The 53,671-nt window shown below is 33.5% G+C and carries 51 protein-coding genes; 13 read left to right on the top strand and 38 right to left on the bottom strand.

Annotated elements, in window-relative coordinates:
• Positions 1–316: 316 nt before the first annotated feature.
• Positions 317–1,573, top strand: coding sequence for an HlyC/CorC family transporter (locus AC1VAQ_RS11915; protein WP_302596859.1), 1,257 nt, complete (start codon positions 317–319; stop codon positions 1,571–1,573).
• Positions 1,574–1,810: 237 nt separating this feature from the next.
• Here the strand turns inward: AC1VAQ_RS11915 and AC1VAQ_RS11910 are convergent, their stop codons facing one another.
• Positions 1,811–2,026, bottom strand: a complete 216-nt coding sequence (locus tag AC1VAQ_RS11910) for a small, acid-soluble spore protein, alpha/beta type (protein ID WP_302596860.1) — start codon at positions 2,024–2,026, stop codon at positions 1,811–1,813.
• A gap of 290 nt (positions 2,027–2,316) precedes the next feature.
• On the opposite strand from AC1VAQ_RS11910, the gene rffA reads away from it, so the two are divergent.
• The gene (gene rffA / locus AC1VAQ_RS11905; RefSeq protein ID WP_302596861.1) at positions 2,317–3,468 is read left to right on the top strand and encodes a dTDP-4-amino-4,6-dideoxygalactose transaminase; all 1,152 of its coding nucleotides are present in this window, start codon (positions 2,317–2,319) and stop codon (positions 3,466–3,468) included.
• 158 nt (positions 3,469–3,626) lie between these two features.
• Entirely contained in the window at positions 3,627–4,385 is a 759-nt protein-coding gene (gene dapB / locus AC1VAQ_RS11900) for a 4-hydroxy-tetrahydrodipicolinate reductase (RefSeq protein ID WP_479903954.1), read from the top strand.
• 310 nt (positions 4,386–4,695) lie between these two features.
• Here dapB and AC1VAQ_RS11895 read toward each other — a convergent pair whose 3' ends face one another.
• From AC1VAQ_RS11895 to AC1VAQ_RS11880, 4 genes are all read right to left on the bottom strand, one after another.
• A complete protein-coding gene (locus tag AC1VAQ_RS11895) occupies positions 4,696–5,226 on the bottom strand; it encodes a cob(I)yrinic acid a,c-diamide adenosyltransferase (RefSeq protein WP_302596863.1) in 531 nt (176 codons plus the stop codon).
• Between the two features lie 24 nt (positions 5,227–5,250).
• On the bottom strand, positions 5,251–5,958 hold the full coding sequence (locus tag AC1VAQ_RS11890) for a M48 family metallopeptidase (protein WP_302596864.1): 708 nt from the start codon (positions 5,956–5,958) through the stop codon (positions 5,251–5,253).
• Between the two features lie 150 nt (positions 5,959–6,108).
• Positions 6,109–6,789 (bottom strand): single-stranded DNA-binding protein, encoded by a 681-nt coding sequence (locus AC1VAQ_RS11885; RefSeq protein WP_302596865.1) that lies wholly within the window; start codon positions 6,787–6,789, stop codon positions 6,109–6,111.
• Between the two features lie 79 nt (positions 6,790–6,868).
• Positions 6,869–7,498: a hypothetical protein gene (locus tag AC1VAQ_RS11880; RefSeq protein WP_302596866.1), complete on the bottom strand. Its 630-nt coding sequence runs from the start codon at positions 7,496–7,498 to the stop codon at positions 6,869–6,871.
• 163 nt (positions 7,499–7,661) lie between these two features.
• On the opposite strand from AC1VAQ_RS11880, the gene AC1VAQ_RS11875 reads away from it, so the two are divergent.
• Positions 7,662–7,838, top strand: coding sequence for a Spo0E family sporulation regulatory protein-aspartic acid phosphatase (locus tag AC1VAQ_RS11875; RefSeq protein WP_302596867.1), 177 nt, complete (start codon positions 7,662–7,664; stop codon positions 7,836–7,838).
• A 94-nt stretch (positions 7,839–7,932) separates the two neighbouring features.
• Here AC1VAQ_RS11875 and AC1VAQ_RS11870 read toward each other — a convergent pair whose 3' ends face one another.
• The 6 genes from AC1VAQ_RS11870 to AC1VAQ_RS11845 form a co-directional block, all read right to left on the bottom strand.
• Positions 7,933–8,685, bottom strand: a complete 753-nt coding sequence (locus tag AC1VAQ_RS11870; protein WP_303243843.1) for a polysaccharide deacetylase family protein — start codon at positions 8,683–8,685, stop codon at positions 7,933–7,935.
• 11 nt (positions 8,686–8,696) lie between these two features.
• Positions 8,697–9,602 carry a UV DNA damage repair endonuclease UvsE gene (gene uvsE / locus AC1VAQ_RS11865; protein WP_302596869.1) on the bottom strand — a complete coding sequence of 302 codons (906 nt, stop codon included), beginning with the start codon at positions 9,600–9,602 and terminating at the stop codon, positions 8,697–8,699.
• A gap of 228 nt (positions 9,603–9,830) precedes the next feature.
• On the bottom strand, positions 9,831–10,559 hold the full coding sequence (locus AC1VAQ_RS11860; protein ID WP_302596870.1) for a C40 family peptidase: 729 nt from the start codon (positions 10,557–10,559) through the stop codon (positions 9,831–9,833).
• Between the two features lie 118 nt (positions 10,560–10,677).
• Entirely contained in the window at positions 10,678–11,427 is a 750-nt protein-coding gene (locus tag AC1VAQ_RS11855) for a C40 family peptidase (RefSeq protein WP_302596871.1), read from the bottom strand.
• A 244-nt stretch (positions 11,428–11,671) separates the two neighbouring features.
• Positions 11,672–12,718, bottom strand: a complete 1,047-nt coding sequence (locus AC1VAQ_RS11850) for an aldose epimerase family protein (RefSeq protein WP_479903953.1) — start codon at positions 12,716–12,718, stop codon at positions 11,672–11,674.
• Positions 12,719–12,775: 57 nt separating this feature from the next.
• On the bottom strand, positions 12,776–13,774 hold the full coding sequence (locus tag AC1VAQ_RS11845) for a LacI family DNA-binding transcriptional regulator (protein ID WP_302596873.1): 999 nt from the start codon (positions 13,772–13,774) through the stop codon (positions 12,776–12,778).
• A 200-nt stretch (positions 13,775–13,974) separates the two neighbouring features.
• On the opposite strand from AC1VAQ_RS11845, the gene AC1VAQ_RS11840 reads away from it, so the two are divergent.
• The 3 genes from AC1VAQ_RS11840 to AC1VAQ_RS11830 all read left to right on the top strand — a co-directional run bounded on the left by AC1VAQ_RS11840 (position 13,975) and on the right by AC1VAQ_RS11830 (position 17,670).
• Positions 13,975–15,141 carry a galactokinase gene (locus AC1VAQ_RS11840; protein ID WP_302596874.1) on the top strand — a complete coding sequence of 389 codons (1,167 nt, stop codon included), beginning with the start codon at positions 13,975–13,977 and terminating at the stop codon, positions 15,139–15,141.
• 61 nt (positions 15,142–15,202) lie between these two features.
• Positions 15,203–16,195, top strand: a complete 993-nt coding sequence (galE, locus tag AC1VAQ_RS11835; protein WP_479903952.1) for a UDP-glucose 4-epimerase GalE — start codon at positions 15,203–15,205, stop codon at positions 16,193–16,195.
• Positions 16,196–16,197: 2 nt separating this feature from the next.
• Complete coding sequence (locus tag AC1VAQ_RS11830; protein WP_302596876.1) at positions 16,198–17,670, top strand: UDP-glucose--hexose-1-phosphate uridylyltransferase; 1,473 nt, start codon at positions 16,198–16,200, stop codon at positions 17,668–17,670.
• A 145-nt stretch (positions 17,671–17,815) separates the two neighbouring features.
• Here the strand turns inward: AC1VAQ_RS11830 and AC1VAQ_RS11825 are convergent, their stop codons facing one another.
• From AC1VAQ_RS11825 to AC1VAQ_RS11760, 14 genes are all read right to left on the bottom strand, one after another.
• A complete protein-coding gene (locus AC1VAQ_RS11825) occupies positions 17,816–18,652 on the bottom strand; it encodes an undecaprenyl-diphosphate phosphatase (RefSeq protein WP_302596877.1) in 837 nt (278 codons plus the stop codon).
• 118 nt (positions 18,653–18,770) lie between these two features.
• Positions 18,771–20,204, bottom strand: a complete 1,434-nt coding sequence (locus AC1VAQ_RS11820; protein ID WP_302596878.1) for a glycoside hydrolase family 26 protein — start codon at positions 20,202–20,204, stop codon at positions 18,771–18,773.
• 195 nt (positions 20,205–20,399) lie between these two features.
• The gene (locus tag AC1VAQ_RS11815) at positions 20,400–21,284 is read right to left on the bottom strand and encodes a glycosyltransferase family 2 protein (protein ID WP_302596879.1); all 885 of its coding nucleotides are present in this window, start codon (positions 21,282–21,284) and stop codon (positions 20,400–20,402) included.
• A 14-nt stretch (positions 21,285–21,298) separates the two neighbouring features.
• Positions 21,299–22,378: a CDP-glucose 4,6-dehydratase gene (rfbG, locus tag AC1VAQ_RS11810; protein ID WP_302596880.1), complete on the bottom strand. Its 1,080-nt coding sequence runs from the start codon at positions 22,376–22,378 to the stop codon at positions 21,299–21,301.
• Positions 22,371–23,306 carry an NAD-dependent epimerase/dehydratase family protein gene (locus AC1VAQ_RS11805; RefSeq protein WP_302596881.1) on the bottom strand — a complete coding sequence of 312 codons (936 nt, stop codon included), beginning with the start codon at positions 23,304–23,306 and terminating at the stop codon, positions 22,371–22,373. The genes rfbG and AC1VAQ_RS11805 overlap by 8 nt, the downstream gene beginning before the upstream one ends.
• Positions 23,306–24,079, bottom strand: coding sequence for a glucose-1-phosphate cytidylyltransferase (rfbF, locus tag AC1VAQ_RS11800; protein ID WP_302596882.1), 774 nt, complete (start codon positions 24,077–24,079; stop codon positions 23,306–23,308). The genes AC1VAQ_RS11805 and rfbF overlap by 1 nt, the downstream gene beginning before the upstream one ends.
• Before the next feature lie 123 nt (positions 24,080–24,202).
• Entirely contained in the window at positions 24,203–25,096 is an 894-nt protein-coding gene (locus AC1VAQ_RS11795) for a glycosyltransferase family 2 protein (protein WP_302596883.1), read from the bottom strand.
• A 1-nt stretch (position 25,097) separates the two neighbouring features.
• On the bottom strand, positions 25,098–26,435 hold the full coding sequence (rfbH, locus tag AC1VAQ_RS11790) for a lipopolysaccharide biosynthesis protein RfbH (protein ID WP_303243841.1): 1,338 nt from the start codon (positions 26,433–26,435) through the stop codon (positions 25,098–25,100).
• Position 26,436: 1 nt separating this feature from the next.
• Entirely contained in the window at positions 26,437–28,191 is a 1,755-nt protein-coding gene (locus AC1VAQ_RS11785) for a thiamine pyrophosphate-binding protein (RefSeq protein ID WP_302596885.1), read from the bottom strand.
• 203 nt (positions 28,192–28,394) lie between these two features.
• Positions 28,395–29,576, bottom strand: coding sequence for a glycosyltransferase family 2 protein (locus AC1VAQ_RS11780; RefSeq protein ID WP_302596886.1), 1,182 nt, complete (start codon positions 29,574–29,576; stop codon positions 28,395–28,397).
• A gap of 14 nt (positions 29,577–29,590) precedes the next feature.
• Positions 29,591–30,343 (bottom strand): glycosyltransferase family A protein, encoded by a 753-nt coding sequence (locus AC1VAQ_RS11775; protein ID WP_479903951.1) that lies wholly within the window; start codon positions 30,341–30,343, stop codon positions 29,591–29,593.
• A gap of 19 nt (positions 30,344–30,362) precedes the next feature.
• On the bottom strand, positions 30,363–31,067 hold the full coding sequence (locus tag AC1VAQ_RS11770; RefSeq protein WP_302596888.1) for a glycosyltransferase: 705 nt from the start codon (positions 31,065–31,067) through the stop codon (positions 30,363–30,365).
• Positions 31,068–31,077: 10 nt separating this feature from the next.
• Complete coding sequence (locus AC1VAQ_RS11765) at positions 31,078–31,743, bottom strand: hypothetical protein (RefSeq protein WP_302596889.1); 666 nt, start codon at positions 31,741–31,743, stop codon at positions 31,078–31,080.
• Between the two features lie 292 nt (positions 31,744–32,035).
• On the bottom strand, positions 32,036–33,091 hold the full coding sequence (locus AC1VAQ_RS11760; RefSeq protein ID WP_302596890.1) for a DUF11 domain-containing protein: 1,056 nt from the start codon (positions 33,089–33,091) through the stop codon (positions 32,036–32,038).
• Between the two features lie 248 nt (positions 33,092–33,339).
• Here AC1VAQ_RS11760 and AC1VAQ_RS11755 point away from each other — a divergent pair, with 248 nt between their 5' ends.
• The 3 genes from AC1VAQ_RS11755 (at position 33,340) to AC1VAQ_RS11745 (ending at position 36,318) form a co-directional block, all read left to right on the top strand.
• Positions 33,340–33,993, top strand: a complete 654-nt coding sequence (locus AC1VAQ_RS11755; RefSeq protein WP_479903950.1) for a hypothetical protein — start codon at positions 33,340–33,342, stop codon at positions 33,991–33,993.
• Between the two features lie 68 nt (positions 33,994–34,061).
• The gene (locus tag AC1VAQ_RS11750; RefSeq protein WP_302596892.1) at positions 34,062–35,153 is read left to right on the top strand and encodes a tetratricopeptide repeat-containing glycosyltransferase; all 1,092 of its coding nucleotides are present in this window, start codon (positions 34,062–34,064) and stop codon (positions 35,151–35,153) included.
• A gap of 25 nt (positions 35,154–35,178) precedes the next feature.
• Positions 35,179–36,318 (top strand): glycosyltransferase family 4 protein, encoded by a 1,140-nt coding sequence (locus AC1VAQ_RS11745; RefSeq protein ID WP_479903949.1) that lies wholly within the window; start codon positions 35,179–35,181, stop codon positions 36,316–36,318.
• 199 nt (positions 36,319–36,517) lie between these two features.
• Here the strand turns inward: AC1VAQ_RS11745 and AC1VAQ_RS11740 are convergent, their stop codons facing one another.
• From AC1VAQ_RS11740 to AC1VAQ_RS11705, 8 genes are all read right to left on the bottom strand, one after another.
• A complete protein-coding gene (locus tag AC1VAQ_RS11740) occupies positions 36,518–37,600 on the bottom strand; it encodes a tetratricopeptide repeat-containing glycosyltransferase family 2 protein (RefSeq protein WP_302596894.1) in 1,083 nt (360 codons plus the stop codon).
• A 66-nt stretch (positions 37,601–37,666) separates the two neighbouring features.
• Positions 37,667–38,008: a hypothetical protein gene (locus tag AC1VAQ_RS11735; protein WP_302596895.1), complete on the bottom strand. Its 342-nt coding sequence runs from the start codon at positions 38,006–38,008 to the stop codon at positions 37,667–37,669.
• Between the two features lie 139 nt (positions 38,009–38,147).
• Positions 38,148–39,470 (bottom strand): nucleotide sugar dehydrogenase, encoded by a 1,323-nt coding sequence (locus AC1VAQ_RS11730; RefSeq protein WP_302596896.1) that lies wholly within the window; start codon positions 39,468–39,470, stop codon positions 38,148–38,150.
• 26 nt (positions 39,471–39,496) lie between these two features.
• Complete coding sequence (locus tag AC1VAQ_RS11725; protein ID WP_302596897.1) at positions 39,497–40,564, bottom strand: glycosyltransferase; 1,068 nt, start codon at positions 40,562–40,564, stop codon at positions 39,497–39,499.
• Positions 40,565–40,576: 12 nt separating this feature from the next.
• Complete coding sequence (locus tag AC1VAQ_RS11720) at positions 40,577–41,365, bottom strand: hypothetical protein (RefSeq protein ID WP_302596898.1); 789 nt, start codon at positions 41,363–41,365, stop codon at positions 40,577–40,579.
• A 219-nt stretch (positions 41,366–41,584) separates the two neighbouring features.
• Positions 41,585–42,208: a hypothetical protein gene (locus AC1VAQ_RS11715; protein WP_302596899.1), complete on the bottom strand. Its 624-nt coding sequence runs from the start codon at positions 42,206–42,208 to the stop codon at positions 41,585–41,587.
• Positions 42,209–42,418: 210 nt separating this feature from the next.
• Positions 42,419–43,144 carry a glycosyltransferase family 2 protein gene (locus AC1VAQ_RS11710; protein WP_479903948.1) on the bottom strand — a complete coding sequence of 242 codons (726 nt, stop codon included), beginning with the start codon at positions 43,142–43,144 and terminating at the stop codon, positions 42,419–42,421.
• Positions 43,145–43,213: 69 nt separating this feature from the next.
• Complete coding sequence (locus AC1VAQ_RS11705; protein WP_302596901.1) at positions 43,214–44,209, bottom strand: polysaccharide biosynthesis protein; 996 nt, start codon at positions 44,207–44,209, stop codon at positions 43,214–43,216.
• 177 nt (positions 44,210–44,386) lie between these two features.
• Here AC1VAQ_RS11705 and AC1VAQ_RS11700 point away from each other — a divergent pair, with 177 nt between their 5' ends.
• Both AC1VAQ_RS11700 and wecB read left to right on the top strand, forming a co-directional pair.
• Complete coding sequence (locus tag AC1VAQ_RS11700; protein WP_479903947.1) at positions 44,387–45,496, top strand: polysaccharide biosynthesis C-terminal domain-containing protein; 1,110 nt, start codon at positions 44,387–44,389, stop codon at positions 45,494–45,496.
• A gap of 2 nt (positions 45,497–45,498) precedes the next feature.
• Positions 45,499–46,605 carry a non-hydrolyzing UDP-N-acetylglucosamine 2-epimerase gene (gene wecB, locus AC1VAQ_RS11695; RefSeq protein WP_479903946.1) on the top strand — a complete coding sequence of 369 codons (1,107 nt, stop codon included), beginning with the start codon at positions 45,499–45,501 and terminating at the stop codon, positions 46,603–46,605.
• A 139-nt stretch (positions 46,606–46,744) separates the two neighbouring features.
• On the opposite strand, the gene AC1VAQ_RS11690 is transcribed toward wecB, so the two are convergent.
• Genes AC1VAQ_RS11690 through AC1VAQ_RS11670 form a run of 5 tightly spaced genes read right to left on the bottom strand, consistent with a single transcriptional unit; the run spans position 46,745 to position 50,799 of the window.
• Complete coding sequence (locus AC1VAQ_RS11690) at positions 46,745–47,485, bottom strand: glycosyltransferase family 2 protein (RefSeq protein WP_302596904.1); 741 nt, start codon at positions 47,483–47,485, stop codon at positions 46,745–46,747.
• Positions 47,486–47,498: 13 nt separating this feature from the next.
• Positions 47,499–48,563 carry a glycosyltransferase gene (locus tag AC1VAQ_RS11685; protein ID WP_303243837.1) on the bottom strand — a complete coding sequence of 355 codons (1,065 nt, stop codon included), beginning with the start codon at positions 48,561–48,563 and terminating at the stop codon, positions 47,499–47,501.
• Positions 48,564–48,581: 18 nt separating this feature from the next.
• A complete protein-coding gene (locus AC1VAQ_RS11680) occupies positions 48,582–49,292 on the bottom strand; it encodes a glycosyltransferase (RefSeq protein ID WP_302596906.1) in 711 nt (236 codons plus the stop codon).
• 18 nt (positions 49,293–49,310) lie between these two features.
• Complete coding sequence (locus tag AC1VAQ_RS11675) at positions 49,311–50,027, bottom strand: glycosyltransferase (protein WP_479903945.1); 717 nt, start codon at positions 50,025–50,027, stop codon at positions 49,311–49,313.
• Positions 50,028–50,079: 52 nt separating this feature from the next.
• Positions 50,080–50,799: a glycosyltransferase family 2 protein gene (locus AC1VAQ_RS11670; RefSeq protein WP_479903944.1), complete on the bottom strand. Its 720-nt coding sequence runs from the start codon at positions 50,797–50,799 to the stop codon at positions 50,080–50,082.
• 205 nt (positions 50,800–51,004) lie between these two features.
• On the opposite strand from AC1VAQ_RS11670, the gene AC1VAQ_RS11665 reads away from it, so the two are divergent.
• Positions 51,005–53,050 (top strand): adenylyltransferase/cytidyltransferase family protein, encoded by a 2,046-nt coding sequence (locus AC1VAQ_RS11665; protein ID WP_479903943.1) that lies wholly within the window; start codon positions 51,005–51,007, stop codon positions 53,048–53,050.
• Positions 53,051–53,671: the final 621 nt, after the last annotated feature.

The following is a 53,671-nucleotide window of genomic DNA, read 5'->3' as shown; positions in this document are numbered from 1 at the left end:
ATATAATATCATGATGTGATGTAAACGTAAAAATGTAATATCTAACATTTATGGAGAAATGCGCTTATAAACTTAAATGTTCATATACAAATAATTTTTCTTGATGATTTCACATTACGCATACATCATGCCTAACTGAGATTTATAAATGTGAAATCTATATTATTTTATATGTAAAAAGACCATACTATATATAAGGATTTTTTCTTAGAAAGTATTTCTATTTGTTCATAGGCTTTATTCATATGTTTTACACACGTTCATGTTAATTTTATTTTTATTATATTATTTAAATTTTTAGGAGAGTGATTATAAGTTGGACCCTTCGTTATCGGTACAATCGGTACAAATAGTTGTTTTAATCATTTTACTTTTGGCATCAGGCTTCTTCTCAGCTTCTGAGACAGCCCTTATGGCTATTAGTAAAATTGAAGTTCGTCATATGGTAGCACAAAATATGAAAGGTGCTACAAGACTTGAGAAATTGTTAGAAGATCAAAATAAGCTACTTGGTTCTATCTTAGTAGGTAATAACCTTGTAAATATTGGTGCATCTTCTTTAGCTACAGTTATTGCTACAAAACTCTTTGATAACAGTGGTGTTGGTATTGCCACTGGCGTTATGACGATTTTAGTACTTATTTTTGGGGAGATTACGCCAAAATCTTTATCTACACAAAACACAGAAAAAATGGCACTTTTAGTATCTGGCCCTATTTCCATCGTTGTTGCAGTTTTTAGCCCTGTCGTAAAAGTATTAATGTTTATTACAAATGGTATCCTCCGCCTCTTCGGTGTAGATCCTAATGCGACTAAACCTTTCATTACAGCAGGAGAGCTTAAAACTATTGTAAATGTCAGCCATGAAGAAGGCGTTCTTATGGATGAAGAAAAAGAAATGATTTGCAATGTATTTGACTTCGGAAGCAGTGCCGCCAAAGATATTATGGTACCACGTACAGATATGATTGCCATTGGACGTGATGCGACTTATGAAGAAATCCTCTCTTTATATAAAGAGGACCCATGTTCTAGAATGCCAGTCTATGAAGAATCAGTGGATAATATCGTTGGTATTTTACATATCAAAGATTTATTACTTCATGACTTTAAACAAAATGAATTTCATATTGATGATTTTTTAAGAGAACCTTACTTTGTTCATGAGTTTAAAAGAAACGATGAACTTTTCAAAGAAATGCGTGCACATAAAGTAGGTATGTGTATCGTTCTTGATGAATACGGCGGTACAGCAGGTCTTGTCACTATGGAAGACCTTATCGAAGAAATTGTTGGTGACATTGATGATGAATATGATGAAACTGAAAATGAAATCCAAAAAGTCAGTGACCATGAATATCTTATTGAAGGTTCTGCCCGTCTTACAGACGTCAATGAACTTTTAAATCTAGATATCACTTCTGAAGACTTTGATTCAATTGGTGGATTCGTGATCGGACTCTTCGACCGCTTCCCTACAGAAGGCGAAGAAATCACTTACAATGATATTAAATTCATTGTAGATGCCACATCTAACAATCGTATTAATACTTTAAAAATCTTATTACAATAATAACTACAAAAGTGGCTACCCAAATTGATTTATCATTTTGGGTAGCCACTTTTATAATCTCAGCAAATCACTCCACTTGATATAACTATACTTTTATATAAGTTTTTATTCTAAAGTCTATGCATAGGACCTTTTCCACTAGAATATATTGTATAAATATTACACCCATGCTTCTCTTAAATTTTTCAAAGCTAAGAAAGCCATCTTGCACTACACAGCACAAAACCTCTTTCTTATCTATTTTTCCTCTTGTTTTGCTTTATTCATTTCTCTTTTTTTCTTAGTCATAAGTCCACCAATACGTCCTGTTTCCTTAGCAGATAATGCTTTCCATCCACCTTCTTGCACCTTTTCCAAAAGACCTAGTTCTTCTGCAATCTCTAACTTCATCTTTTCTGCTGGTGATAAGGCATCAAATAACTTTTCCTTATTTTTTGCTTCATTTGCTTTCATAACTCTTCCTCATTTCTTAGATGATAGATTTTACATCTATAAGTTTTAGCTTATATATTTTAGACTTCTTTACTTTTTAGTGATGTAAAATCATTAGACCTTATTAAAGTATGTAGCAATACCCCCTATTTTATACACAAGGCCTACATTTTTATATAAAAAATCTATATTGCTACTTTTAATCACCTATTTTTCTTTCCTTAATAATACTTTATTAACCATAAATCCCTTTTTTGAATATGATAATGTATAAAATTCTAATACCTTTATTAAGGAGCTGAAATCCTGAAATGATTTACTTTAACCTACCCACAAGTACAGGTGAAGAACTTTCGAATCTTAAGGCAGTCATTAATTCAAATAAAATATGCGGTGATGGTGCTTTCACAAAAGCCTGTACAAATTGGCTTGAAAACAATTTGAAATTAGGGAAGGTTTTACTTACAACCTCATGCACTCACGCCCTTGAAATGTGTGCACTCCTTGCTAATATTAAACCTAATGATGAAGTCATTATGCCTTCCTTTACCTTTTCTTCTACTGCCAACGCCTTCGTCCTAAGGGGTGCAAAAATTATCTTTGTAGATATTCGTCCCGATACATTAAATATAGATGAAAAACTTATCGAAGCAGCTATCACGCCACGTACTAAAGCTATTGTTCCTGTTCATTATGCTGGTGTTGCTGCCCAAATGGATTATATTTTAGAACTTGCAAGGCATTATAATCTCCTTGTTATAGAGGATGCTGCTCAAGGCATCATGTCTACTTATAAAGGGCAACCTTTAGGTAGCATCGGTGACTTTGGCTGTTATAGCTTTCATGAAACAAGTAACTTTACAATGGGGGAAGGCGGCGCACTCCTCATTAATCCACTTCATTCCAAAGAGCAATATAAACTTACATTTGAAATGGCAGAGTTAATATTAGAAAAAGGCACCGCACCTAGAGGTACCTTACGTAGTCCTATGAACAAGTATAATTGGCTCTGCTGTGGCTCTTCTTATGTTCCTAGTGAGTTAAATGCTGCTTACTTACATGCCCAACTCATCCACTCTGACACGATTAATAGTAAGCGTATTAAATTGTGGGAACTTTATCACAGCCAGCTATCAGATTTAGAAAAACGTGGTTGTTTAATAAGGCCTACAATCCCTGAAACTTGTACACATAATGCTTATATGTACTACATTAAATTAAAAGATCTTCATGAACGTAACCAATTTATTCAATATTTAAATGCCCATGAAATCAATCCTGCACCTCATTTTGTCCCCCTTCATCATAGTCCTGCGGGTGAAAAGTATGGTACTTTTTCTGGAAATGATATTTATACGACTAAAGAAAGTGAACGACTTGTTCGTCTACCACTTTACTATAATCTAAGCGAAAAAGATGTCCTTTATATCATTCATACCATCTATGACTTTTTCAAAAAATAAATAACCTGTAACTTCTTCCATTAAAGAGGTATACAAAAATCTTGGTTTATAATACAATAAAATAATTACAAAATTAAATTTTATATATGACAAAAATTTATGAAGGTAAAAGTGACCCTTTTATCTTTCATGAAGTGATGCTTGAAAGGATTAATGACATGACAAAAGTATTAATGCATGGCTGTAATGGAAAAATTGGCCAAACAATCTCACGTATTATTAAAGATCACCCTGGGTTAGAACTTGCCACTGGTGTTGACCCTTATTTAGGTATTTCTAATCCCTTCCCTGTTTACAAAAACATTGAAGACTGTACAACCAAAGTAGACGTCATCATTGACTTTTCTACTGCTTTAGCTGTTAGACCCATGTTGAATTTTGCTTTACAAAATAAAATTCCTGTTGTAATCTGCACAACAGGCTTATGTGACGAAGATATTCAGTTCATTCATGAAATCAGCAAAGAGCTTCCTATTTTCTTCTCTGCTAATATGTCTTTAGGCGTTAATCTTTTAATTGCACTTGCTAAACGTGCTACCGAAGTACTTAGTGATAGTGGTTTTGACATCGAAATTATCGAAAAACATCATAATCAAAAAATTGATGCCCCAAGTGGTACTGCACTTGCTATTGCCGATGCAATTAATGAAACGCTAGACGAAAAATATGCTTATCGCTATGATCGTTCACAAACACGTGAAAAACGTCCACAAAAAGAAATTGGCATTCATGCCGTACGTGGCGGTACAATCGTTGGTGAACATGAAATCTTATTTGCTGGAAATGATGAATTTATCTCTTTAACACACCAGGCTACTTCTAAGGAAGTATTCGCTGTAGGCGCACTTAAAGCAGCTAAATTCTTAGCTACTATGGGAAATGGCTTATATGATATGTCTGATTTACTAAACGCATAATCTAAGCGCTAACTTTCAGTTTTCTTCCACGTAGTGTTCACATACTCATCACATAAGGCCATTAATATAATACTATCAAATGGTTTAGGAAATATTTATTGGACGGCTAGAATAAATACTTCCTCAGCCATAGGATATTATCTTAAGACTTGACTTTGAACCTCCCCTATTATCAAATGTTAAGTCTTGCGATGACACTTAGTATAACTTTATTCGTGTAATACTCCTCCTATCCATTGCAAATACAGTGGATAAGAAAAAAAGCCTTAGTAAAACAGGTTCCCCTGCCCATTTTACTAAGGCTTTTTATTTAATATTCGATTCCGACTCTAGCTGGTATTCCTTTTTCCATAGGATGCTTAATAGCTTCAATATTACTAATATAATCTGCACGTTTAGCAATCTCTTCTGATAAAGTGCGTCCCGTTAATACCAATTCTACTTCTTCTGGCTTATTATCAATAATTTCGCAAAGTGCTTCTTCTCCAATAAGTCCTAAACCTACTGTGTTTAAAATCTCATCTAGTATGAGCACATCACACTCACCTGTATCCATTACTTTACTTGCAAATTTTAAAGCATTTTGTGTTTCACTTGTTATTTCTGCCTTCTCTTCTTCTGTGAGTTCCCAAGTAAAACCACGCTTCTTCTCAAAATTAAATACTTTAAATTGTGGTTCTAAGTTTTTTAACATCTTACATTCACTTGTATCATTATTTTTTAAAAACTGAACCATAATTACTTTATAGTTATTTCCTAGCGCCCTAATACCTAACCCAATAGCTGCAGTAGTTTTGCCTTTTCCTGTGCCATAATAGACCTCTACAAGTCCCTTCTCCATGATTTTGCCTCCTCTTACGACATGTTATATGATGAAATTTTGTCCAAACTGTTTAAAATAATTCATACGTTTTTTATAGTCTGGCATTAACTCTTCAATATCTTTCCAAAATGCTACACTATGATTAAAATGTCTTAAATGCATTACCTCATGTAAAATAACATATTCTATCATCTCTTTAGGTGCACACATAAGCTTTACATTATAAGATAGATTGCCATTCTGTGAACAACTTCCCCATCTTGTTTCTTGTTTGCGAATTGTAATCTTATTATACTGTACACCTACAATACTAGCATACTTCTGTGTAAGTTCTGTGAACAATTTTTTCCCGCGTTCTCTAAAGAAATGCTCCATAGCTTTACGCATAGCAATCTCATCTCCAGAAGTAATCACTTTAATCCCTTTCTCATTTAAAATAACTACTTCTTTTGCATAAGGTCTAACTTGAATATCCACTAGCTGCTCTTGACCCAAATACATAATCTTCTTATTACGAATCCAGTCATTATCTTCTTGTACCGATTTTTTTCTAATTAAGGTCTCATTAATCCATCCTTCATATTTATGAATAAATTCCTTCACTTCATTTTCTTTCATAAATAGAGGTACCTTAACAACAACCTTTAGATTTTTATCAATTCGAATAGCTGCTGTCTTTCTGTTCTCCTTAACGATTACACAGCTAACGGCGTCTCCTACTACAATATTCTCTTTAGTAATATCACCCATATTCATAATCCTTTATTTAACATTTTTATATTTTTTTGTATAGTTATTTCATCCCACTTATTATAGCACAACTGATTTAAACTTACATTAATTTTCAAAATATTAAAAGACCGTAGCTTATGCTAACGGTCCTTTTTGGCAATATGTAATTTATTTATCTGTTTCTCTTTCTTCCTCTAAGTCTTCTCCTTGTTCTGCTGTCTCATCTATTTGCTCCATCTTACCAATAGATACCTCATAGGCTGTTTTAATCTCTACTTCACCTGTCTCCAACTTCTTTTGATAGGTTCTGCTTTGAATACGACCACTAATTTGAATATGGTCCCCTGTGCTTAAATTCTGTGCAAACCTTGCATTTCTACCCCAAGTAATACAAGGAATATAATCTGACTTATGATACGATCTATTAACCGCAAGAAGTAAATCCGTAATTTCTCTACCAAAAGGTGTTGTCCGATAAATAGGTGCCTTGCATACAAATCCATTTAAATAAATTTCATTTTTATTCCTACTTAACTCACTTGGATTTACCTCTTTAACTTCGAAAATAAAAACAGTTAAAATCAATCTATTTTTGCCTTCTTCATACTGATTATACGATCTAAACTGTCCTTCAATTTCCAGCACTTTCCCTTGAATATTACCTCCAATGGATGGTAAAAGTCTCTCTGAAATAGTAACCGGCAACACATCTGCTGATTCACTTAATCTAGGAACTTCAAGATCGAAAGTATAAAACCCTTCGCCGTATACTTTATGACTAAATTTAGTGTCACTAACTACTTTTCCTATAAGTAGTACTTTATTATTTTCTAACATGTGCTCTATCATTCCTACCCTCTCCTTATCCTGGCCTTGTTTCTTTACTTTATTCATCTGCCTTTAACATCTTATTCAATGCTCATTCAATTTATTCCAAATTGTATCTTGTTTTATTCAAATTAAAGCTATATAAAACAAGAACGGCCACAGCTGCTAAAAGTTGTTCCGGATATCTTGCCTTCCCACTTACACCAAATTCTCTTGGTGTACTAAAAGCACCTTCTATAGGCCTAGTTGGATGTTGCAATATGCATTGCACATAAAGCACGCCCCCAATTCCTTCTTCACTACTAGTCAAAGAAATATGCGCAGCCTGACTCCAACCATAACTAATATCCTTATTCAGCCTAAACCTTGTTGTATCAGGTAAAATAAATGTCTTGCAAGATGCAATGCTTTGTATCTTATTCTTTATAAAATATATATGATGATTAGTATAAGTTTTATAACCAATTTTTTCATCAAAAAATATAATGCCATCAAAAGGAATCTTTTTTAAGCACACTAAACTCCTATTATTAAATTCCACAATGCATAACTTAATCACTTTACTTTTCATAACAGAAGCCATTAATGTCTCAAATCTTATTCGTTCTCCTCTATTTTTAGATGCTTTTAGGTGCACATAGCAAATCTGAGCTTCATCTGCCATGGATTTTAAGAAAGATATTGTTTCTCTTCCCAAATGAAATGTATCATCTACGCCTATAATAATCATTTAATATGCTCCTTTAGCTAGGATTTCGTTGTATTAGTGTTGCCATTTTATTTTGTTTTATGTTTCTTTAAGTGAAAGTCACATCTTTTTTATTTCCACATATTATGATATTAGTAAGGTGCTTACATCATAGTCACATTTTTTCTAAAGAGAGGCAAACCAAATGAACATTCCTACCCAAAATGAAATTATTCATTTAAAAAAAATTCTAAGTCTTACAATTAAGAAAAATGAGTATAACTTACTCTCCCCAGAAGTACTACAACTCAGTCAACAACTTGACTTATTATTAAACCCTTTATTTGAAAAACAGTTAGAACGCACCTACAAAGTTTCATGATTTTTATATTAACTAAAATTATAGATATGAAATCTATATTAAAAAAACTGTTACATTAATCTTTTAGTTAATGTAACAGTTTTTTATAATTTATTTAAGGCGCAAGTTGTCTACCTTCATGGTCTATTTTACAGTTAGTATCTTTATAAATCAGTTCTGACACAGGTACGAAAGTATATCCTTTCTCAATAATGCCTTTAATAATAGGCTCAAGTGCCTTGGCTGTATACTTTGTATCATTATGCATTAGTATAATCGTTCCTGGTCTTAAATTTTTATGATTTAAAACCTTATCAATAAGTGGTTGTAAACCATACTCCTTCCAATCCAAAGAATCTACATCCCATTGTATTGTATAGTAGCCGCATTCCTTAGCAGCCTCTAATACTGTATTATTATATTCACCATAAGGTGGTCTATATAAATCACACTCTAAACCTGTAATTTCTTTAAGTGTTTCGTGTGCCTCTAACAAGTCCTTTTTGATAGCCTCCTTATTCATCTGACACACATGAGGATGCTTATTAGAATGATTTGCTATATCGTGTCCTGCTTCTTGGAACTTTTTCACTGCATCAGGGTACTTTCTTGCCCAATCCCCTACCATGAAAAATGTTGCCTTAACATTATATTTTCCTAGTGTCTCAATGATTTGGTCTGTATCACTAGCTCCCCATGCTGCATCAAAAGTCAAGGCTACCTTCTTTTCTCCCTTTGTGTCCACACAGTAAATAGGTAATAATTTTTTATTTTCTCCCTCTGCTTGTATGAACGTACTACTTACCACGCAGCAACTAAATACAAGCGCCAAACTTATCTTCTTAAATATTTGCTTTAATTTTATCATTCATTTGTCTCCTATTCTTTTAGTCGCCAATATCCGTCCTCTAAAGGTTCTAAAATTTCATGAATGGCTAAATTCTTTTTTTTAGCTTCAAATACTACATCTGCTTCTTGTATCTCGCAGCTTTCTAGGAATTTCACAAATAGTACATAATCTTCCCTGCTAATATAATCTGCATGAGGTCTTGAATTAATTTGAGGTGTTCCTGTAGATAAATGATATTTATCTGGCGGATAAGCTTTAATAAGCTGTCTCACCCCTTCTTCACCTTCCATAGTAGGATGACATCTATCATGATGAAAATCATAGACCCACTTTAATTTATTTTTTTCACATAATGTCACCACATCTTCTGTATGATATGATTTATCATCATTTTCTATAGAAAGTAAATCACATGCTACATACTTTAAGTTTTCCTCTAATCTTTTAATGGCGGCTATCTTATCCCCATAGATTCCACCCATATGTAGCACAACATTTTGTCCCCCTACCCGCTTTATCCAACTCGACTGCGTATTTACTTCTTCAATAGAACGTTTTACTACATCTTCTTTAGGGCTAGATAAGACATTGAACTGGCTCGGATGAATACTAATACGCAGTTTATACTTTTTTCTTAGTGTACTGATCAAATCATAAATCGACTGCATCTCATCATTTTGTTCAATCTTTTCTTTATACAGTGCCTTCATATAAGGATGGGCACAAAAAGGTATAAGATCAGAAGACAATCTATAAACATAAATATTATTTTGTATATTATTTAATATAATCTCCTTAAATAGACGCATATTGTGCCAAATTACATCTGTAATCTTATCTTCATCCTTATCTTCTACTGCTTTTAAGCGAAATGTCCTAAAACTATCTTCTAACGATAGATTAAGGCATGCATAGCCAGCTCGGATTTTGGTCATCTTTCACACTCCTTATACGCAATATCTAACAAAGGTATTATATGTAAACTATCTTATTTCTATCCGCACCCAATATAGAGAAACAAATTAAAAGCTTGAAATATACATCTAGGTAAGTTAGCTTCTCCCAATGATTTCACATTCATCTTATAGTTTTTCTCTACAAAAAAGAACTACCAATAATTAATATTAATTATTGGTAGTTCTTTCCTTATGTATATTATACTTCTAAATTACACGTTTATATCCCATAATTGGTGCATCTCCACGCTGCCATAATGGTGCTACAGATACACTCTTTCCTGGAACTGGTGCATGAATGATTTGCTCATTACCAATATAAATGGCTACGTGTGTTACACTGCTATAACCATAAAAAACTAAATCCCCTGGTTTTAAATCTGATTTTTTAACAGATACGCCATTATTAGCAAATTGGTCTCTAGAACGTCTATCTAATTTCACATTGAAGTTAAGAAAAACTTGTTGTGTAAAGCCTGAACAATCTACACCCTTTGTTAAGCTATTTCCACCGCTTACATAAGGTGTTCCAATAAATTTCTTTGCATAAGCCACAACTTCTTCGCCTTTTGACTTCTGCACTTTAACAGTTTCTTGTTTAACTGGTGTTTCAGCTTTTATTACTTCTGTTTTCTCTTCTTGAACAGCTTCTACAATCTCTTCTTGTTTTTCTTCTTCAACTTGTAAACTATCTTTTGCTATGTATATTACTTCATCTTTATTTAATAAAACGCCATAATAGTCATCTAAAGTTTCTACTATCTCAAATGTTTCGCCTTCGTATATATAACATGTTACTTCTTCGGTTTCTGGTGAGCTATAGGCTTGGCTATTTGCAGTAACAATGCCCTCTTTTGGTATTTCTGCTGCAAATACAGAAACAGATGACATAAGTAGTGTTGCAAGTAAAGTACTGATTAATTTTATTTTTTTCACTTGTTTTCCTCCTTATAGATAGCTATTTGGCTTTTAACTTTTGCACAAATTTAAATTAATTATTACAAATTTATTATAATATATGTTTAAACATGTGTCAACTATTAACTGACTGTGTTTAATTTATTACTCGTTTTACACCAATAATCGGTTTGCCATAGTATAAATTGCTCATTTTTATACCTGATTTAGCATCACTAGCATGAATGATTTGTCCATTACCTGCATAAATGGCTACATGGTCTATATTCACACCATCCTTCCCATAAAATACAAGATCTCCTGGTGCAACATCTGATACGCTTACTTTTTTACCATTTGCAGCATATTGGCTACGTGAAGTTCTTTCTATAGTAATACCTACTTTTTTCATAATTTGCTGTGTGAATCCTGAGCAGTCTACACCTGTTTCTAAATTGTTACCACCATATACATACTTACCGCCTAAATACTTTCTAGCAATAGCTACAACTTCTTCTCCCTTAGAACTAACACTTGTTTCTTTTTCAACTGCTGGTGTTGTATCTTCGATGTTCTCTAAATCTGTTGTATCAATTTGTGTTTTATATATGTATCCTTGTAAATCATTAACTTCTACTTTATAAAAGTCACCGTATTTTTCTAAAACTTTAACTGTTACTTCTTCATCTAAATATTGAATAATATCTCCTGTAGGGCTTGGCGTTTCTCGAAGTTTTGTTTCTGAAACTGTTGTTTTAGAAGTTATACCTTCTTGTTCTTCTACTATTGTTTGATCTTCTACACTTACTTCTATATCTTGCTTAATTTCACTTACAATTTCTGCCTGTACATTACTTGCCATAGCTGTTAGTAGCATTCCCATAATAAATAGCTTATTTAATTTCATAATCATCCTCCAAAGCTTTACTTTTATGTCATTGATTTAATATTTTCTTAATATATGTTCGTTTTTATTACGTAATTGCGTTAATTTGTTACTAAGTTATTTTATATTGTTAACTAATTGTTACAAAATCATTATAAATATTTTCCAGTTCACTGTCAAGATTTAGAAATAAAAAACGCACAAAAAAAGCTAAAAGTGGGACAACTTTTAGCTTTTTTACCGATATATATTTTTATACTTTTAACTATAATATGCCAAATTTAAAAGTTGTAATTTGGCTATATACTTCACCTTTCTTAAGTAAGACAAGGTCTTTAAATACTTCGTTATGACCGATAGCGGGTCTTTGTGTTTCAAAACAAACTGCATAATTAGGTTTAGCACTTTCACCATTTGAAAGAATTAAAGAGCTATCTGCACCATTCATCGTATACATTACAACACAAGGTGCATCTGTTGTTACGCTCATAAAACGTCTAGAGGTTGGGTCAAAGAGTTTTACAGCCTCTTTACCTGACTTTAACTTAAAGACATGATCATAACCATTGCCATATCTTAAAACTTTATTATCAGATTTAATATCTTGTCCAATTGTTTTAGGCACTCTAAAATCAAAAACAGGCATTTCATCTACACTAATCATTGTGCCATCTGGGATAAGATTTGCATCTGTGCTATAGAATTCATCACTATTTAGATAAACTTCTTCATCAAGTACTGAGCGTTTTGCATTACCTGATAAATTAAAGTAGGCATGATTTGTCAAATTAACAATTGTCTCTTGATCTGTCTCACCTTTATAGTCGATTGTAAGCGTATTATCATCTTTAAGAATATATGTAATTTTAACTTGTAAGTTACCTGGATAACCTTCTTCGCCATCCACACTCAAATAAGTAAGAATTACTTTAGCACCTTCTTCATCAATAACTGCCTTACCTTCGAAATTTTTATGATCAAAACCTAACTTCCCACCATGCAATGTATTTCCATTATTATTTTTATAAAAATGATATTCTTGACCATCAATTGTTACCTTGCCATCACCGATACGACCCGCTGTTCTCCCTACAATGGCGCCAAAGCTTCCTGGATGTTGTTCATAAAGTTCGATATCTTGCCATTCAAGAAGTACATTTTCAAAACGTCCTTCTGCATCTGGTACCATAATTTTAGTAAGGGTTCCGCCAAGACTAATAAGCTCGACACTCATGCCATTATTATTAGTTAATACATACTTCGTCACAATTTTACCAGACTTAAAAGTTACTTTATTTTCTCTAATTTCCATGACCCAATCCCCTTTTTGATTTTTTATAATTTTCCTATAATTACACTATATCAAAGCTCACTTTATTTGGCTACAACTTTCTCTTACTACAAACTGAGTTGGAATAAGAATTTTCTTAGGAATCTTTCGTCCAGTATGAAGGTGCTCCTTGATCGTTTCAAATGCAGTTTCTCCCATAAATTCTGTATAAACCTTAACTGTTGTAAGTGCTGGCGTTAGAAACTGAGCTGTATAAATATCATCAAAGCCAATAATGCTTATATCCTTCCCTACTACTAGCCCTTTTTCACTTACTGCTTTGTACGCACCTATAGCCATAGGATCACTTGCCACAAAGAATGCCGTTGGATAGTTTTCCTTTTCTAACGCTTCTTTCATCAGCCTATACCCTACTTCAGGTTTAAATTCTCCCTTTAATAAGAAAAGTCTATCCTCTAGTTCCTTCTCTTTCATAAATTCTAAGTAGGTATGCTCGCGTTCATCATCAATACTTTTTTCTCTACCATCTATATATTCTTCTCCGCCAATGTATCCTATTTGTCTATGGCCTAATTCATACAAGTAATTAAGCGCCTTTAACGTCCCTCGTTTATAATCTGTTAAAACGCTATCATACACTTCCTCTTCTGGTGAAAAATCTACAAATATAATCTCTTTACACAAACTACTTAAATAAGTTACTTCTTCTTTTCCAAACTTACCAATTGCAATCACACCATCAAAGAGTTTACCTTGTGTTTTTTCATGTGTTGGCGTAATACGTTTAAACTCAATATTTTCTTTATCACATAATTTCTCTACCGCAATACGTATTGCCAGATAATAAGGGTCTCTTAGCTCTTCTTCTTCTGTGTACCACTGAGCAATCCCAATTGTAATAGGTTTTTCTTTCACCTTTCGTTTGCTATTTGGCACATAATCTAAAGCTTCGGCGGTTTCAAAAATACGTTTTTTCGTTGCTTCTGATACATTTAAACTCTCATCAAAGTTAAGTACTCTAGAAACCGTCGCAATGGATACACCAGCTTTGGCTGCCACTTCTTTAATGGTTGCCATCTCCTCACTCCTTTTAGTAAAAACTTCATAACTGACTTATGTATTCACTTATTATAATATACTAATTATCGCCTCGCAACTTTTACATTTTATTTTAGTAAAAATACTTGATTTATTTTACTAAAATTTTATAATAAAACTATAAACAGTTTTACCTATCGCATTTATTCTTATTCAATTTACTTTTTTAGGAGGATTTTATGAATTTATTAGAACTTCAAAATCAATTTAAAGTATTATTTAACGAAGAAGCTTCACATAAATTTTTTGCCCCTGGACGCGTTAATCTTATAGGGGAACATATTGACTATAATGGGGGGCTTGTATTTCCTTGTGCCATTACTTTAGGTACATATGCACTTGTTAGTGTTCGCGAAGATAAAAACTTTGCTGTTTACTCTGAGAATTTTAAAGAACTTGGCACTATGAACTTATCATTACATAATCTAGACTTTAAAAAAGAAGATAATTGGACAAATTACTTAAAAGGTGTTTTAAAATATCTTTTAGAAGCTGACTATGAAATCACACATGGTCTTAATATCCTTGTTTATGGTAATATTCCAAATGGTTCAGGTCTTTCTTCTTCTGCTTCTTTAGAAATCTTACTTAGCAAAGTATTTAGCACACTTTATGATTTAGAACTTAAACCTACTGAAATGGCACTTTTAGGAAAAAAAGTAGAAAATGAATATATGGGCGTAAGTAGTGGGATTATGGACCAATTCGCTATTGCTCTTGGTCAAGAAAATAGTGCCCTTCTCTTAAACTGTGGTACACAAGATTTCGAACATATTCCATTTAAATTAGATGACTACCAAATTGTAATTATGAATACAAATAAACGTCGTGAACTTGCTGACTCTAAATATAATGAACGTTTTAACGAATGTACACAGGCGCTTAAAATACTTCAAGATACTTATCCACATATTAAGGCAATCTGTGATTTAGGTGAAAAAGAGCTTGCTACTTTAGATAGCATTCTTACTAACCCTATTCTTTATAAACGTGCTAAACATGCAATCTCAGAAAATCTACGTGTTATAAGTGCTACAAAAGCCTTAGCTAGTAATGACCTCGTTACATTTGGTAAACTTTTAAACGCTTCTCACACTTCGCTTAAAGAAGATTATGAAGTAACTGGTAAAGAACTTGATACTTTAGTATCTGCTGCGCTTGAAGAAGAAGGTACTCTAGGGGCACGTATGACTGGTGCTGGCTTTGGCGGCTGTGCTATTGCGATTGTTCAAAATGATAAGGTCTCTGACTTTATGAAGCATGTAGGCGATAAATATGAAGCAGCTATTGGTTACCCAGCTACTTTTTATATTGCCTCTATTGGTAATGGTCCTTCTGAACTATAAGAAACCTATACCAACTTAACAAATTTATTGTACGTAAACTATCTTAAAGGAGATAACCATTATGAAAATTTTAGTCGTAGGTGGAGCCGGTTATATTGGTTCTCATGCAGTTAAACAACTTCTTGAAAAAGGTATAGAGGTTGTCGTTATTGATAATCTCGAAACTGGACATATTGAAAGTATTCCTGCTGGTGCTGCTTTTTACCTAGTAGATATTCGTCATAAAGATGAACTTAAAGCCGTTTTTGAAAAAGAAAAAGTAGATGGTGTTATTCACTTTGCTGCCAACTCTTTAGTTGGTGAGTCTATGAGTAAACCCCTTAAATATTACAACAATAACGTAGGCGGCAGCGAAACACTTTTAGAAGTTCTTGTAGAAGTAGGTGTTAAATATATTGTTTTCTCTTCTACTGCTGCTACTTATGGAGATATCAAAACAATGCCTATTACGGAAGATATGCCAACTTGTCCTACAAACACTTATGGTGAAACAAAACTTGCTATTGAAAAAATGCTTAAATGGACAAATACTGCCCATGATCTTCACTATGTATGCCTTAGATACTTTAATGTAGCAGGTGCAGATAAGAGTGGTACAATTGGTGAAGCTCATACAACAGAAACTCACCTTATCCCACTTATTCTTCAAGTACCTCTTGGGCAAAGAGAATTTATCACTGTATTCGGCAATGACTATCCTACAGAAGATGGGACTTGTATCAGAGACTATATTCATGTAACAGACTTAGTCGATGCCCACCTTCTTGCTTTAGATTATTTAATGAAAGGTGGCGAAAGCAATATTTTCAACTTAGGCAGCAATACTGGCTACTCTGTTCTTGAAATGATTGAAGCTGCTAGAGCAGTTACTGGCCACCCAATCCCACTCAAAATGGGAGAACGTCGCAGTGGTGACCCTGCCCTTCTTGTTGCTTCTTCTACAAAGGCTAAAGAAATCCTTGGCTGGCAACCTCACTACACAGATATTAAAGAAATTATTGCCTCTGCTTGGAAATGGCATGCTTCACATCCTACTGGTTACAAAGGAGTTTAATTATGAACCATTTATATGCACTAATTGATACCCTTATTGCCCATGGCATCCAAAATGAACTTATTAGCAAACGTGACGAAATTTATGTACGCAATCGTCTGCTTGCTGCTTTTAATACCTCTGAATATGAGGCTTCTTCTGAAGTTTTAGATTTTGATTTATATGAAACACTTGATGCTTTAGCAGCATTTGCTGTAAAAGAAGGACTCATTGAAGATAGTATTGCCGAAAAAGATATCTTTACAAGTAATCTTATGAATATCTTCTTACCTGCTCCTTCTATGGTGGAAAATAAATTTTGGACACTTTATGAAAAAAGTCCTATAAAAGCAACAAATTACTTTTATCATTTAAGCCAAAATGTAAACTATATTAAAATGAGCCGTATTGCTAAAAATGTACAGTTTAAAGCCAATTCTCCTTATGGGGATATTGATATTACAATCAATCTCTCAAAACCAGAAAAAGACCCTAAAGAAATTGCACGTCTTAAGACTGCACCACCTAACAAATACCCTTCATGCTTACTTTGCATTGAAAATGAAGGATATAATGGTACATTAAGCTTACCTGATCGTGCTAATCATCGTACCATTGCCGTAGAACTTAATCATCGTCTTTGGAGACTGCAATATTCTCCATATCTCTACTACAATGAACACTGCATCTTCTTATCTGAAAAACATGAGCCAATGCATATTAGTAAAGATAGTTTTTATACCTTATTATCTTTCACCAAAATGTTTCCTCACTATTTCATTGGTTCTAATGCAGACTTACCTATTGTTGGCGGTTCTATTTTATCTCACGAACATTATCAAGGGGGTTGCTATGAATTCCCTATTCATCGTGCGGGTACATTATGGGACTTTACTATCAGTAAATATCCAAATGTAAAATGTTCTGTCTTAAATTGGCCAATGTCTACTATTGAGCTTACTGCTGACAGCTTAGAAGATGTCGCTGAATGTACGAATTACATCTTTGAAACTTGGAAAAATTATTCCGATGCAGCAGTAGATATTATAGCTTACACAGATGACACACCACATAATACAGTTACACCTGTTGCTAAAAGAAAAGATGGTAAGTATTCTATGCTAGTAGTGCTTCGTAATAATCGAACAACAACTGAACATCCGCTTGGTATCTTCCATCCACATGCAGATGTACAACATGTGAAGAAAGAAAATATTGGACTTATCGAAGTAATGGGCCTTGCTATTTTACCAGGACGCCTCCTTCAAGAACTAGAAGACATCAAAACCTATATTATAGGCAAGCGTACGGATGTTGCACCTTATCATATGACTTGGGCAAATGATTTAAAGGAAAACTATGATGGCAGCGACTTAACAGCTTATGTCCAAGCTGCTCTCGGCAAGAAATTTACACGCGTCTTAGAAGATGCAGGTGTCTTCAAACTTACAGATGAAGGCATTGCTCACTTCAAGGCTTTTACAGAAAACCTCTAATATTCTCTTCTAAAAAAGCCTACTAAGATCTATCATGCTACATATCACAGTGTTGCCAAATCGGTCTGTTAGAACTAAAAAGAGGTGCTGCGAAACTATAAATAGTTTCGCAGCACCTCTTTTGATTACTACATATCTTTATTTATTAACTAAATATTCCAATACCTACTGTTACTATACCTACTATTAAAGTATAGATTGCAAAAATCTTATATTTATCTGTCTTCACAAGATAATCAATCATTTTAATAGAAAGAAATCCTACTACTGCCGCTACTACAAATCCTATAAACATTGGCACAACTTCTACAGTTGCCCCAACTTCTAAGGCATCTTTGATTTCCACTAAGCTTCCTGCAAAAATAGCTGGAATACCTAAAATAAATGAAAACTGCACAGCAAATTCTTTTGAGAAACCTGAAATTAGTGCGCTCCCAATCGTAGATCCTGATCTTGATACCCCTGGAAGCAGGGCAAATCCTTGAAATAATCCAATGAATAAGGCATTGCCATAAGTCATCTCTTTAACATCTTTTGTCCCATTATCCTTGCGATCTGAAATAAATAAGATAGCTGATGTAAATAAGAAACAAATTCCTAAAAAGATTAAACTTCCTGCTTGAACAATACTATCATAAATTGATTTAAATGGATAAATAATAGCTAGCGGAATGCTGGCTACAATAAACATGATAATCATCTTACGCTCATCATTCATATTTTTTAAACTAAACTTTAATGTAAATAAATCGCCTAACATACGAAAGGCTTCTTTTATAAGCTTCCAAATAGTTTCATGGAAAGCAATAAAAACAGCTACTAATGTTCCTAAATGTAATAGTGCCATTACAAATGTAGCACTTGAACCTTCCATATTCGGTGAAAAGTGTTGAAACAAGGCAATATGCCCTGAACTAGAAACAGGTAAAAATTCAGTAATTCCCTGGATAATTCCTTGTACAATGGCTTCAAAAACTGACATATGTACACTCCTATCTTTATCGTTTTATTTGATTTTGACCAAATCCTTCCCTATTATACAACTTTCACTATGGTAAAACTATAAAGATAGGCGTTTTTTAATCTAATTTTCATTTTTCTTATAATTCCACAGGTGCAAAACGTACACGAATTTGTGGCAACTTCTCTACTTTTGTATAGTAATTTTCCATCCAATCTTCGCCTTGACTTGGGTCATTTTCTCCAGTTGCTGGGGGTGCAAATATTTTAAGTGTTAAATCTATCTCTTCTGTTAATGGCTTTTCAAAGAAAGCTGACATTAAATCGATTGTTTTTGCCTGAGGTGATTTATAGAACCATTTTCCATTTAACTCCATCATATAATTTTCATCCCCCTCAAAAGTCACTTCACAGAAGGTAGGATTTTTTTCAAAATGAAGTGGAATTGCTAAACCTGTTGCATCCTCTGCTCCGCCCCATCTAAGTGTCACGGGAAGATTTATCTCTTCTCCAATCGTCATTTGTGGCATGAAGTAGTCTTCATGAATCATTTCCTTATACACCTTAAAAATAGGCTGTTCAATACCCACTTCACTATTATTAGGATCTTCTATCTCTAGACCTAATCTTCCTCTATCTCTAAATTGATACATTGTAAATCCCGTAAACCATGTGGCATTGTCTTCACGAATAAGGTCCAAGAAGTTTCTGACCATAGCCGCCTGTTCATAAGGCCCCGTTACATCTCCATCTGCATTTAGTTCTGCCATTACCATAGGTTTAGCAATGCCGCCATTAAGCTCTTTATAACGCTCAAATGTAGCTTTTGTAAGGGCATATGTATTTTGATTTTCATAGCGTTTATGTGTCTGCCCTCCTGTTTCTGCTACATCATAAGGCCATCCCCAATGTAGCGCTAAATATTTATCAACAGCCCATACATCTGCGGCTAAAATAGTTTGTTTAAATTCAGCTTCTTTTTCTAACTCTTTTTTATCTAAGTTTTGAATATCTGCAGCACAGATAACTGTTTTTACATTTGGGGCATATTCTTTAATAATATTATGAAATCTTACAAAGAAATCTGCTACTTCCTGATAACTATAACGTTTATTATGCGTGAACCAGTCTCCTGTTGCCTCGTGATTAATACGTAAGAACATACGGCCAAATGTTCTAAGTTCTTTTGCAACAGCAATAAGATATTCATCACTAAGACCACAATCAATTGTTAATGTCAGATTTACATCTTGTCCATGGCGTCTGATATCCCTCATATATGTAAATGGTTCATCTTCCATAGTGCCATTAAGTCCACCTTTATAAGTAAAATAATCATCATAAGGATAATCCCAAGCAAATTTGACATCAGGACTCGCATGTACCACACTGGCACGTCCTGGCCATCCTGCATCTTTTGGATAATAACAATACATTAAGCTAATCGCGCGGTGTGGACGCCCCATCTTATGTAAAATATAATCTTGATTAACATATTCTCCTCTTTCACTACCATCACCTAAATCTACTGCACATTTTGCACTACCCATGTGTAAATTATAAATTTTATTCATAGTCTCCTCCATAAACACTTTTTCTAAACTTTGTTCTAAATAGTATTTATTTTTATTATAATTCACTAAATCATTCTTGTTAATCTAATAATATAGACATGATTTCCCCCAATTTTTATACATTAATAAAACTGGCTATCCCCTTTAGGTTCTAGCCAGTTTTTATTCGTCTTCTAATTATCTTCCTTTTTTGTCTTATGAATGAATATTTACTAAGACATCATAATATTCCAAGAAATATGGTTCATCTTTATAATACTGTACAAAGTATTTTATCGTATCACTAAGGTCTATATTCCATCTCGGATCTTGTAATTTTTTATACCAGGGTACAATAGCCCCATCTAATAATTTCTTCTTCTCTTCTTTGATAAACTTTGAATTCAACCCATATTGATTAAAATAATATAATATATCCAAATAATCCTTAATGATAAATTTTCCCCAATTATATGAAGTAGATTTTGCCCCCATAAGGCGTATATATTTTCTATTAATCATCACAAATAAAGGATTTTTTTCAAGTATACTATAAATTAAATACATATGATTTATGCTAGTTTTTATAAATTTTTGTGGTTCTCTTATTTGGCTAAATGCCTTTTTTTCTAAAATGATGCTAGATATTCCTGTTGCACCATAGGAAGTCTGCCTTAAAAACTCACTCATGCCACTATATAATGTTGCTTCTGCCTCTTGATAAATTTGCCGTATAAATAAAACTGCGCACTGTCTATACTGATTAATAATAGCTTTAATGCGTGGTAACGCATCAGGATAAAAATAATCATCATCACTATGCCATAAGCAATATATACCTCTTGCCTCATCAATTACTTTAAAAATATTTCGATCCGCACCAATATTACTATCATTCTTTATATAGGTTAAGTTATTATACTGCTTTTTAAAATGTAAAATGATTTCCTCCGTATCGTCATCTGATGCATTATTAATAACTAATATCTCAAAATCTGGATCATTACCTATTTGTTCATATATCGTTTTTAAATTTTCTTTTAAATAAGCACTTCGATTATAGGTGGGGATGCCTATTGTTATTAAAGGTTGCACCGTCATACAAATTGCTCCTTTTAATCATTAACTTTTTGTTTTCTCATAAAATCTTGAATCTGTTCTTCACAAAACATATAGACATTACAATTTGTATACGCCTTATACCAATCTACTGTGTACTGTATCATTTCTCTCCAGTTTAAAGTAGGATGCCATTTTAAATACCAAAATGCTTTAGTAATATCTAATGTGAGGAGCTCCGCCTCATGCTCAGTAGCCTCGACTACTTGCAAACTGCCTTTTCCATAGGCATCAATAAGCGCTTGTGCCACTTGCTGAACGGTTAAAATCTGATGACTATACGGACCAAAATTCCATCCCTCACAAAAAGCCGTAGGATTTGCCCACATTTTTTCTCCTAACATTAAATAGCCACTTAAGGGTTCTAGTACATGTTGCCACGGCCTAATAGCATGTGGACTTCTAATTTCAATAGGTTCTCCTTTTTCTATACTCCGAATACAATCTGGAATTATACGATTTTTAGCCCAATCTCCTCCCCCTATTACATTACCCGCACGTACAGAAGCTATAGATTTATGATGCGAAGTGTAATCCTTTGGATTCATAAAGGCGCTTCGCCACGAATTAATGGCGATTTCAGCTGCCCCCTTAGAAGAACTATAAGGATCATAACCACCTAATGCATCTTCTTCTCTATACCCCCATATTTGTTCTTTATTTTCATAACATTTATCAGTTGTAATAAAAATACCCACTTGTTTCTTCTGACTACTTCGCATACATTCCAGCACATTAATAGTCCCCATTACATTTGTTTCATAAGTATACACTGGCTCTTTATAAGACCATTTCACAAGCGGTTGTGCTGCTAGGTGAAATACAAAATCAGGTGCATACTGATCAAAGACTTTTTGCAACTGCTTTCTATCTCTTATGTCCCCTCGAATATCTTCCATCTTATGCGTTAAATCGGTTAATACAAAGTTATCCTTACTGGTTATAGGTTCTAATGCATAACCAACTACATTTGCACCTAATAACCTGAGCCATATTGTAAGCCATGAGCCCTTAAAACCCGTGTGCCCTGTAACTAATACCGTTTTGCCTTTGTAACATGCTCCAAACTCACTCATGATACTCCTCCTTACAAAGTGCCTTAACGGTCTCACTAATACCTTCTTTAAAAGCGATTTGAGGCAAAAAACCTGTATCCTCTGTAAGCTTTGTTATATCTGCACATAAATACATTTTTGCATCCGCCTTGTAAGGTATTTCGCCAAACTTAGCCGTATGACCTTTTCCTAATACTTCTATCATTTCTTCTATATATTGCTTTAGTGAATAGGCTTTGCCACTTCCTAACACATAGATGCTACCAGGCTTCCCTCTACTTCCAATTAAGGCCATTGCCCTTGCTGCGTCATCTTCATATAAATAATCCCAGATTTGTTCACCCTTTGTAAAAGCTGCCTGCCCTGTAGCAAGAAGCTGTTTTAATGTGGACATAATCATCGTATCTTTTCTGTCATGCGGTCCATAAATACTTACAACCCTTACCCACATATGCTGCATGCCTATTTCCTTTGCAAAAAATTGACTCAACCTACCAGCCATATATTTTGCAAAACCATAGGCATCTTGAGGACAAGTAGGTGTTTCTTCACTTAATGGCTTCTCCCATATACCATACTCTGCCTGAGACCCAGCACCTACAAAAGTCTTACAGCCTAATTCCTTTGCTAACCTTAGTGCATCTAATGTGTAACCTATATTCTTCATTTGTACTTTTATATTATTTCTTGTCTTAGCCTGTGTACCTATCCATGCAAAATGATAAAAGATTTCATATTCAGACCTGATAACTTGTTTTATATCTTCTAAATAAGCTAAATCACCTTGTATAATCTGAATGCAAGAATGCTTTGGGATGTTTTTTATTCTGGTTGAACCTGGTGAACATATGGCTAATATTTTTTCTACTCCCTGTGATAACAAATAATTCATTAAACTTATCCCCAGCATACTTGTTGCACCTGTTATAACAACTCGCCTCAGCATCATTACCAGACCTTCCAAAAAGCTTTATTCTCTTCCCAAAGTTTATTGAGCATCTGCATCTCTCTCTCATTATCCATACATGCCCATTGTCCAGGATGCTTATAAACACCTATTTCTCCTTTTGCTGCTAGCATCTCAAAAGTCCCATATTCTAAATCACATTGAGGGTCTAAAGATAAATAATCTAACAAGCCTTTATTAAATACCATATATCCACCATTGATTGTCTCTTGTGAAGAAAAGGCCTTTTCTTTAAACTCTACTACTTCATTTTCCTGTATTTTTAACTCTCCAAATCTTGCTGGAGGATGAACGCCTGATATTGTCACTAACTTGTTATTGGCATTATGAAATTTAATAAGCTCTTGTATATTAATATTAGCTAACCCATCTCCATAAGTTAATAAATTTACCTCATCCGTTAAATACCCTTCTATCATTTTTAGCCTTGCACCTTTTAAAGTATTAAGTCCTGTATCTATTAATGTTACCTTCCAATTTGTTTCTTCATGCTGGTTGTGGAAAATAAACGACTTTGTACTCAAATCTACGGTGAAATCCGTATTTTTAATACAGTAGCTGGCAAAGTAATCTTTTATAACTTGAGCCTTGTATCCTAAACATATTACAAATTCATTAATACCATAGTAAGAATATATCTTCATAATATGCCATAGGATAGGCTTGCCACCTATCTCTACCATGGGTTTAGGTATAGAATCTGCAATTGTCCCTAGCCTAGTGCCACGGCCACCTGCTAATATAACTAATTTCATCTGTATCCCCCATTTTAACCTATTTAAAAACAAATGCTTACTTTTATAGGTTCAGTGAATTTCTCTCTATTATATTATATGTAGCCCCTCAAAAATGGACACATTTTTTTATTTTCCGTCCTTTTACCACGTATATCCTCTTTCAATATATTTCATAATACGTAGTCTTTTTTCAAAATATGGTTCATCCTTATAGTACTGTTCATAATACTTCATTACCTCAGACATTGTTATTGTTATAGGGCTTTTGCGCCATTTACGATAACAAGGAATCACCTGTTCTTCTAGCATACGCTTCTTCCCTGCTTTTATATCTTCATCACTTAACCCTTTTCCTTTAAAATAGTTTAATATATCTATATAGTTCTTGATATAAACTTCCCCAAAACTGTAATTGCCTATAGACCATGTATAACTCATAAGCTTTGCTCCTATGATTAGGAAACGCCTATTTTTTGCTAATAAGCTATATAAGATATAAATTTGATTTAAATGCGAATAAAGGAACTTATCCCTCTCCTTCAGTGTATTATAAACCGCTTTATCAATAATGGCCGAACTAATAGAGGCTGCTGTAAAGGACACCTTATCTAAAAACTGTGACATTCCTTCACATAGTTCATTGGGACGTACGTCTTTATGTCCTCTACTTATAAAGTAAATAGAACATTGCGGGTTTTGTTTTATAATATCTACAATATATTTGATTGCACCAGGCACAAAATAATCATCATCTCCATGTAGTAGACAATACCTTCCATTTGATTCTTCTACTAATTTAAATATATTACCATCAGCTCCTATATTTTTAAGTCTTTTAATATATATAATATTTTTATAGCGCTGCATAAACTTTCGAATCACCAACTCTGTTTGGTCCGTAGAAGCATTATTGCCAATAAGTACCTCTATCTCCTCTTCATTTGCTGCCTCTGGAAAAATAGTATTAAGACATTTCTCCAATTCTTCTGCCCGATTAAATGTAGGTACTGCAATTGTTAACAATGGCTTACTCATCTTATTTCGCCCTTCTATTCATTATAATAAATTCATGAATAATATCTGACATATACTGAAGCTTTTCTTTGTTCATTCCAGGATAGACGCCTACCCAAAATGTATTCATCATTACTGTATCTGTATCCGTAAGTTCTCCTACAATGCGATAATCCGTTATTTCATTAAAGCAAGGTTGTTTAACCATATTTCCAGCAAAAAGCATCCTTGTCTGGATATGCTTTTCTTCTAAATAGCGCACCATCTCATCTCTAGTAAATCCTGCATTTTCTTTAATAGTTATTAAAAATCCAAACCAGCTTGCCTCACCATTTAAAACTTCCTCAGGTAAAATAATGACATCCTTTAAATCATCCAGTGCATCTCTTAAATAGCGCCAATTTGCTCTTCTCTTCTGAATAAAATCTGGTAACTTTTCTAGCTGTGCGAGTCCAATAGAGGCTTGCATCTCTGTGACCTTCAAGTTATAACCCAAGTGAGAATATACATACTTATGATCATATCCGAAGGGCAGTTTACCATGTTGACCTAAAAATCTTCTCTTGCAGAAATTATCTACCCCTGAAGGGCAACAGCAATCTCTTCCCCAATCTCTAAAAGAATCTACAATACGTTTTAACAACAGGTTATTGGTATAAACAGCACCACCTTCTCCCATGGTAATATGATGTGGTGGATAAAAACTAGAGGTACCAATATCACCGATTGTCCCTGTATATTGCCACCTTCCTTCATAAAAGTATTTAGAACCTAATGCATCGCAATTATCTTCTACAAGCCATAAGTCATACTTACTGCAAAACTCTTTTACAGCCTTTAAATCAAAGGGATTTCCTAATGTATGTGCAATCATTACAGCTTTTGTTTTTTCACTTCTTGCCTTTTCTAACGCCGTAACATCGATATTATACTGAGGTAATTTAATATCTACAAAAACGGGTATTGCACCATATTGCACAATAGGTGCAATTGTGGTTGGAAAGCCTGCAGCTACTGTAATAACTTCATCACCTTTTTTAATTCTTTTTTCTTCTAATTTAGGTGATGTCAATGCCATAAAGGCGAGTAGATTTGCTGAAGAACCTGAATTGGTTAGACTACAGTACTTAACACCTAGAAATTCGCTAAACTTCTTTTCAAACTCACTCACATATTTGCCGGATGTGAGCCAAAAGTCTAGGCTACTCTCTACTAAATTCATCATTTCATTTTCATCGTATATTCTGCCACCATAGTTAATCCAATCACCCTTTTTAAAATCTTCTTTTTTATGTGTAAGTGTATAATACTCCTTTACTTTTTCCAAAATCTCTTTTCTTAAGGTTTCCTCCCTTTTCATCTTATTCACCCCTTTCATCCCATAGCGGAATTAACATCGCTTCTTGAAGTTCCTCTCTTGTTAATAAAGGCTCCTGATCTTCAATTGGTCTTCCCATTCCCAATTTAGGTGTTACATATGTTACCTCTGGTAATACGACTTCAAATATATATGGCTTATTATCCTTTAAATAAGGTGCAATATTTAATAACTCTTTCTGACTTTTTATTTTCATGGATGTAATCCCATAAGCATTACCTAATGCTACAAAATCTGGTGTGCTATATCCTTTCATGGTTCCCTCATATCTAGACTCAAAGTACATTTCTTGAAATTGTCTAATCATACCTAGGCATCTATTATTTAAAACAAATATTTTGAGCGGAATCTGCTCTCTTATAACTGCCTGCAACTCTTGAATATTCATCTGCATACCGCCGTCTCCAGCAATTACACATACCTGACGTTCTGATGCCCCTGTCCATGCGCCAATGGCACTTGGCAAAGCAAAGCCCATAGCCCCCATTCCTCCTGATGTAAGCAATCGCCTTTTCTCATTAATTGTCATACTCTGCGCTGTCCATATCTGATTTTGACCTACATCTGTACATATAATGGCATCTTCTTGCAGCATACTGCCTATACTTTGAATCACTTTATTAACAAACTGATTTTGAACATATTTTTGTTTATAGCTTTCAATTTTCATTTGCCAAGCTGTTAAATCTAACGCTACATGTTCTACCTTAATTTGCTTATTAAGCTTTTCCAAAAAATCTTTTAAATCACCATGAATCTGTATAGATTTTTCTATTGCTCTTCCAAGTTCATTTTCATCAATATCTACATGTATAATCGTAGCAGCTCTTGCAAAGGATTCTGGCTTTGTACTTATTTGCCTTCCTGTTAATCTAGCCCCTAATACTAATATAAAATCTGCATTAGCCACAGTTAAATTTGCATATCTTACACCATATGCGCCCATAAACCCTACATATTCCTTTTGCTCATGACTCAAGCTATCTAGCCCCATAAGCGTAGATACAACTGGAATATGTGTTCTCTCTACAAACTCCTGCAGCTGCCCTATAGCCTTTGCCTGCCTTATTCCTCCCCCCACTAATATCACCGGTCTTTTAGCCATCTGTAACCTTCTTGCGACTTCTTCTACACATTTCTTATCTATTACTGGCTTGTTATTTATTAGTTTTTCTTTGTACTCCTTACTCTCATAGTAACTTTCTAATAAGCTAGGATTAACTTCTGCATTTTGAACATCCATTGGAATATCTAATAAAACAGGCCCTGGTCTCCCTTCTTTTGCTAAGTACATTGCCTTTTGCAGATAATATAAGATTTTTTCTTTTTGCCATATTGTTCTTGCATACTTAGTAATTGGCTTTACAATACTTACAATATCCGTTTCTTGAAATCCCACCTGTCTTACTGCTGCTGATTTCTTATATTCCTTGCTATTTACTTGACCCGTTATATAAATAACTGGAACAGAATCAAAGAAACTACTTCCTATACCTGTTATTAAATTGGTTGTACCAGGTCCACTTGTTGCAATAGCTACCCCTATATTTTCTGTAATCCTTGCATAACCTTCTGCTGCAAAAGCTGCCCCTTGTTCTTGATAATTAGAGAAAAAGCACATCTCCTCTTTTTTTCCAATAGCATCTACAATTCTAGTAATTGCACCGCCTTGATAACCAAATATAACCTTTACTCCCTGCCTACTTATAAAGTCTATTATATACTCGGAAACCTTCACGCCCTCCTCCTCCTCTAATGGCTTCTAAACATTTCTAATACATTATATGTATGCCCTTCTAAAACGCCACCCCTTTCCCTTCTCTTGATTTTTAAAACAAATGTACCCTTATTTTCTAAGTTATACAATCAAAAAAGGAGATATTCTGATCCTTATTCTCATAATATCTCCTCTATGATATTCTATTTGCTTCTTCTGTAATCTTATGAAAACCTTCTTTTTAATAATGCTACACTCTCTGCTGTATGTGTATCTTTAGCTCTCGTCACCTTTCCAAAGTGATAGCAATAACAATCCTTAGCTAATATCAGCTTATAACCTGCCTCTATTAATCGTCTTGATAATGCATCATCCCCTCCTGATGTATACACAAAATATTTATCCCAAAAACCTATGCCACTTTCTGCTAATAATATTTCTGAGTTATATAATGCAATAGGATTATATAATAAATTACGGCTTTCCCATCTACTTGGGTCAGATATATTATTTTTCTTTGCAAATTCTTCGCCTTCTTCTGGCGTCAAATTACTATCCGCTACACATTGACTCTTAATGCCTACACCTGGCGTAGAAGCTACAATCATAGCAATCTTCTTATCTGATGTCATACACCTCATGAGATTCGTCACAGAATTTGTCATGACTAAAACATCATTGGAGATATCGAGTAAATATCTTCCTTCACAGGCCCTTGAACGTATAGCAATATAGGAATTCAATACATTTTCTTTCATCCATATAATCTTTATAGGTTTAGAAATTTTATCTCTTAATGATTCAAAGTATTTTTGAGTGTCATCTTCTGAACCATTATTAATAAGTATGAGTTCATAATTTAAATCATTTGGTGTATATCTTATAATATGGTCGATACATCTTTTTGTATAATCTAAATGATTATATGCACTTACTACAAGAGATACATCATATTTATACTGTCCTTTTTTTACCGCTGCATTAATATAACGATTACTTACCATCTTAGAAAATTCATTCTCATAATGCCACTTTTCCTTCTGCCTTTCTCCGAACACAGATGTAAAAAAATAAAAATCATAAATCAAATCTTCTAATATTGGAATCAATTCAAATTTAATTTGATCTAATGCTAACTGCTCCTTCTTCTGAACCAAATCCCTAATATTCTCCAATGAAAATATTGCATTGATACAACATGATGGTGTATTAATAAACTTTTCTTCTTCTTTTATCTTTACACCTATTTTTCTACTTAGTTTTAAAACCTTTATCATTGACTCTATATATTGCTCAAGTCCTGTAAAAATTTTTGCCTCTACTTGCCCCTGCAAATATTCCGCATCTTTTAGTACCTTCTGAAGCCGTTCTAATGTATTCTTTATAACTGCTGTATTATGATACATATACTAGCTCCTTTCTACTTTATCTTCCATGCCTTTAAAACAGCTTCTTTTTCTTCTCCTTCTATCATCTGACCTGAAAATGCCTTAAATATAGTTTCAAAACTATTATCTACATTTTGTTCATGAACTGTAATTAAATAATTTCTTCCTGCCAAATACTCACTCTTATAATTTTTTGTAGCCTGCCAATGTGACTCGCATAATCGCTTAGGGTAAATCTCATCAAAATTTTCTTTGGTATATACTGAAGCATAAAATGAAGGTGATGGGTGAAAAATCCTAGCTAGTTCATTAGTGATTTCATTATATAAGTATCCTTCTCTACACATAATCGTTAATGTTTCTTTATTTGGCTTAAAAGCCCTTAGTTTTTCAATAAAATCATCACTATACATATTATCACTATCAATTACAACATGATATAATGTATTACAATTTGCTAGATGCCGTCTTAATATAGGCTGTATTCCTATGATTGCAAACCGAATATTAGGTGGTAACTTTTCATACTTTTTGAGTTCTTCTTTTATAATCCCGTAGGTTGCTCGTGTACATCTTATGATACATGTAAATTCTGAATTTGTTTGATGACGTAAACTGTTTACGGCATATTTCATAAGTATCTCCATGCGTCTTTCAATCCACTCCCTACTCTGTGCCTTTACAAAATTACGCTGCAATTTTACATACATAGGATGTGAATAACTTACGCACTTACTAATATCTACATTTAATGCTATATCAACAACTACGTCTATATTTTTCATTTTATCCCCCTTATTATTACTACAGATGATATTGCTGCTTAATTATCTGCCAGTTACTTAATACCTGCTCTGTTCCAAATACCCTAGGTGCTATATTTTTATAGTTTCCATAGCTATTCTTATCATGTAATATAATCATATACATAGGCGTGCTTATAATAGTATGTCGAAAACGTTGCATATACCAGTGTCTTATAAAATGATAATATCTATAAGACTCTAGATATTCTTTTACCTTAAAAATCTGTGTATAAAATGGTGGTGAAGGTGACTCGTACGCATCTATAATGCCTGTATATAAGTTATACACATATCCCTTTGTAAAAATAATTAACCCTTCGTCTTCTTTTTCATTATACGCATGTAAATACTGCATAAAACTAGGATGATACATGTCATCACTATCTAAGGATGAAATAAATACTTTATCTACGTCTTTAATATATTCTTCTATCACCTTATTGCGCTTAGAAGTAAAAACAATATTAGGTGGTAATGGTGGATATTCCTTTAATATTTTCTCAACTAATTCTTCACTGCTTTGATGTACAGATATAACTGCTATAAAGTCTTGATTTGTCTGCATCTCTAAGCTCTTTCTTGTACACAGATTAAAAATCTCTAATCTTTTTCTAATCCATTCTTCTGATAAACAGTCTACCTTACACCTAGTAGCAACTTCTTGATCCGAATTAAATCTAATTGCAATAATATATTTTTTCATCTTGTTCCTCCTAGTTTATAAAATTATTAACAGGTATACTATTTTCACTAGTAGGCAATATCAAAAACTCTACCTTGTCTGTATAAATTGTTGGGAAGTCCTTAAACTCGCTATAATTAAATCCCTTGATGCTATTATAAACACTAAAATAGTTCATATATTCCTTTAACGTACATACAAATGCAAACCCTTCAAACTCATCATAGGATTTTAATGGATATGCCTTATTTCCTTTTACATAATAGCCTTTTTTAAAACGAATCATTTTTTCCTTACCATTATAAGACTTAAAAAAATCTACAGTGTTAAATGAATAAATTGATTCCATTGGTAAACTAATAAATATTAATCTATCATTTGCTGTTAGCTTTAATGTTTTTATATAGGCCTCAATTCGGCTTAAAAGATATCGTTTAACCCAAGTATTAATCCCATCCTTCGTGCCTAACTTAGGAACAAATACAATTGGATGCCCTTGAACAATCATTTTACTCTGTTGTATTTCACTACTTAATGGCTTAGGATACTCGATGAAACACCTATAGTCTCCATTTGTCTGATTCATCAAATTAGGTAAAATATATTTATTGAGATGATTTAACTTAATACGAACCTTTTCTGCAGACTCCTGTTTAGAATAGTTCCACTCTAATCTGAAAATAATATAATTTTTCATCTTATCACCTATCCTAACTCTTATTTCTACTTCTATAGTATGTTATTCTCGGGCAATTAGTGTTTATTCTATAGCCTAGCACCTTGATACTAATAGTACTACATCTACTGAGCTTTACATATGAATATAATATCCATTATAACTATGGCTAAAATCCTCACCCTTTATCCTAGTGTTAAATGCTTTATAGCAAAAAAGAAGATGCCACAAAACACACCTCCTTTTTGTTATAAAATTACCTTAGGTATAGGCATATCACTTCATTCGCCACCTATACTGTATTTTTCTGACTTTAATTAATCAAAAATATGTTTATCTTAATGTCTTCTCCATTTTTTTCTCCCCATACGCTAATCTCTGTTTCTTCTGAATAAGGATAATGTATTGGTACTGCTTGCTTAATAGCTTCTATGCTTTGTTTGCCATATTCTAATACAACTATGAATCTTAATTCATATTCATAATTGCTACATGCTGCATTAATCTGTATAGCTTCTATATTTGAAATCACAATATTTACTTCTTGATTACAGGGTATCTTCATGTTATATGAATACCAAAGCTTAGGCGGAAAAATCTCTACTAATGCCTCATTACTTATAGCTATTGGTGTAAGAGCACTAGCATATTGTAGCGCTATTTTTGCCGACGTTAATGCACGGATAGTGTTTGGCATATCTATAACTTCAGCTTCAAAGGTCACAATACTATTTTTACACTTTAAATCTATCATAAGGTGATCTATTTGGTCACCTACTAGGCAATTATTTACCTTTAAAGTTCCGTCAATATACTTTAGATTTTTGTCTAAAGAGATAGATAAGTATGCACTCTCTATGTTTTTCCCTGATAACTTCCTTATTACTGCCTTGTACTTAATTCTATCGCCTAATACTGCCTCAGATTTATGAGGTGCTAAGCAAATTACTACAGGCCCTACCACCTGATTATCCATAATTAAAGTTATTGCTGAAGTTGTTCTTGTCTCATACACTTCTCCATTTTGTGTAAATCTAATATATGCCCACTCTCTTATCATATGATCTAGTGATGTTGGCATCCTCTTAATTATTGCATTAAACACTACTGTGTGCTGTTCTTGAGGCATTAAATCCGGAATTTGTAAGTTAAATAGTATTTGATTTGCACTCACAACCTCATTGATTCCTATAGAATTGTCTTCAACCTCTAGGCTTTTATCAATTATATCCGTTAAATAAATCTCAGTAATCGGTTCATCTGATATATTCGTTAGTGTTATTGTATAACTAATAACATCTCCTACTTGTGCTTGGGATGTATTGACTTCTTTAATGGCTGCCAATAAACGGTTTTGTGTAATGCTCATTTTATACTCTCCTCCTCTTATATAATCTTTATTTTAATGCTCTCCTAAGCATTACTTTAATCTATCTGCTTCAACACTCTTGTTACTATTAATTTATTCCAATTCACCTACATTGTTACTTTTTTTGCTAAATATATACTTCTTCGCTATGGTAACGCCTTCTCATAGTGACACTTAAATTTTGTGTGCATATAATATCATGAGGGGAACCTCTAGCAACAATTTGTTAAAAATGGAGGGATTATCTTATGCGATCTAAAGATTCATCTTATCACGCAGATTCTAACAATACTAATCACAGACATCATCATCGTCACTGTCATCATAATCACTCACTAGATTATTCACCTTGCCCACAAACACCATATAATGATGTACCTTCAGCTGTTCCTTGTATGCCACCTTATTATCCATGTTCTTGTCCTCCAAGAACAGCTAATCCTGGTTACTCTGCACCTAGTAACTCTTACTTTTTCGCTACTACTCAGGGAGCTACCTTAACAACAACACCTACATTTATTACCTTTACACCACAGGCACAGTCTTCCAATATTAAAGGTACCTCTCCTACTATTACATTTGCCAAAGATGGCACTTATCTTGTTCAGTTAATCGCACCTATTACAACTACTGCTAACTATACAGGTACTGCTACTGTTTCTATTGGCACAAATATATCTGGAGCTATTACTACTGTTGCACCTAGAAGTTATTCTTCTACAACATTAACAGCTGGTCTTACGCAACTACCACTCATCTTCTCAGCTATCGTTACTGTTTCTAATATCTATGCAACATCTGCTCCTACCACATTGTCTTATAGCATTAATCTTTCAACTGCACCAACTACCGGTTCAGTTTCTTTAGCAGGTAGCACAATTGTTGCTCATAGATTAGCATAATACTAAAAAGAGCTATTACAAATGTATTTGCAATAGCTCTTGATTTATGTTAAAAAGGAGGCTTAATATTGAGTAAATATAAAGTTGCGGTTTATGCTATATGTAAAAATGAAGAAAAGTTTGTTGAGCGATGGTATCATTCTATATGTGATGCTGATTATATTGTAGTCCTCGATACTGGCTCTGAGGATCATACACTTTCTAAACTCAAACAATATCCTATTATTGTTGCTCAAGAAATCATTACACCCTTTCAGTTTGATAAAGCACGTAACAAAGCACTCGAAATGGTGCCTTCAGATGCTGATATATGTATTTCTATCGACTTAGACGAGGTCCTTACCCCTAATTGGTATAACGAACTCATCAATCAGTGGCAACTTACTACGTCTGCTGCATATTGCCGCTTCGTATGGCATTTTAATACAGACGGCTCTGAAGATGGGGTATTTTGGCCTATGCGTATTCACACTAGACATAACTTTATATGGACTCATGCAATTCATGAAATACTTACTTACACAGGTAATCAGCCTTCTTCTATTATCTATTTGAAAAACTTTCAATTTAACCATCACCCAGATCCTTCAAAACCTAGAAATTATCTTAAACTCCTTGAAGAAACAGTTAAATCATCTCCTAATGATGCGAGAGACTTGTTTTATCTTGGCAGAGAATATATGTATACAGGTAATTGGCAGAGTTGCATTCAAACCCTTTCTAAATATCTTATGAATCCCCTTTCCTGGAACGAAGAACGAAGTGCCGCACTCCGTTTCATGGCTAAATCTTATTTACATCTTAATCAAACATCTGAAGCTATTACCCATTTAGAAGCCGCCATCATAGAAGCACCCTGGGCTAGAGAATCTTATATTGACTTAGCTTATATTTACTATGCACAAAGCAATTGGCAAAAAACTGCTGAGTATGTGCATAAGGCGCTGAGTATCACCAAGCCTTCCGAAACCTTTATTAATGATGGCTATGCTTGGGATGCAACCCCTTATGATTTAGGCTGTATTGCATACTTCCATTTAAAGAACTATGCACTTAGCCTTGCTTGTGCTTATAAATGTTTAGAGTTTTCCCCTAATGAACAGCGCTTTGTTCAAAATGCTAAGTGGATTCAAAACTACATTCTTTCTCAATCATTTTAACACTTGCTTCATCAAGGAGGATTTTATGGAGACCATTCTAACACTCCGGCAAAAAGAATTTAATAAACGTTTTGAGCGCCTTCTATTTGCCACTAAACAACATTTACGAAAAAAGGAAAACTCTTGCCTCAGTAGCCCCATACATGTTGTATATGTGCTCAATCATACCAGTGTCTGCGGTGGTGTTAAAATCATATTAGAGCATGCCCACTACTTAACTTTAAATGGTATAAAAGTTACATTGATTTCTCATTTTAAACGTCCTACATGGCTTAACTGGGAAGGTCATTATTTACAGATTCCCTTTACAGAAGAACTAACTTGTGGCATTCCTCAATGCGACATTATTGTTGCCACCTACTGGGATCATATTCAAGCTTGCATAGATACACATATCGCTCCTGTTATTTACTTTGAGCAAGGCGACTATCACTTATTTGAGCGTCATACTATTTCTTCTGATTTATTGAACTTTATAGATACTCAGTTTACTCTTCCAAATTTTTTTATGACTGTTACAACACCTGTTGCTACACTTATAAACATCCTCTATTCACAGCACTGTACAGTTATTCCTAATGCCGTTAATACCGATTACTTCAACTTAAATACCACCTCCTTTAATCATTCTCATCCTTATATTCTGATGCTCGGTTCCGATGAAACACCCTTTAAAGGTTTAGACGAAATACGTATTGCATATAAACGCCTAAAAATGTTTTTGCCTTATTTGGATTTAATTTGGATTACACCTACTGCGCCCTTGTTACCTCATTTTGAAACAGCCCTTACTGTTGTAAATCCTGCTCAACAAATAATTGCCCAGCTTTACAGAGGCGCCTTAGCTTTCATTTCTGCCTCTCATTATGAATCGTTCTCTCTTCCTGTTTTGGAAGCCATGTCTTGTGGTTGCCCTGTAGTTACCACCGATAATTTAGGTATTCATGAATATGCACTTCATCATATTAATGCACTCATAACGCCAATTAATAATATTGATACCCTAACGGAAACTATCTTTACACTTCTTACCTCTCCGAAACTTCGATTATCATTAATTAAGGGAGGCATAAAAACTGCTAAAAACTATACTTGGGCCTCTAGTATCTCTAAACTCATTTCTTTTTATAAACAGGTTGCTCAATATGAAGTATCCCCTGTATAAGGCATCTATTCTTACGCCTAAAAGGAGCTGCCACCTTTATCACTTATGATTTAGGGCTAGCTCCTTTTTATTCTATCTATTATTAAGTATTTCAATATAAAGTCGCCCCATTATGAAATTTATTTAGAAATTTGTCTCCTAAAAATATATTATATCTCAACTCATTAAATTGCGTTTTTTACAACACTTCTTCATTTTCTTATCTTTGTATAGATTGTAGTTTAACATTTGCTAAAAAGCATCTATTCTGAAGTATTTTTTCATCTAGTGGCTCATATTTTGCAGCTTCTTCATTATACATAATGGCATCATCAATTCTGCCTAATTTAAAACTACACGCACATAATTCCATATAAGGTATATAACCTAAATAACTATATGTGACCTTCCCTGTTCCTTCTGCCTGAGTTGTATGGGGTGCCATCTTAAACCATGAAATTGCTTTTTCATAATTACCTCTTTCTTTATAATAAGCACCTAAAGTACAACATATTTCTGCTCTTGGACCTGCCTTTTCAAAAAATCGCAATAATGTACTTAATATCTTATCATCTTCATTTCTTTTCCTATAACACTGTGCTAATTCAATACAACTATCTAAGTACTTTGATTCCAGCTCTCCATCTGTTTTTAAAAACTTATCATAATATATAATAGCCTTATCAATTTCTCCCCAAACAAATAATTCTCTGGCATAATAAAACCAGTTCCTTGATGCTAATTCATTTCCTGCAGCTATATATCTCTCAAAAATATCTAAATTTCTTCTAGTTGGTAAATGTGTTCTTTTGTGTGTGATTGCCACATCACTTTTAAGTTCTTTTCCTTGACCGTCTATATATTCATGTACGGGACTTACCCATTTATAATTTTTTTCACGTTTTACAATACGTTCTCTATCTAATGAAGCTACCAGCTTATCACTATTAATATCTGTTAAATCATATCTCATTTTTATAATATCTATCTCAGGTGATAATTGTCTTTTTAAAATGCCAAATAAAATTTTATCCTTATCTAAGAGTACATCATCTGCATCCATCCACATAATATAATCTTTAGTCGCCTTAGAAAAGGCAAAATTCCTAGCTAACGAAAAATCATATTGCCATGTAAAATCATAAATTGCTGTCGTATACCTAGCTGCAATCTCTTTAGTCGCATCTGTGGAACCTGTATCTACAATAATGACTTCATCAACTAACTTATAAATACTATCCAAGCATCTTGCCAATGTTGCTTCTTCATCCTTTACAATCATACATAAACTAATAGAAACCATGTGTATTGTACCTCCTAAATATCAAAAAGGTGCTGCATACCTTCGGCAGCACCCAATAAAATGATATTATGATTCAAGTAACATAATGATATATTCTACACTCTGTTGTAATTCAGCTACTGTTTCTCGTAAACTTGAAAGTTCACTATTAACTGCTGCTAATCCAGTTTCAGAATCTTGAAGTGTACTTTGAATGTTTAATACGTTAGTATTTAATTGTTGCAAGCCATATACAGGATTATTTAGTGCACCTTCGATGCTAGTTGCCTGGGCATACATTTGCTGTACTGTCCAATAGATATTGCAGCTTATACCTTCAATATTATGAACATTTCTTTCTAGCTCTCTTAAGCCACTTCCATGCCTACTACTTTCTTTTGCATGATGTTCTCCACAACAATGTGACATACTCTCATACCTCCAAATTTTATTTACTATAGTTTTACTTTACATCTAAAAGAATTTCTATAGTTATTACATTATATGAGAAAATGTCCTTTATTGTTCCCCTTCTCTCTACCAGTCAACTTCCAACCCTTTTTCTGCTTTATATGTTTTTTTCTACATTCTGCCCTAACTTTATAACCTTTTTACTTTCAATGTCCATACAGGCATTCCTTGTATCAAATACAAGCTGTGCCTCATCTACAATCCACTGATAATCTATCTTTGAGTGGTCTGTTAGAATTACGACAACATCTGCACTTGCTACATTTTCCTTAGTTAACTCCTGTCTCTTTACACTACCTTCCTTGCTTTCAAATGTTGTTACATAAGGGTCATAAAATGCTACATCCATTCCTTTTTCTCTAAGTAGCTCATAAACTTCCAAACTAGGTGACTCTCTTAAATCACCAATATCCTTTTTATAACTCATTCCTAGTAGTAAGATGTGACTTCCTTTGATTAACTTATTATTTACATTAAGTAATTTGACAATTTGACCTACTACATAATATGGCATATTACTATTGATATCTGATGCCGTCTCAATAAAACGACTAAAGTAATTATACTTTTTAGCTTCCCATGATAAATACAATGGATCAAGTGGTATGCAGTGTCCGCCTACACCTGGTCCTGGATAAAATGGCATAAATCCAAAAGGTTTACTTGAGGCACCTTTAATAACTTCCCAAATATCAATATTCATACGCTCGCACATCATTGTCATTTCATTCATTAAGGCAATATTAATGCACCTAAATGTATTTTCAAGCACTTTACTCATCTCAGCAACTCTAGTTGACCTGACACCTACAACTTTAGGCAAGAATGATTCATACAATGCTTTACCAAGCTCTAAACATTTATCCGTACTTCCACCTATTACCTTTGGTGTATTTTCTACCGAAAATGTCTTATTTCCTGGATCTACTCGCTCGGGTGAATAACATACGAAAAAGTCTTCCCCTACACGCCATTTCTTCTCTCTTTCAATTCTTTCTACTACGAGTTCATCTGTGGTTCCTGGATATGTTGTACTTTCTAGTGAAATAAGTGTCTCTTTACTTATAAAAGGTACAATGCCATCCATAGCCTTTATAATATAGGATAAATCTGGTTCTTTGGCTTTATTAAGTGGTGTTGGAACACAAATAATAATCGCACCAGCTTGTGCTACACTGCTAAAATCCGTACTTGCTTTTAACATACCTGCTTCTACGATACCTTTTAACGTTTGTGAACTTACATCAATAATATTAGAAATCCCCTTATTAATTGTGTCTACCCACTTTTCATTACAATCTACTCCGAGTACTGTATATCCAGCTTTTGCAATAGCTACGCTAAGTGGCAATCCCACATAACCAAGTCCAATGACTGCCACCTTAATTTTCTTATCTAATATCTTTTCTATTAATTCCATAATTAATCTCACCCTCCACTATATTCCTAGTCTCCCAAAATACTGGCAATCATTCTAGCTGCATCTAATGCGCCATTAGGCACTTCATATGTCTTTAGTTTTTTAATGATTTGCTTTTGAGATTTTTCTAGCAAATCTAATTTCGAGTCCAAGTTGTGTAATGTATCAAGCCGTAATGCTGCATGCTCCTGCTCTAAATTCCTAGCTCTATTTACCTGATCATCTACTACCGTAGACTCATTAGGAATAAACAATGTTGGTACCTTAAATTGTACCAATTCATGAAATGTATTATATCCTGCAGCAGCTATTGCAAAATCTATTCCTCTAAAGTAGCGTGAACTTGGATAAATGCTTATAGCCTTAATACTTTTATCAATAACACCTATAGGTATATCTACTAATGATTCACCTATTATTACTTTTGTTTTCCTTCTCTTTAATAAGTGTTGCTGAACATACATCAAAGCATTTTGAAGTATTATATTACTGCCTACTCCCAATTGTACATAATATAGCCTTTCATCCCTTTTAACACCTAATCCATCCCTTACAGACTTTCTTGAATAAGCTTCATTTGCATCTAGCAATGTAATAGGATTGCAGTACTTCTTTTTATCTGTCTCTACGACTTCACCATAACTGTTTCCTACTTCTTTTGGGACTACAATCAGATCAAACTGCTGCTCAAGTGTATTTAAACTTTGCCAGCCCGCCTTATAATTCTCTCTTTTGATCCAAATGCGCTTTATATTCTTATATTTTTGGAGTTCTATTATCATACTACTTGAAGGCAATACACCTTCATATATAATTCCTGCAGGTTTATACATTCTAACCACTTCATCTAATTGTCTTTTTACAAAGTCTACCCATAAATTCATTGTCACTTCAGAAGGAAAAAACGATTTAGTCGGTACATAAAAATATTTAAACCCCTCTTTACGAATAAGTTCTATAGCTACTGAAGTCGTAAAAAAAACACTTTCAATATTGAGGGTTTGCAGCCTTCTTGCAACTGCAAGCCCTCTAGTAATATGTCCTAGCCCTGCTGCATTAGTAATTGTAAAAATAACTGTTGTTTTTTCTGTCATAGCTGCTCATCTCTATGAGATAAATTCTACTTCTATCTGTACTGTCACCTGGCATGGCACACTGATTATTATAGTCTCCATGCCATTTAAGACTTGATCAAAAGTTGGTACTAAACCCTCCTGCTTAATAGTCATATTAGGAACTGCACTTCTGCTTAATTTAGTTTCTTCAATCTTTGTACCATCTGCTAACATAATAAATGGGTTACCAATATTTAATGTAACAACCACTTCTTGTTCTTCCTGATTACATTCTTTACACATATAACCTATTGTTTCATCAAATAAAACGCCTTGCATATGTGAAAATGCAGTCTTTTCTTCTAATTTTAAATCACTTGATAGCACAGTAGCATCTAGAAAATCACTTGCTTTAAATCCTTTAGCAATAACATTGAGTCTAACTTCTCCTTCAAGAAGCTTCTTAATAACTTCCGCTCTACATCGCATTGTGCTCATTGTCCCATCTACTTCATTAATATAAATATCAGCTGTTTTCATTTCCTTCTCATTTCTTGTATATAAAAAGCTCTTATCTACACTTACACTTAATTCAAAGGCTTCAGTTTCATCACGCTTAAATCCTATTGGTATCTCAACACTTACCACAACATCCCTTGTTATTGTTTTCCAATCTGCAGCATTGCAGATTGGTCCGCCTGTAGCTAAAATACTTAAATTGTTATCTACAGTCTCTGGCTCCACCTTAAATTCTGGAAGTGCTTTTAAAAAGCTCATCTCTTCATCTGTTACTTTTTTCTTCTGGCTTAGCATATCTTTTATTCTTTCAAACAAATTCATCGTTTCCCTCCTATTCTACAAGAAAGTGACTCGTGCCACATTCTGGTGACATAGCAAAGTTAAATTTTGAACTTTCCTACTCTATAAAAAGTACCCTATAGTTCCTCTCTATAGGGTACTTTCTAAGGTAGTACACATAAACTAACTACCTTTGGGATTTTACCTTCGAGGCCCCACCTTATTCGTCAATCTCCCTGCTCTAAGATTATTTCATTAGCTTTAAGCCGTTGTTACTGGTTCAAGTGCTAAAGTATATGGAATATAGATAACCTGTGTATCTGCTCCTTTTAATTCTGCAAAGAAGTTACTAGGATCAAGTGGTGTATGAGGAATTTGTTCGCCTTCATTATTAATGATAAACTCTGTACCTTGCTCAATACTTATATTAAAGCCAGTAAATACATCACCTTGTAAATCGCATTCATAACATGTATAAGCAATAACTTCATCAATTTGAACTGGTTTACTATCACTAAATGCTGTCGGCGCTATATTATTATTTTCATCTGGATTTGGATTTAATGGATTTGTTGCTACAAAACCTGTTACAACAGAGTTGTAGAAAAGAGGTCCTCTAAGTCTAAATTGACGCATCTGTGTTTCACAAGGTACTTCAATTGTTTCACCAGGGTTGTCTAAGTCTGGTACCTGTACTGTAGCTGGTAATACTGTTGTTTCTTCAACTAATTTAACAGAATTCTTATCTAACGTAAGATAAGCGGCATAAGGATATGTTGGGTCTTCCCCTTCACCCAAAATTTGAAATCCAATTGGAACTGTAATAGTAGCTACAAATTTCTTTATGACCTTCTGTGCTTTATATAGGGTACATGCATCTGCCATACATATCTTTCCCTTCTATATAATTTTAAGAATTTAAAGGCTCAATTTAGGAGCAGGTACTAAATAAATTCCTTCTTATTGTCCTCTCTACAAAATATGCGTTATATACAAATAAAGTGCTATTTACTAACATTTTTTTAGACTAGCAAATAGCACTTTATCATACTTTAATTTAGGTTTTATCTATAACTTATACAATATTACATCAACTTATTTTTTATAATAACTTACAAACTCACACGCCTCAACATAACTCATAGGTTTACTAAAACAACGTAGGCAATTATTTTTAATCTCATCCTCTGTAATCAGCCAGGTATGTTGCTTTACTTCCTTTCCTCTAAAACATAAATAATTGTAACTTGAAGTACTATAGCACTTAAGCCCATATTGCAGACACTTTTTAAAGAAGTGGGAATCAGTTCCAACCTTTAACTTTTCAAACTGAATACTATTAAAAATATCTCTTCTTGCACCAATTGTAGCTCCAGCACCTTTTGTAACACGCTTATTCTGCCCACTGGCTGATAACAATACCAACTCACGATGCCCTTCTAAGTAATAAAATATACTCCGCTTACAAACTACATCACATGCTTCTCTCTTAAAAGCACCGTACATTTCTTCTAAATACAACTTACTATAATAATCATCATCATCAAACTTAGCAATATAATTATACTTTGCTTTTTCTATTCCCATATTCAAACACTGACCTAAAGTTTCACAAGATGGTAACTGATATATATGAATACTTTTTTGCATTTCTTCACTCAGCTTAAAATCAAATGGCTGCATCTCATCATTATTAATAACTATAATGAGTTCTTTATGTGCAAACTTTTGTTTCATAAAGTTAGAAATGATTTGCAATGTACATGACTTACGTATGGTAGACGTAATAACTGAGATTCCATCCAATCCAGTTGTAGCCATTACACATTCCTCCAACTAAACATATGATAACCTCTCTACTACTTAGGTAAATATTCTTCACAAAACTGGTCATTGTTTTAAATAATTACCTTTCCTCAGTAATTTCTTAACCTCTTCTTTTCCTAAGACAAAATCTGCTGAAGTATATCGGCTAAAATTAACCTTTGCTAGATTTAAAGCGGCATAATGCGCCTTTAATTTAGGTACCTCTATCATTGGCATAATAACATAATATGTTTCATCATATTGATACGTATGTCCTGATTCATGCTCAGATACTAATACCTCATCTAATTTCTCACCTGGTCTTATACCTACTGTCTCTATAGCCACATCTTTTACACCACTATCTTCAATTAAAACTTGCGCTACATCCATAATGCGATAGGCAGGCATACGCATTACAAACGTTTCACCACCTACACTCGCTTGAACAGCCTTAAATAATAAACTGATAGCTTCTGGTAAAGTTATAAAATACCTTGTCATTTTAGAATCGGTAATAGTTACTTTCTTAAGTTCTCTAATCTGATTAACAAAAAATGGCACAACACTTCCATTTGAACCCAATACATTTCCTGCACGTATACAAACAAATTTTGTATCCTCAGATAGTAAATTTGCCTGAATAATAAGGCGTTCACCGACCGCCTTAGTCATACCATATAAATTAAGGGCATCAACGGCCTTATCCGTTGATACATCTATAACTTTCTTAACTTTATTTTTTATACATGCCTTTATAAGATTTTGTGTTCCTACAATATTAGTCTTAATTGCTTCATTAGGCTGCAATTCACATATAGGTACATGTTTTAATGCAGCCAGATGAAATACATAATCCACATTTTGAGTGGCAGTCGTAAGTACTTCTAAATCTCTAATATCCCCTATAATAAATTTCAAACGAGGATCCATAAATTCACGTTCCATTTTTACCTGCGACAATTCTCCCCTAGAAAAGATACGTATTTCCTTTGGTGATTCATTAAGTAACTGCCTTACAAGTTCATGTCCCCAGGACCCGGTTCCACCTGTTATAAGAATAACCTGATTTTTATACATGTTTTTCCCCTCTTTCAACAAGGTAACGCATTTTTTTCAACTTAGTATATTGTATGATAACCATTATTTTTTGGTACATATTTAAGTTTTGAACATCCTGCAAAATAATTCATTTCAGTAACTATCCCTTACCTATCATTCATATACTATATTAATGCTATTTTAGGAGGTTGACTCATGTCTAAGATTCTTATTACTGGTGCCAACGGCTTTATTGGTAAAAATTTATTATCTACCTTACAAGGGACCACACATAAAGCTATTCCTATTGATATTCACAATACGCAAGATGAGTTAATTTCGGGACTGAAACAAGCTGACTTTATTATTCATCTAGCAGGTGTCAATCGCACTTTAAATCTAGAAGACTTTCAAAAGGGTAACGTAGATTTTACTGCCCATCTCTTAGGCCTCATTGATAAATTACAAAAAAACGTCCCTCTTATTATCTCCTCTTCCACTCAAGCTGCTCTTGACAATCCCTATGGCAAAAGCAAAAAAGCTATGGAAGATTATGCCCTAAACTGGTCAAAATCTACAGGAAATAAAGTATATATCTATCGCCTAACTAATGTTTTTGGTAAATGGTGTCAACCTAATTACAACTGCGTTGTTGCAACTTTTTGTTACAATATCTCTCATAATCTACCAATTCACATTACTGATGATAATAAAATGCTTAACCTAATCTATATAGATGACGTCATCTCTTCATTTTTATACACATTAGAAAATCACGATACGCTTCAAAGTGGTCTTCTAAATGCTGCACCAACTTATTCTCTCACTCTTTTAGAGCTGGCAAATAAAATTAAGGCCTTTAAACAAAATTCCTCTTCCCTATTAATGCCTAGTTTACTGAGTTTATTTGACCGCGCCCTTTATGCTACTTATCTCTCTTACCTGGAACCCACTTCCCTTAATTATTCACTAACGATGCATACGGATTCTCGTGGTACACTTAGTGAGCTCATTAAATCTAACTACTTTGGTCAAATATTCATTTCAACCACTAAACCAGGTGTTACACGCGGCAATCACTGGCATCATACTAAAACTGAAAAGTTTGTTGTTCTCCAAGGAGAAGCTACTATTTCACTCCGGTCTATATTTAGTACAGAAGTTATACACTACAATGTATCAGGTCAAAAAATTGAGGTCATTGATATTCCTCCTGGTTATACCCACAATATTACCAATTCCGGTCAAACAGATTTATTGACACTATTTTGGGCAAGTGAGCCTTTTAACAATTCAAAACCAGATACCTATTATGAGGAGGTTTAAACATGAGTAAGCTGAAAGTCATGACCATTGTAGGCACAAGACCAGAAATTATTCGTCTTAGCGAAATTATTCATTTATTTAATCAAGAGTTTAATCACCTTCTTGTTCATACAGGACAAAACTGGGATTATTCTCTCAATGAAGTTTTCTTTAAAGATCTCTTGCTCCCCAGCCCTCATTACATTCTTAACTGTGTGGGTGAAAATTTAGGCGCAACAATGGGAAATATTATCCACGAGAGCTATAACTTATTACAAAAAGAACATCCTGATGCACTCCTTATTTTAGGCGATACCAATTCAGCACTTTCTGCTATTGCTGCTAAAAGGCTCAAAATACCAATTTTTCATATGGAAGCTGGTAACCGCTGTTTTGATGAAAGTGTTCCAGAAGAAACCAACCGACGAATTGTAGATCATATCTCTGATATTAATCTTCCCTATACAGAACATGCACGCCGTAATTTAATTGCAGAAGGATTAAAGTCCCAATATATCTATGTTACAGGTTCACCTCTTCCTGAAGTGTTCAAAAAACATATTAAGACTATTAAAACTAGTACAATCCTTGATGACCTCAAACTCACACCTAAAAAATACTTTTTGGTCTCCGCCCATCGTGAAGAAAATATTGATATTGAAGACCATTTCATTTCTCTAATGACTGCACTCAATCAAGTGGCTGATTCTTATAAACTCCCAATTATTTTTTCTACCCACCCGCGTACGAAAAACATCATTGCCAAACATCAGTTTAAATTTCATCCACTTATTCAAAATGTTACACCATTTGGTTTTATCGATTACAACAAGTTACAGCAAGAAGCCTTTTGCGTTTTATCAGATAGTGGGACCTTATCAGAAGAATCTAGCCTCCTACATTTTCCTGCTGTCTCTATTCGTACCTCAACAGAACGTCCTGAAGGATTAGATAAAGGTTCCATGATATTAGGCGGTATTAATACGCATTCAATATTTAATGCCATCAATCTTGCCTGCAACCTATCTGGCAAAAATACCTTTACACCACCTATCGATTATGTGGATACAAATGTTTCTACTAAGGTAGCTCAAATCATTCAAAGCTACGCTCCCCTCATTCGAAAATAACACTCCTATCAATCAAATACGCAGTTACTATATGTCACTATATTTCTTCTAAATAAAAAACAGGTAAAGCTTATTTCCTTTACCTGTTTTTTATTCTGCTCATGCCTATTTCCCTACCTCAATAAATCATCTATTATTCCTATACTGGATAACGCTCTATAAAACTATACATCTCCTCTTTCGTCATATGCTTAGCGCCAAAATTTTTATCTGCCTTTTCTTTTAGCTCTTCATTACTTATATTCCAGGTATGTTGTTCTAAATCCTTACTTCTTATAGAGCAGAAATTATAACTAGTACTTGTATATATGTTCTTATCCTTCTCTTTACATTTTCTTATAAAATCTGAATCTGAAGCCCTTTTTAACTCACTAAACTGAATCTCCTGAAATAATTCCCTGGGAAAACATAAAGTACTTCCAGCTCCCCCTATAACCTTTTTACACTGTCTTGTCATTCTAAACCTTACAATAAGTTCTTCTTCTTTTTCTAAGTAGTAGAAAATCCCTCGCTTACAAACAATATCTGCGGAAGTTGCTTCAAATGTATCCTTTACCTCTTGTAAATAATACTTGCCATAATAATCATCATCGTCAAACTTTGCTAAATACGTATTTTTTGCGCGTGCACATCCATAATTTAAACATTCTCCTGTCGTTACATCTTCCGGAAGTTGATATACCGCAATATTAGGGTCCTCCTTGCATGCTTCTGCAAAATCATCTACGCTCATATTATCATTATTAATGATAATAATAAGTTCCTTATTCGGATAGGTTTGTCTCTTATAGTTTTCAATCACTTGACTTACACAATGTTTTCTTTTCGTTGCCGTTATTATTGAAAAACCAATATCATGCCGCATTTTCGAAGGTAACATTTTCCCACTCCCCTTAATCTAATAATGCCTTAATATATTTTGCGGCTTCTAATGCACCATTTCCTTTTATTAATGCCTTAGCATTTATACTTAACTGTTCCTTATTGTTCACTAAATAATTAACACCTCTTTCAATTTCCTGAAATGTCAAATCTTCTAGTATTAAACCTGCATTTTCTTTTTCTACTTTCTTCACACGCGCCATCTGATCATCCTGTGCAGTTTCTTTATTCGGTACAAAAAGTGTAGGGACCCCAAAAAGTAATAATTCATGCACAGTATTGTATCCTGCTGCTGATATAGCGCCATCAATCGCCCTGAAATATTGTGCATTGGGGAAGTTTCTAATACGCGTAATCTGATTACTTTTTATATCTAAATGCTTTCCTATAATAGATTCACCCAATAAAATATGATACTGAGGATTTTTAATAATCGATGCTACAATTGTTTCCAATGTACGCTCTATATTATTAATATTGCCTGCTCCTAATTGGATATAAAATAAGCTTTCATCATCCTTTAGATTTATTTGTTTCCTTATAGATTCCCTTAAATAAGCCTCATTCTCTTCTAAAAATATAATAGGATTTGTATATACCTTCTTCTTAGTATTAGATATTATTACATCATTTACTTCATTAGGTACAATAATTAAATCAAATGCTTTTTCCTTTTCTTCTAGCTTATCAAATGCTTTCTTATAACATTCTCTTTTAATCCACACGCTCTTAAAAGCGTGCTTTTTATTCAGATTAGCAAGTAAGCCCATATAAGGTACTGCACCGTCAAAAACAATAGCAACTGGTTCATATAACTTTATAATTGATTCTATCTGTTCACTTAAAAACGTGTTCCATACTTTCCAAGTAATCTCTTCCGGCATTAACCCTTTCGTGGGTACATAGTAAAACATAAAATTATTTTCTCTCAGCACTTCTGTAGCTAAAGACGTCGTAAGAAAAATAATCTCATATTGCTTTTCTATTTCTCTAAGCCTTCTAGCAATAGCTAAGCCCCTGGTTAAATGCCCTAATCCTGTACCATTGGTCACCATAAAAAGAATCGTCTTTTTCATATTCAAGTCCCCTCCTTGCTAGTATATTAGTCTATCTTGAATCCCGAACTCACCAAGTACCTTTTCCTTTTGATCACCTTCAATTAATAGCTTCTCATTCAACTTGTCTCTTCTATTGAGCACATTTTTACCATGAAGGCTTACTATATAGTTATATCCCTCCATAAACTCATACTTCCACAAATTTATAATGCGACTATGTCCTAACGGCGTACGATATCTAAACCCATCTATATAATCTTGGACCTTATATATAAAGGCATAAAAAGGTGGGGACTTCTGAAAATATGGTGCTAGACTATCATCTCTTGTATCATATACATAGCCATTCTGACTAATGATTACTTGAGTCTCTTCCTTTGGAACATAATCATAGAGTTTCTGAATAAAATCTTGATGATATAGGTTATCCGAATCTAATCGAATATGATATAAAAAGTCATATTGCATAATGTCCTTTTTTATATCCATTTCATTATGCGCAATTGTATCAAATTGTATATTATTGGGTAAAGGAGGCTTCTTATCTAAATATGCTCTAATCATAGGCATTGTTGATTCTTCACAACATAAATAGACTCTAAAATCCTGATTGCTTTGGTTCTTCAAGCTCTTCAAAGTATATTTTTCAAATATATCTAACCTATATTCTAGCCACTCCTGCGTCAATCGATCAGTTGTATAATTCACTGTATTAAAAAGTATCCATATTACCATCATTTTACGCATTATCTCTTCCCCCAAAATCTATTTCATTAATGTTAACCTATCCAGAATTCCAAATTCCTTTAATACCTTTTCTTTCTCATCTTTTTCTAATAACATTTTCTCATCCAATAAATTTCTATTATTTAATTCATTCTTTCCATGAAGTGTTATCATATAATTAGCACCATCTAGTAATTCATACTTCCATAATTTAATAACCATCCTATGACCGCCTGGTGTATTATAACGGAAGCCATTCTTATATTCTTGTACCTTATATATAAAAGCATAAAATGGAGGTGACTTTTGAAAATACGATGCTAAACAAGCGTCTCGTGTATCATACACATATCCATTCTGACTAATAATTACCTCTGTATCTTCTTTAGGCCTATAATCATACAACTTCTGAATAAAGTCTTTTTGATACAAGTTATCTGAGTCCAATCTAATATCATAAAGATAATCATATTTCTCAATATATTTCAATATATCTTTATTATTATTCGGGATTGTATCAAATCTTACATTATCCGGTAATGGCTCCCTCTTGGCTAAACATTCATGAATAATAGGCATCGTTATCTTCTCACAACATAAGTAAACCCTAAAGTCTTGATTAGTTTGTTCTTTTATACTCTGCAAAGTATATCTTTCAAATATATCAATTCGATATTCAATCCACTCTTTTGTAAATCGGTCAGGCGTCCTATTGTGTGTATTAAAAATAATGTATATAACCATTGCCTTATTCATATAATCTTTGCCTTCTCTCTTAATCTGTCTTAACTTTAGCTATACTCGAATTTTAACAATTTGATAAATCACTTATAAACTTCCAAGCTTCATCGTACTCTATTTGCTCCGCAGCAATTTTAGTACGCGGATTTCTTAAAAAGTCTTCATAAGGCCTGGGATAAGTATGAATAGTTGTATCTATACTTCGAACAGCCATAAAATTATAAGGTGTAGTAGAATATAAAACATACCCTTGCTCCCTACATGCTTTCATTAGAATTGAATCACAACGGTCTATACTTACATACTTTATATGATTAAAAATCTCTTTTCTAAAGCAAGTTGTAGCACCTCCACCTTCAGACCCATACCTATTCTCTTTTCCAATTCCCCGCTTAAGTAATGTCTTAATCTCCTTAAAATACGTATAAAAACTCCCCTTATTAATAATGTCACATGTCTTAGTTTGAAAATTATAATTGATTTCTTTTAGATATTCCTCACCATAATAATCATCATCATCAAATCTAGCTATATAATCAAACTGTGCCTTTGTTATAGCTAAATTAAGGCACTCTGCAAGATGCAATCTAGCCGGTAACTGGTAAACTTGTATACTTTTATCTTCATTCATATACTTCTCAAACATTTTTTCATTCATCTCATCATTATTAATAACAATAATTAATTCCTTATTCTCATACTTTTGTCTATGATAATTATTTATTAACTGGTCCATACAATCCTTTTTTCTAGTAGGTGTAATAATAGATATCCCTATCTCCTTCATATCTACCCCTTATCCTTTCTATTCTTTAAACACTAGCATCTCTTTTTTATTATTTTATGAACCCTACTATAAAACGTTACATATCTTATCCACTTAACTTCAAAGCTGTTTTACATACATACTCCTTGGTAACTTGTATCATTAATATCGCATATAATGACATATGATTACTTTCTCTCTATTCTCATCCTCGGAGGCTGATTAAATGGAAATTAAAATGATTACTATAAAGCGTGATGATTTATGCATTATTGATACAGCATCACCTGATTTATCCTTTATTGCTTGGGCCCTATCGAAATGCTTTAATGCTATATATATTGAAAAAAATCATCAACTCATAGGATATATTGACCTTTCTAAACGTATTAAAATATTTCCTAAACAATTTAACCATCTAACGACTCAAATACAATCAATTGATTACAACCAGTATCTTACTACCTCTGATAAAAGTAGCTTTTTTGAAAACTGCAATTATACTTTTCTACCTATCCTTAAAGATAATCAAATAGAAGGAGAGTTAATAAAAGTTACTACACCCCCTAGCTTTGCAAAAACTTATTGGGAACTTCTTAATGATAATCTCTACCTAACCCTCTTCAATCATATAGGACATAGAATCTTATTTTCTTGTTTAGATGAACGTATGTATACGCTTTATAATAAGCTCCAGCAACTTAATATCTTTCAACTAGACATATATACAATCCCCTCGCCTACATGTTCAGTCCAGTCTTATGATGTCGTTATTTTTCATTCACCAAATCATGAACTTAAATCCTACAAACAACAAAACATTCTCTATGCAAGTATAGATTATATTTACTTACAATTACTTTCTATATATGTACTTGATTTTTACAAAAAAAATAATATCCATTTTTATTACATCCAACTTCCTTCCTTAGCACAGCTCCCTAAAGCCCTCACAAAAGACCTTTATCCCTATGGACTTTCTACTTTTGCTCAAGATACAACGGCATTGGATAAATACTATGGTGATAATCATAATAGAAAGTTCTTTGAAAACGGAGACTACAAAAAAGTATCAGTCATCGATGCAGGGCTTAAGCATTGTCTAAAAGACTGTACTAGCGAAACTAATAATGTTATAGACGGCAAACGGCTCACTACTAATTCACCTACTACTTACATCAATTCTGTCCATTGCTTCGGTCCTTGCATTGTTAGAGGTGGTTATGTATGTGATGATTCTACAATTCCTAGCTACCTTCAAAAAAATATTAATAATTCACAGACCAATTGGCTCCGCGTACTCAACTATGGCGTAGAAGGAGGTATTAACTCTATCTATGATTTCCATAATATGCTCAGTACAACTTATAGAAAAAATGATATAGTAATCCTGTTCAGCAGTGGGCCTCATAATTACTTATTAGGTGATGCGTTTAATATCAATATTATTGACCCCTTACCTGTATATACTAAGCAAAATCTTCCGAAACCTTGTATTATTAATAGCATAATGCATGTAACACATCTCATTAATAAATCTCTAGCTGACTATATCTTTAATCTTTTAAAACTTCCTTCTCCCCTACAAAATACCATTACTGAAGAAGTTAAAATGAATCTTAATCACATCACCGCTCTATCCCCTGAACTTCTTTCATTTAAAGATACTCTCCTCAAATATAGACTTTCAGATTACTCCCGAAAAAAAATAGGTGCCATTGTAATGAACTGCAACCCATTTACCCTAGGCCATCTCTATCTAGTTGAAGAAAGTCTCAAATTCGTCGATTATCTTTACGTCTTCATTCTAGAGGAAGATAAGTCCTTTTTCAGTTTTACTGAACGCTATCAATTAGCAAAAGCTTGCTGCACTCATTTAAAAAATGTTACTGTTCTTCCAAGTGGCAAATTCATTATTTCTACCTTAACTTTTCCAGAATACTTTTTTAAAGACCAACTCCAACATGTTACAATTAATCCTACTAAAGATATTCAACTTTTCGCTCAAGAAATAGCTCCTATCCTAAATATTACTTATAGGTTCGTAGGTGAAGAGCCCTTAGATCAAATAACTGCACAATATAATTCATTCTTAAAGGAAACATTAAAATGGTACAATATCCATCTTATAGAACTACCACGTAAATCTATTGATAATAAGGTCATCAGTGCTTCCCTTGTTCGAAATTTAATTAAACAGGGTAATATCGAAGCCACTAAAGACCTACTGCCTTTAGCTACCTATAATTTTATAAATAATAAGTTTTCTTAATTCTGTTTACTATAGATTTCACATTTATAAATCTTAGTTATTCATAGTTTTTAGTCATGTGAAATCATTGGGAGAAAACAATTTACCTAGATGCATATTTCAAATTTTTAGTTGGTTTCTCTATATAGATTTCACATTTATAAATTTTAGTTATTCATAGTTTTTAGTCATGTGAAATCATTGAGAGAAACCTATTTACGTACATGTATATTTCAAATTTTTAGTTGGTTTCTCCATATAAATTTCATATTCATAAAATTTAGTTATTCATTGTGTTATCGCTATGTGAAATCATTTGGAGAAACCTATTTATATGATGTATGATTTAAAGTCATAGTTGTTTTATCTATAAAAACATCATTAAATTTCTCCAGAGATAGAATACTAACAGTAAGTCCCCATCCTCTTTGTAAGACCACTACTAGAATATGCCTGATGAGTATAGGCCTAAATTCGTCTATGTTATTATTTTTATATCAGACAGTGCTGCTTTTCTCACAACAAAAAAGACATCCTATCGGATGTCTTTACTCGTTCTTATACTCAGAAAAACAAATACTACAATGTATAATTCAACCTGTTTTTTAGGTCAAACCCTCGAACCGTTAGTATTGGTCACCT

The organism is Cellulosilyticum sp. (assembly GCF_982396655.1).
Note: the sequence above shows the minus strand (reverse complement) of the source record. Positions and strands in the feature narration are given on the sequence as shown.

Coding starts and splice junctions, on each gene's coding strand:
- rfbG (WP_302596880.1), bottom strand. CDS start 22,378: ATGAGTGAGTTTGGAGCATGTTACAAAGGCAAAACGGTATTAGTTACA.
- AC1VAQ_RS11775 (WP_479903951.1), bottom strand. CDS start 30,343: ATGAAAAATATAGACGTAGTTGTTGATATAGCATTAAATGTAGATATT.
- AC1VAQ_RS11680 (WP_302596906.1), bottom strand. CDS start 49,292: ATGCGTAAAATGATGGTAATATGGATACTTTTTAATACAGTGAATTAT.
- AC1VAQ_RS11875 (WP_302596867.1), top strand. CDS start 7,662: ATGAACATTCCTACCCAAAATGAAATTATTCATTTAAAAAAAATTCTA.
- AC1VAQ_RS11840 (WP_302596874.1), top strand. CDS start 13,975: ATGAATTTATTAGAACTTCAAAATCAATTTAAAGTATTATTTAACGAA.
- AC1VAQ_RS11805 (WP_302596881.1), bottom strand. CDS start 23,306: ATGATGCTGAGGCGAGTTGTTATAACAGGTGCAACAAGTATGCTGGGG.
- AC1VAQ_RS11825 (WP_302596877.1), bottom strand. CDS start 18,652: ATGTCAGTTTTTGAAGCCATTGTACAAGGAATTATCCAGGGAATTACT.
- AC1VAQ_RS11705 (WP_302596901.1), bottom strand. CDS start 44,209: ATGTATAAAAATCAGGTTATTCTTATAACAGGTGGAACCGGGTCCTGG.
- AC1VAQ_RS11670 (WP_479903944.1), bottom strand. CDS start 50,799: ATGAAGGAGATAGGGATATCTATTATTACACCTACTAGAAAAAAGGAT.
- wecB (WP_479903946.1), top strand. CDS start 45,499: ATGAGTAAGCTGAAAGTCATGACCATTGTAGGCACAAGACCAGAAATT.
- AC1VAQ_RS11880 (WP_302596866.1), bottom strand. CDS start 7,498: ATGATTATTATAGGCGTAGATGATACATTTCATTTGGGAAGAGAAACA.
- AC1VAQ_RS11890 (WP_302596864.1), bottom strand. CDS start 5,958: ATGGGTGATATTACTAAAGAGAATATTGTAGTAGGAGACGCCGTTAGC.
- AC1VAQ_RS11730 (WP_302596896.1), bottom strand. CDS start 39,470: ATGGAATTAATAGAAAAGATATTAGATAAGAAAATTAAGGTGGCAGTC.
- AC1VAQ_RS11690 (WP_302596904.1), bottom strand. CDS start 47,485: ATGTTACCTTCGAAAATGCGGCATGATATTGGTTTTTCAATAATAACG.
- AC1VAQ_RS11715 (WP_302596899.1), bottom strand. CDS start 42,208: ATGGCAGATGCATGTACCCTATATAAAGCACAGAAGGTCATAAAGAAA.
- AC1VAQ_RS11850 (WP_479903953.1), bottom strand. CDS start 12,718: ATGGAAATTAGAGAAAATAAAGTAACTTTTAAGTCTGGTAAAATTGTG.
- AC1VAQ_RS11720 (WP_302596898.1), bottom strand. CDS start 41,365: ATGAATTTGTTTGAAAGAATAAAAGATATGCTAAGCCAGAAGAAAAAA.
- AC1VAQ_RS11745 (WP_479903949.1), top strand. CDS start 35,179: ATGGAGACCATTCTAACACTCCGGCAAAAAGAATTTAATAAACGTTTT.
- AC1VAQ_RS11675 (WP_479903945.1), bottom strand. CDS start 50,027: ATGAATAAGGCAATGGTTATATACATTATTTTTAATACACACAATAGG.
- AC1VAQ_RS11765 (WP_302596889.1), bottom strand. CDS start 31,743: ATGAAAAATTATATTATTTTCAGATTAGAGTGGAACTATTCTAAACAG.
- AC1VAQ_RS11770 (WP_302596888.1), bottom strand. CDS start 31,067: ATGAAAAAATATATTATTGCAATTAGATTTAATTCGGATCAAGAAGTT.
- rffA (WP_302596861.1), top strand. CDS start 2,317: ATGATTTACTTTAACCTACCCACAAGTACAGGTGAAGAACTTTCGAAT.
- AC1VAQ_RS11685 (WP_303243837.1), bottom strand. CDS start 48,563: ATGAAAAAGACGATTCTTTTTATGGTGACCAATGGTACAGGATTAGGG.
- rfbH (WP_303243841.1), bottom strand. CDS start 26,435: ATGAAAAGGGAGGAAACCTTAAGAAAAGAGATTTTGGAAAAAGTAAAG.
- AC1VAQ_RS11815 (WP_302596879.1), bottom strand. CDS start 21,284: ATGACGGTGCAACCTTTAATAACAATAGGCATCCCCACCTATAATCGA.
- uvsE (WP_302596869.1), bottom strand. CDS start 9,602: ATGACCAAAATCCGAGCTGGCTATGCATGCCTTAATCTATCGTTAGAA.
- AC1VAQ_RS11760 (WP_302596890.1), bottom strand. CDS start 33,091: ATGAGCATTACACAAAACCGTTTATTGGCAGCCATTAAAGAAGTCAAT.
- AC1VAQ_RS11910 (WP_302596860.1), bottom strand. CDS start 2,026: ATGAAAGCAAATGAAGCAAAAAATAAGGAAAAGTTATTTGATGCCTTA.
- dapB (WP_479903954.1), top strand. CDS start 3,627: ATGACAAAAGTATTAATGCATGGCTGTAATGGAAAAATTGGCCAAACA.
- AC1VAQ_RS11735 (WP_302596895.1), bottom strand. CDS start 38,008: ATGTCACATTGTTGTGGAGAACATCATGCAAAAGAAAGTAGTAGGCAT.
- AC1VAQ_RS11740 (WP_302596894.1), bottom strand. CDS start 37,600: ATGGTTTCTATTAGTTTATGTATGATTGTAAAGGATGAAGAAGCAACA.
- AC1VAQ_RS11870 (WP_303243843.1), bottom strand. CDS start 8,685: ATGATAAAATTAAAGCAAATATTTAAGAAGATAAGTTTGGCGCTTGTA.
- AC1VAQ_RS11725 (WP_302596897.1), bottom strand. CDS start 40,564: ATGACAGAAAAAACAACAGTTATTTTTACAATTACTAATGCAGCAGGG.
- AC1VAQ_RS11830 (WP_302596876.1), top strand. CDS start 16,198: ATGAACCATTTATATGCACTAATTGATACCCTTATTGCCCATGGCATC.
- AC1VAQ_RS11795 (WP_302596883.1), bottom strand. CDS start 25,096: ATGAGTAAGCCATTGTTAACAATTGCAGTACCTACATTTAATCGGGCA.
- AC1VAQ_RS11755 (WP_479903950.1), top strand. CDS start 33,340: ATGCGATCTAAAGATTCATCTTATCACGCAGATTCTAACAATACTAAT.
- AC1VAQ_RS11895 (WP_302596863.1), bottom strand. CDS start 5,226: ATGGAGAAGGGACTTGTAGAGGTCTATTATGGCACAGGAAAAGGCAAA.
- AC1VAQ_RS11780 (WP_302596886.1), bottom strand. CDS start 29,576: ATGTATCATAATACAGCAGTTATAAAGAATACATTAGAACGGCTTCAG.
- AC1VAQ_RS11665 (WP_479903943.1), top strand. CDS start 51,005: ATGGAAATTAAAATGATTACTATAAAGCGTGATGATTTATGCATTATT.
- AC1VAQ_RS11885 (WP_302596865.1), bottom strand. CDS start 6,789: ATGATAGAGCACATGTTAGAAAATAATAAAGTACTACTTATAGGAAAA.
- AC1VAQ_RS11710 (WP_479903948.1), bottom strand. CDS start 43,144: ATGGCTACAACTGGATTGGATGGAATCTCAGTTATTACGTCTACCATA.
- AC1VAQ_RS11855 (WP_302596871.1), bottom strand. CDS start 11,427: ATGAAATTAAATAAGCTATTTATTATGGGAATGCTACTAACAGCTATG.
- rfbF (WP_302596882.1), bottom strand. CDS start 24,079: ATGAAATTAGTTATATTAGCAGGTGGCCGTGGCACTAGGCTAGGGACA.
- galE (WP_479903952.1), top strand. CDS start 15,203: ATGAAAATTTTAGTCGTAGGTGGAGCCGGTTATATTGGTTCTCATGCA.
- AC1VAQ_RS11820 (WP_302596878.1), bottom strand. CDS start 20,204: ATGAATAAAATTTATAATTTACACATGGGTAGTGCAAAATGTGCAGTA.
- AC1VAQ_RS11845 (WP_302596873.1), bottom strand. CDS start 13,774: ATGGCAACCATTAAAGAAGTGGCAGCCAAAGCTGGTGTATCCATTGCG.
- AC1VAQ_RS11700 (WP_479903947.1), top strand. CDS start 44,387: ATGTCTAAGATTCTTATTACTGGTGCCAACGGCTTTATTGGTAAAAAT.